This is a genomic window from Dactylosporangium sp. NPDC000521 (assembly GCF_042898305.1).
In the GTDB taxonomy this organism is placed as follows: domain Bacteria; phylum Actinomycetota; class Actinomycetes; order Mycobacteriales; family Micromonosporaceae; genus Dactylosporangium.
The window spans coordinates 1-54,318 of the sequence record NZ_JBIAYW010000025.1 but is presented as its reverse complement, the minus strand read 5'-3'; the positions used below and the strand labels follow the sequence as shown (position 1 = coordinate 54,318).

General features: G+C 68.9%; 58 protein-coding genes, 1 tRNA gene, 1 other RNA gene and 2 pseudogenes (1 of these 62 only partly in view). 31 read left to right on the top strand and 31 right to left on the bottom strand.

Annotated features, from left to right (window positions below; genetic code table 11):
* Positions 1-206, bottom strand: partial view of an ankyrin repeat domain-containing protein gene (locus ACFY3L_RS46200; RefSeq protein ID WP_389339955.1) — the 5' portion only. 145 nt of this gene lie to the left of the window's left edge; the window shows 206 of its 351 coding nt (coding positions 1-206); it begins with the start codon at positions 204-206; the stop codon falls past the left edge of the window.
* A gap of 196 nt (positions 207-402) precedes the next feature.
* Between ACFY3L_RS46200 and ACFY3L_RS46195 the strand changes: the two genes are divergently transcribed.
* From ACFY3L_RS46195 to ACFY3L_RS46160, 8 genes are all read left to right on the top strand, one after another.
* Positions 403-990 (top strand): hypothetical protein, encoded by a 588-nt coding sequence (locus ACFY3L_RS46195; protein ID WP_389339811.1) that lies wholly within the window; start codon positions 403-405, stop codon positions 988-990.
* Positions 991-1,128: 138 nt separating this feature from the next.
* Complete coding sequence (locus ACFY3L_RS46190; protein WP_389339809.1) at positions 1,129-1,653, top strand: hypothetical protein; 525 nt, start codon at positions 1,129-1,131, stop codon at positions 1,651-1,653.
* 231 nt (positions 1,654-1,884) lie between these two features.
* Complete coding sequence (locus ACFY3L_RS46185; RefSeq protein ID WP_389339807.1) at positions 1,885-2,694, top strand: M20/M25/M40 family metallo-hydrolase; 810 nt, start codon at positions 1,885-1,887, stop codon at positions 2,692-2,694.
* A gap of 111 nt (positions 2,695-2,805) precedes the next feature.
* Positions 2,806-3,423, top strand: a complete 618-nt coding sequence (locus ACFY3L_RS46180; protein ID WP_389339805.1) for a response regulator — start codon at positions 2,806-2,808, stop codon at positions 3,421-3,423.
* A 47-nt stretch (positions 3,424-3,470) separates the two neighbouring features.
* Positions 3,471-4,133 (top strand): phosphotransferase, encoded by a 663-nt coding sequence (locus ACFY3L_RS46175; RefSeq protein ID WP_389339803.1) that lies wholly within the window; start codon positions 3,471-3,473, stop codon positions 4,131-4,133.
* Between the two features lie 394 nt (positions 4,134-4,527).
* Entirely contained in the window at positions 4,528-4,749 is a 222-nt protein-coding gene (locus tag ACFY3L_RS46170; RefSeq protein WP_389339801.1) for a hypothetical protein, read from the top strand.
* 43 nt (positions 4,750-4,792) lie between these two features.
* The gene (locus ACFY3L_RS46165; RefSeq protein WP_389339799.1) at positions 4,793-5,665 is read left to right on the top strand and encodes a dioxygenase; all 873 of its coding nucleotides are present in this window, start codon (positions 4,793-4,795) and stop codon (positions 5,663-5,665) included.
* A gap of 65 nt (positions 5,666-5,730) precedes the next feature.
* Positions 5,731-6,333, top strand: coding sequence for an MOSC domain-containing protein (locus ACFY3L_RS46160; RefSeq protein ID WP_389339953.1), 603 nt, complete (start codon positions 5,731-5,733; stop codon positions 6,331-6,333).
* Here the strand turns inward: ACFY3L_RS46160 and ACFY3L_RS46155 are convergent.
* Positions 6,323-6,856, bottom strand: coding sequence for a hypothetical protein (locus tag ACFY3L_RS46155; RefSeq protein ID WP_389339797.1), 534 nt, complete (start codon positions 6,854-6,856; stop codon positions 6,323-6,325). The genes ACFY3L_RS46160 and ACFY3L_RS46155 overlap by 11 nt on opposite strands.
* 12 nt (positions 6,857-6,868) lie before the next feature.
* A complete protein-coding gene (locus ACFY3L_RS46150) occupies positions 6,869-7,834 on the bottom strand; it encodes a hypothetical protein (RefSeq protein ID WP_389339795.1) in 966 nt (321 codons plus the stop codon).
* Between the two features lie 102 nt (positions 7,835-7,936).
* Between ACFY3L_RS46150 and ACFY3L_RS46145 the strand changes: the two genes are divergently transcribed.
* Positions 7,937-10,165: a putative bifunctional diguanylate cyclase/phosphodiesterase gene (locus ACFY3L_RS46145; RefSeq protein WP_389339793.1), complete on the top strand. Its 2,229-nt coding sequence runs from the start codon at positions 7,937-7,939 to the stop codon at positions 10,163-10,165.
* A 152-nt stretch (positions 10,166-10,317) separates the two neighbouring features.
* Here the strand turns inward: ACFY3L_RS46145 and ACFY3L_RS46140 are convergent, their stop codons facing one another.
* The gene (locus ACFY3L_RS46140) at positions 10,318-10,923 is read right to left on the bottom strand and encodes a thymidine kinase (protein WP_389339791.1); all 606 of its coding nucleotides are present in this window, start codon (positions 10,921-10,923) and stop codon (positions 10,318-10,320) included.
* A gap of 510 nt (positions 10,924-11,433) precedes the next feature.
* Here ACFY3L_RS46140 and ACFY3L_RS46135 point away from each other — a divergent pair.
* From ACFY3L_RS46135 to ACFY3L_RS46125, 3 genes and pseudogenes are all read left to right on the top strand, one after another.
* Complete coding sequence (locus ACFY3L_RS46135; RefSeq protein ID WP_389339789.1) at positions 11,434-12,210, top strand: hypothetical protein; 777 nt, start codon at positions 11,434-11,436, stop codon at positions 12,208-12,210.
* Positions 12,211-12,273: 63 nt separating this feature from the next.
* Entirely contained in the window at positions 12,274-13,053 is a 780-nt protein-coding gene (locus tag ACFY3L_RS46130; RefSeq protein WP_389339788.1) for a hypothetical protein, read from the top strand.
* Between the two features lie 132 nt (positions 13,054-13,185).
* Positions 13,186-13,442: pseudogene (locus ACFY3L_RS46125) on the top strand (Txe/YoeB family addiction module toxin).
* A gap of 239 nt (positions 13,443-13,681) precedes the next feature.
* Here ACFY3L_RS46125 and ACFY3L_RS46120 read toward each other — a convergent pair.
* Together ACFY3L_RS46120 and ACFY3L_RS46115 are read right to left on the bottom strand one after the other, a co-directional pair.
* Positions 13,682-13,754, bottom strand: a tRNA-Ala gene (locus ACFY3L_RS46120).
* Between the two features lie 72 nt (positions 13,755-13,826).
* The gene (locus ACFY3L_RS46115; RefSeq protein ID WP_389339786.1) at positions 13,827-14,381 is read right to left on the bottom strand and encodes a YqgE/AlgH family protein; all 555 of its coding nucleotides are present in this window, start codon (positions 14,379-14,381) and stop codon (positions 13,827-13,829) included.
* Between the two features lie 331 nt (positions 14,382-14,712).
* On the opposite strand from ACFY3L_RS46115, the gene ACFY3L_RS46110 reads away from it, so the two are divergent.
* Complete coding sequence (locus tag ACFY3L_RS46110; RefSeq protein ID WP_389339784.1) at positions 14,713-15,498, top strand: S-methyl-5'-thioadenosine phosphorylase; 786 nt, start codon at positions 14,713-14,715, stop codon at positions 15,496-15,498.
* Positions 15,499-15,538: 40 nt separating this feature from the next.
* Here the strand turns inward: ACFY3L_RS46110 and ACFY3L_RS46105 are convergent, their stop codons facing one another.
* The 4 genes from ACFY3L_RS46105 to ACFY3L_RS46090 form a co-directional block, all read right to left on the bottom strand.
* Positions 15,539-16,543 (bottom strand): sensor histidine kinase, encoded by a 1,005-nt coding sequence (locus ACFY3L_RS46105; RefSeq protein ID WP_389339782.1) that lies wholly within the window; start codon positions 16,541-16,543, stop codon positions 15,539-15,541.
* The gene (locus ACFY3L_RS46100; RefSeq protein ID WP_389339780.1) at positions 16,536-17,216 is read right to left on the bottom strand and encodes a response regulator transcription factor; all 681 of its coding nucleotides are present in this window, start codon (positions 17,214-17,216) and stop codon (positions 16,536-16,538) included. Before ACFY3L_RS46100 ends, ACFY3L_RS46105 begins: the two co-directional genes overlap by 8 nt.
* 62 nt (positions 17,217-17,278) lie before the next feature.
* A complete protein-coding gene (locus ACFY3L_RS46095) occupies positions 17,279-17,674 on the bottom strand; it encodes a hypothetical protein (RefSeq protein WP_389339778.1) in 396 nt (131 codons plus the stop codon).
* Between the two features lie 68 nt (positions 17,675-17,742).
* Entirely contained in the window at positions 17,743-18,204 is a 462-nt protein-coding gene (locus tag ACFY3L_RS46090; RefSeq protein ID WP_389339777.1) for a MarR family winged helix-turn-helix transcriptional regulator, read from the bottom strand.
* Positions 18,205-18,265: 61 nt separating this feature from the next.
* On the opposite strand from ACFY3L_RS46090, the gene ACFY3L_RS46085 reads away from it, so the two are divergent.
* The 3 genes from ACFY3L_RS46085 to ACFY3L_RS46075 all read left to right on the top strand — a co-directional run bounded on the left by ACFY3L_RS46085 (position 18,266) and on the right by ACFY3L_RS46075 (position 20,878).
* Positions 18,266-19,810, top strand: coding sequence for an MFS transporter (locus ACFY3L_RS46085; protein WP_389339776.1), 1,545 nt, complete (start codon positions 18,266-18,268; stop codon positions 19,808-19,810).
* Between the two features lie 106 nt (positions 19,811-19,916).
* Positions 19,917-20,210, top strand: coding sequence for a hypothetical protein (locus ACFY3L_RS46080; protein WP_389339774.1), 294 nt, complete (start codon positions 19,917-19,919; stop codon positions 20,208-20,210).
* Positions 20,207-20,878 (top strand): hypothetical protein, encoded by a 672-nt coding sequence (locus tag ACFY3L_RS46075; RefSeq protein ID WP_389339772.1) that lies wholly within the window; start codon positions 20,207-20,209, stop codon positions 20,876-20,878. Before ACFY3L_RS46080 ends, ACFY3L_RS46075 begins: the two co-directional genes overlap by 4 nt.
* A gap of 37 nt (positions 20,879-20,915) precedes the next feature.
* Here the strand turns inward: ACFY3L_RS46075 and ACFY3L_RS46070 are convergent, their stop codons facing one another.
* From ACFY3L_RS46070 to ACFY3L_RS46055, 4 genes are all read right to left on the bottom strand, one after another.
* Positions 20,916-22,199 (bottom strand): WD40 repeat domain-containing protein, encoded by a 1,284-nt coding sequence (locus tag ACFY3L_RS46070; protein WP_389339770.1) that lies wholly within the window; start codon positions 22,197-22,199, stop codon positions 20,916-20,918.
* Complete coding sequence (locus ACFY3L_RS46065; protein ID WP_389339768.1) at positions 22,189-22,677, bottom strand: sigma-70 family RNA polymerase sigma factor; 489 nt, start codon at positions 22,675-22,677, stop codon at positions 22,189-22,191. The genes ACFY3L_RS46070 and ACFY3L_RS46065 overlap by 11 nt, the downstream gene beginning before the upstream one ends.
* Before the next feature lie 42 nt (positions 22,678-22,719).
* On the bottom strand, positions 22,720-23,703 hold the full coding sequence (locus ACFY3L_RS46060; protein WP_389339766.1) for an aldo/keto reductase: 984 nt from the start codon (positions 23,701-23,703) through the stop codon (positions 22,720-22,722).
* Positions 23,704-24,202: 499 nt separating this feature from the next.
* Positions 24,203-24,808, bottom strand: a complete 606-nt coding sequence (locus ACFY3L_RS46055; RefSeq protein WP_389339764.1) for a pentapeptide repeat-containing protein — start codon at positions 24,806-24,808, stop codon at positions 24,203-24,205.
* Between the two features lie 93 nt (positions 24,809-24,901).
* Between ACFY3L_RS46055 and ACFY3L_RS46050 the strand changes: the two genes are divergently transcribed.
* Positions 24,902-25,039 (top strand): hypothetical protein, encoded by a 138-nt coding sequence (locus ACFY3L_RS46050; protein ID WP_389339762.1) that lies wholly within the window; start codon positions 24,902-24,904, stop codon positions 25,037-25,039.
* Positions 25,040-25,098: 59 nt separating this feature from the next.
* On the opposite strand, the gene ACFY3L_RS46045 is transcribed toward ACFY3L_RS46050, so the two are convergent.
* From ACFY3L_RS46045 to ACFY3L_RS46035, 3 genes are all read right to left on the bottom strand, one after another.
* Positions 25,099-27,108 carry a glycoside hydrolase family 6 protein gene (locus tag ACFY3L_RS46045; RefSeq protein WP_389339760.1) on the bottom strand — a complete coding sequence of 670 codons (2,010 nt, stop codon included), beginning with the start codon at positions 27,106-27,108 and terminating at the stop codon, positions 25,099-25,101.
* A gap of 325 nt (positions 27,109-27,433) precedes the next feature.
* Positions 27,434-27,718: a hypothetical protein gene (locus ACFY3L_RS46040; RefSeq protein WP_389339758.1), complete on the bottom strand. Its 285-nt coding sequence runs from the start codon at positions 27,716-27,718 to the stop codon at positions 27,434-27,436.
* A gap of 39 nt (positions 27,719-27,757) precedes the next feature.
* Positions 27,758-28,099 (bottom strand): hypothetical protein, encoded by a 342-nt coding sequence (locus tag ACFY3L_RS46035; protein ID WP_389339756.1) that lies wholly within the window; start codon positions 28,097-28,099, stop codon positions 27,758-27,760.
* A gap of 298 nt (positions 28,100-28,397) precedes the next feature.
* Here ACFY3L_RS46035 and ACFY3L_RS46030 point away from each other — a divergent pair, with 298 nt between their 5' ends.
* The gene (locus ACFY3L_RS46030) at positions 28,398-29,159 is read left to right on the top strand and encodes a hypothetical protein (RefSeq protein WP_389339754.1); all 762 of its coding nucleotides are present in this window, start codon (positions 28,398-28,400) and stop codon (positions 29,157-29,159) included.
* Between the two features lie 312 nt (positions 29,160-29,471).
* Positions 29,472-29,666 carry a hypothetical protein gene (locus ACFY3L_RS46025; protein ID WP_389339752.1) on the top strand — a complete coding sequence of 65 codons (195 nt, stop codon included), beginning with the start codon at positions 29,472-29,474 and terminating at the stop codon, positions 29,664-29,666.
* On the opposite strand, the gene ACFY3L_RS46020 is transcribed toward ACFY3L_RS46025, so the two are convergent.
* The 3 genes from ACFY3L_RS46020 to ACFY3L_RS46010 all read right to left on the bottom strand — a co-directional run bounded on the left by ACFY3L_RS46020 (position 29,659) and on the right by ACFY3L_RS46010 (position 32,624).
* On the bottom strand, positions 29,659-30,234 hold the full coding sequence (locus tag ACFY3L_RS46020; protein WP_389339750.1) for a Uma2 family endonuclease: 576 nt from the start codon (positions 30,232-30,234) through the stop codon (positions 29,659-29,661). The genes ACFY3L_RS46025 and ACFY3L_RS46020 overlap by 8 nt on opposite strands.
* A 425-nt stretch (positions 30,235-30,659) precedes the next feature.
* The gene (locus tag ACFY3L_RS46015; RefSeq protein WP_389339748.1) at positions 30,660-31,277 is read right to left on the bottom strand and encodes a hypothetical protein; all 618 of its coding nucleotides are present in this window, start codon (positions 31,275-31,277) and stop codon (positions 30,660-30,662) included.
* A gap of 702 nt (positions 31,278-31,979) precedes the next feature.
* A complete protein-coding gene (locus ACFY3L_RS46010; RefSeq protein WP_389339746.1) occupies positions 31,980-32,624 on the bottom strand; it encodes a hypothetical protein in 645 nt (214 codons plus the stop codon).
* A gap of 815 nt (positions 32,625-33,439) precedes the next feature.
* Between ACFY3L_RS46010 and ACFY3L_RS46005 the strand changes: the two genes are divergently transcribed.
* The gene (locus ACFY3L_RS46005) at positions 33,440-33,709 is read left to right on the top strand and encodes a hypothetical protein (protein ID WP_389339969.1); all 270 of its coding nucleotides are present in this window, start codon (positions 33,440-33,442) and stop codon (positions 33,707-33,709) included.
* Here the strand turns inward: ACFY3L_RS46005 and ACFY3L_RS46000 are convergent.
* Entirely contained in the window at positions 33,650-34,162 is a 513-nt protein-coding gene (locus ACFY3L_RS46000) for a Uma2 family endonuclease (RefSeq protein ID WP_389339744.1), read from the bottom strand. The genes ACFY3L_RS46005 and ACFY3L_RS46000 overlap by 60 nt on opposite strands.
* Before the next feature lie 559 nt (positions 34,163-34,721).
* Here ACFY3L_RS46000 and ACFY3L_RS45995 point away from each other — a divergent pair.
* Positions 34,722-36,107, top strand: coding sequence for a hypothetical protein (locus ACFY3L_RS45995; RefSeq protein ID WP_389339742.1), 1,386 nt, complete (start codon positions 34,722-34,724; stop codon positions 36,105-36,107).
* A gap of 159 nt (positions 36,108-36,266) precedes the next feature.
* Positions 36,267-36,638, top strand: a complete 372-nt coding sequence (locus ACFY3L_RS45990; RefSeq protein WP_389339740.1) for a hypothetical protein — start codon at positions 36,267-36,269, stop codon at positions 36,636-36,638.
* On the opposite strand, the gene ACFY3L_RS45985 is transcribed toward ACFY3L_RS45990, so the two are convergent.
* Positions 36,545-38,488: a hypothetical protein gene (locus ACFY3L_RS45985; protein WP_389339738.1), complete on the bottom strand. Its 1,944-nt coding sequence runs from the start codon at positions 38,486-38,488 to the stop codon at positions 36,545-36,547. The two genes, ACFY3L_RS45990 and ACFY3L_RS45985, sit on opposite strands and share 94 nt — an antisense overlap.
* A gap of 553 nt (positions 38,489-39,041) precedes the next feature.
* On the bottom strand, positions 39,042-40,334 hold the full coding sequence (locus ACFY3L_RS45980; RefSeq protein WP_389339736.1) for a hypothetical protein: 1,293 nt from the start codon (positions 40,332-40,334) through the stop codon (positions 39,042-39,044).
* 554 nt (positions 40,335-40,888) lie between these two features.
* On the opposite strand from ACFY3L_RS45980, the gene ACFY3L_RS45975 reads away from it, so the two are divergent.
* Positions 40,889-41,278: a hypothetical protein gene (locus tag ACFY3L_RS45975; RefSeq protein ID WP_389339734.1), complete on the top strand. Its 390-nt coding sequence runs from the start codon at positions 40,889-40,891 to the stop codon at positions 41,276-41,278.
* On the opposite strand, the gene ACFY3L_RS45970 is transcribed toward ACFY3L_RS45975, so the two are convergent.
* Entirely contained in the window at positions 41,259-41,987 is a 729-nt protein-coding gene (locus ACFY3L_RS45970; protein ID WP_389339732.1) for an XRE family transcriptional regulator, read from the bottom strand. The two genes, ACFY3L_RS45975 and ACFY3L_RS45970, sit on opposite strands and share 20 nt — an antisense overlap.
* Positions 41,988-42,159: 172 nt before the next feature.
* On the opposite strand from ACFY3L_RS45970, the gene ACFY3L_RS45965 reads away from it, so the two are divergent.
* The 3 genes from ACFY3L_RS45965 to ACFY3L_RS45955 are packed head-to-tail and all read left to right on the top strand — an operon-like array spanning position 42,160 to position 43,427.
* Positions 42,160-42,381 (top strand): hypothetical protein, encoded by a 222-nt coding sequence (locus ACFY3L_RS45965; protein ID WP_389339730.1) that lies wholly within the window; start codon positions 42,160-42,162, stop codon positions 42,379-42,381.
* 29 nt (positions 42,382-42,410) lie between these two features.
* Entirely contained in the window at positions 42,411-42,857 is a 447-nt protein-coding gene (locus ACFY3L_RS45960; RefSeq protein ID WP_389339728.1) for a GntR family transcriptional regulator, read from the top strand.
* A 24-nt stretch (positions 42,858-42,881) separates the two neighbouring features.
* Positions 42,882-43,427: an HD domain-containing protein gene (locus ACFY3L_RS45955; protein WP_389339726.1), complete on the top strand. Its 546-nt coding sequence runs from the start codon at positions 42,882-42,884 to the stop codon at positions 43,425-43,427.
* Here the strand turns inward: ACFY3L_RS45955 and ACFY3L_RS45950 are convergent.
* From ACFY3L_RS45950 to ACFY3L_RS45940, 3 genes are all read right to left on the bottom strand, one after another.
* Entirely contained in the window at positions 43,395-43,802 is a 408-nt protein-coding gene (locus ACFY3L_RS45950; protein WP_389339724.1) for a hypothetical protein, read from the bottom strand. The genes ACFY3L_RS45955 and ACFY3L_RS45950 overlap by 33 nt on opposite strands.
* Positions 43,803-43,863: 61 nt before the next feature.
* The gene (locus ACFY3L_RS45945) at positions 43,864-44,340 is read right to left on the bottom strand and encodes an NUDIX hydrolase (RefSeq protein WP_389339722.1); all 477 of its coding nucleotides are present in this window, start codon (positions 44,338-44,340) and stop codon (positions 43,864-43,866) included.
* 9 nt (positions 44,341-44,349) lie between these two features.
* On the bottom strand, positions 44,350-45,084 hold the full coding sequence (locus ACFY3L_RS45940; RefSeq protein WP_389339720.1) for a helix-turn-helix domain-containing protein: 735 nt from the start codon (positions 45,082-45,084) through the stop codon (positions 44,350-44,352).
* A gap of 439 nt (positions 45,085-45,523) precedes the next feature.
* On the opposite strand from ACFY3L_RS45940, the gene ACFY3L_RS45935 reads away from it, so the two are divergent.
* The 5 genes and pseudogenes from ACFY3L_RS45935 to ACFY3L_RS45915 all read left to right on the top strand — a co-directional run.
* Complete coding sequence (locus ACFY3L_RS45935) at positions 45,524-45,691, top strand: hypothetical protein (RefSeq protein WP_389339718.1); 168 nt, start codon at positions 45,524-45,526, stop codon at positions 45,689-45,691.
* Positions 45,688-46,341 (top strand): DUF2637 domain-containing protein, encoded by a 654-nt coding sequence (locus tag ACFY3L_RS45930; RefSeq protein WP_389339716.1) that lies wholly within the window; start codon positions 45,688-45,690, stop codon positions 46,339-46,341. Before ACFY3L_RS45935 ends, ACFY3L_RS45930 begins: the two co-directional genes overlap by 4 nt.
* Complete coding sequence (locus tag ACFY3L_RS45925; RefSeq protein WP_389339714.1) at positions 46,313-46,582, top strand: hypothetical protein; 270 nt, start codon at positions 46,313-46,315, stop codon at positions 46,580-46,582. The genes ACFY3L_RS45930 and ACFY3L_RS45925 overlap by 29 nt, the downstream gene beginning before the upstream one ends.
* Complete coding sequence (locus tag ACFY3L_RS45920) at positions 46,579-48,297, top strand: FtsK/SpoIIIE domain-containing protein (RefSeq protein WP_389339712.1); 1,719 nt, start codon at positions 46,579-46,581, stop codon at positions 48,295-48,297. The genes ACFY3L_RS45925 and ACFY3L_RS45920 overlap by 4 nt, the downstream gene beginning before the upstream one ends.
* Before the next feature lie 230 nt (positions 48,298-48,527).
* Positions 48,528-49,547 (top strand): annotated as a pseudogene (locus ACFY3L_RS45915) (recombinase family protein); the annotation flags it as partial.
* Positions 49,548-50,163: 616 nt separating this feature from the next.
* On the opposite strand, the gene ssrA reads toward ACFY3L_RS45915, so the two are convergent.
* The 4 genes from ssrA to ACFY3L_RS45895 all read right to left on the bottom strand — a co-directional run bounded on the left by ssrA (position 50,164) and on the right by ACFY3L_RS45895 (position 54,075).
* Positions 50,164-50,537: a transfer-messenger RNA gene (gene ssrA, locus ACFY3L_RS45910) on the bottom strand.
* Between the two features lie 68 nt (positions 50,538-50,605).
* Complete coding sequence (locus ACFY3L_RS45905; protein WP_389339710.1) at positions 50,606-52,105, bottom strand: SRPBCC domain-containing protein; 1,500 nt, start codon at positions 52,103-52,105, stop codon at positions 50,606-50,608.
* Between the two features lie 69 nt (positions 52,106-52,174).
* The gene (gene smpB, locus ACFY3L_RS45900; protein ID WP_389339708.1) at positions 52,175-52,654 is read right to left on the bottom strand and encodes an SsrA-binding protein SmpB; all 480 of its coding nucleotides are present in this window, start codon (positions 52,652-52,654) and stop codon (positions 52,175-52,177) included.
* Between the two features lie 116 nt (positions 52,655-52,770).
* Positions 52,771-54,075, bottom strand: coding sequence for a M23 family metallopeptidase (locus tag ACFY3L_RS45895; RefSeq protein ID WP_389339706.1), 1,305 nt, complete (start codon positions 54,073-54,075; stop codon positions 52,771-52,773).
* Between the last annotated feature and the right edge of the window lie 243 nt (positions 54,076-54,318).

Genomic DNA, 54,318 nt, shown 5'->3' with positions numbered 1-54,318 from the left:
GCGGCGAGCGCGGTCTGCCCGCGGTCGTTGGCCCGGCCGGTGTCGGCGCCGCGGGCCAGCAGGGCCGCGACCGTCGGCGGGTGGTTGTGGTACGCGGCCAGCATCAGCAGCGTGTCGCCCTTGTCGTTGGTCAGGTTCACCGGCAGTCCGGCGTCGACGTTCGCCGCGAGCTCGTCCGCCGCACCCGCACGGGCCAGGTCGAACATCTGGTGCGCGAAGTCGAGCACATCCGGGTCGATCGGTTCGCTCACGCCATCACCTCCACCCGGCGAGCGACCAGAAGCCGCTTCACTTACCGCTCACGTCCGAAGCCTAGCTGTCAGGCAGCCGACCGCTGGACTCCGAACCCGCCGCGCGCCGCCCCCGTGTCACTGGGCAACGCTGCGAACAAGGAGACCCGACATGCGCAAGATGATCCTCACCCTCGCGGTGGCCGCCGCGGCCGCCCTGTCGCTCACCGCCTGCGACTCGATCGACCTGACCAAGCAGGACCAGGCCACGACCGGCGCCCGGGCCGGCAACGGGGCTCCCGCCGCCGCGGAGACCGGCAACGGGACGCCGGCGGCCGCCGGTGCCACCGCCGCGCCGTCCGCCGCCGCCAACGTGGCCGGTGTCAAGGTCCGCGACGACGCCACGCTCGGCAGGGTGGTGACCGACTGGAAGGGCTGGACGCTGTACCGCTTCGAGAAGGACACCCCGAAGCCGCCGAAGTCCAACTGCGAGGCGGACTGCCTGGCCAAGTGGCCGTACGTGCCGTACGTCGAGAACATGAAGATCGAGGGCGTCGACCAGAAGCTGATCGGCAAGGTCACCCGCGCCGACGGCGCGCTGCAGCTCACCATCAACAGCTGGCCCGCGTACCGGTTCGCCGGTGACACGAAGGTCGGCGAGACCAAGGGCCAGGGCGTGGGCGGCGTGTGGTTCGCCTTCACGCCCGAGGGGAAGAAGGCCCAGGCCGTCACCGGGGACAGCGGCAACGGCGGGTACTGAGCCCCCTCCGGGCCGCGGCGGGACTGAGCCCCCTCCGGGTGCGTCGGCTCCCACCCCGTCGGGAGCCGGCGTGGCCGTGTTGTGCAGATCTCGTGACGAGGGCTCCCCCGGCCCGGAGGAGCGACCTACGCTGCGCCCATGACCACCCGGCGGAAGATCCGCATCTGGCTCGTGCTGTTCCTGATCGGCCTGATCGCCAGCGGGGTGACCGCCTTCCCCCTCGAGCACGAGGTGCACTGGCTGCGGTCGGTGCTCGACCGGTTCGACGCCGCGCCCGACGCCCTCGTCGCCTGGATCCAGCGGGTGGATCAGGGCATCACCGAGACCAACGACCGCTATCCGTTCATCATGTACGGCACGGACTGGCTGGCCTTCGCGCACCTGGTGATCGCGGTCGCCTTCTGGGGCCCGCTGCGCGACCCGGTGCGCAACATCTGGGTCATCGAGTTCGGCATGATCGCCTGCGTCGGGGTGGTCCCCCTCGCCCTGTTCGCGGGCCCGGTCCGCGGCATCCCCGGCTGGTGGACCGTGATCGACATCTCGTTCGGCGTGTTCGGCATCGTGCCCCTGCTCATCGTCCGGCGCCTGATCAAGCGGCTCGAGGCCGAAGGCACCCAGCTTGCTCCCGAAAAACCGTTGCAGCCGCTCGGCGGGCGTGGCTAGGTTGGTCGTACACGGGAAAGGAGGTGGTCCAACGTTGTGTAGCAATGGGACTCGTGAGGTGACTGTCCGCTAGCCGCCGTCCTCTGGACTCGCATTCCGTGCGTCCGCCCGGATGGCGGCACGGCGAATACGAGACAGTTTCCCAGCCCCCGAGGCTTTCCGGTGTCAGTCCAGCCGGCCCGCGCGCAGCCAGCGCAGGAACCTCGGGGGCTGTTCCATATCCTGATGCACATGATCTCCGCCGACCGTCTCCGCGGCCACGTCGCCGCGCTCGTCGCCCACGGGCCACGCTGCGGCGACCTGCCCGGGGTGCCCGCCGCGCTGCGGTACATCACCGACGAGCTGACCGGGCTCGGCCTCGTCGTACGGGTCGAGCGGTACGGCAGCGAGCTGCACGACGTGAACCTCGTCGCCGAGATCGAGGGCGGCACCTCCGACGACGCCGTCGAGCTCGTCGCGCACTGGGACACCGTCGACACCACCCCCGGCGCCGATGACAACGCCAGCGGCGTCGCCGGGGTCCTGGAGGCCGCCCGCGCCCTGCGCGACCTCGACCTGCCGGCGCGCACGATCCGCTTCTGCCTCTTCGGCGGCGAGGAGGACGGCTTCCAGGGCAGCACCGCCCACGTGCGCCAGATCACCCCCGGCACCGAGTCGATCGTCTTCGAGATGATCGGCCGCACGTCCCCGACCCAGTCCTCGCCGTCGTTCCTGCTCGACCCGCCGTCGGTCGGCGACTTCATCGCCCTCATCGCCAACCCTGCCTCGGCCGGCCTCGCCGACGCGTTCGCCTCCGCCGCCGCGCCGCACCTGCCGACGTTCCCCCTGGTCATGCCCACCGAGGCGATGGAGGTCGTGCTGCGCAGCGACCATGTGCCGTACTGGAACTCGGGCCGCCGCTCGCTGCTGGTCACCGACACGGCCGAATACCGCAATGCCGACTACCACGCGGCCACCGACACCCTGGACCGCCTCGACCTGGACTTCGCCGCGAAGGTGACCCAGGCCGCCGTCCTCACCATCACCCGCCTCGCCGGCTGACCCACCCGGGCGCGGGACCGAGGCTGTGATTCGGATCACTCGATCCGGCGGTGAAGGTGGCCGAGCCCCGCTGGACGCCGTCCCGCCCCGTGATCTGGCAGCATCCCTGCCGTGAGTCCGACGCCGATACGGCTGCTGATCGCCGACGACCAGGCGCTCGTCCGCGGTGCCCTCGCCGCGCTGCTCGACCTCGAGCCCGACCTCTGCGTCGTGGCGGAGGTCGGGCGCGGGGACGAGGTGGTCGCCGCGGCCAGGGAGCACCGGCCCGACGTGGCGCTGCTCGACGTGGAGATGCCGGGCATCGACGGGATCGCGGCGGCCGCCGCGCTGCGCAAGGCGATGCCCGGCTGCAAGGTGCTGATGGTGACGACGTTCGGGCGGCCGGGGTACCTGCGGCGGGCGATGGCCGCCGGGGCGTCCGGGTTCGTCGTCAAGGACACGCCGGCCAGGCAGCTCGCCGACGCCGTGCGGCGCATCGCCTCGGGGCTGCGGGTGGTGGACCCGGCGCTGGCGGCGGAGACCCTCGCCAGCGGCGACAGCCCGCTGACCCCGCGCGAGGCCGACGTGCTCCGGGCGGCCCGCGAGGGCGGCACGGCCGCGGACGTCGCCGGGCAGCTCGGACTGTCGGAGGGCACCGTGCGCAACCATCTGTCGGCGGCGATCGGCAAGACCGGCGCCCGCACGCGCGCCGAAGCCGTGCGGCTCGCCGAGGAGAACGGCTGGTTGTGAACGAGCACGGAAACCATGATGTAAGGAGCAACCAGTAGGGTGGGTGCATGACGGCACTCCTGGCGAGCGGTCGCGACGCGGACGTCTACGCCATCGATGAGCGGCGGGTGCTTCGGCGCTACCGGCTGGGCGGCGACGTGACCGCCGAGGCTGCCGTCATGCGATACGTCAAGGATCACGGCTTTCCGGTTCCTCGCGTGTACGAGGCGACCGGCGCCGACCTGATCCTGGAGCGGCTCGACGGCCCGACGATGCTGCAGGCGCTCGCCGACGGCTCCCTCGACCTCCGCGACGGCGGCACGGTGCTCGCCGACCTGCTCGACCGGCTCCACAAGGTGCGCGTGCGGACCGCGAAGGACCCCGGCACCCGGATCCTGCACCTCGACCTCCACCCGGAGAACGTGGTGATGACCGAGGGCGGGCCGGTCGTCATCGACTGGCGCAACAGCACCGAGGGCCCGCCGGAGCTCGACGTGGCGATGAGCGCCCTGATCCTCGCCCAGGTGGCGATCGAGCCGGGGCACGAGTTCGCCGAGCGGGCCGAGGTGTTCCTCGACGTGTTCCTGTCGTGCACGAAGGACAACCCGCTGTCGCAGCTGGAGGCCGCGGTCCGCCGCCGCGGCGCCGACCCGGGCGTGACCGCCGCCGAGCAGTCCCACCTGCACGAGGCCGCCATCCTGGTCACCACCCTCGCCCGAGCGCACCACTGAGCGACCCGAGCGCACCAGTGAGCGAGCGGCGGCCGCCCGGCCTGCCGGATCGTGTTCGTCGCGCCGACGGGGGCCGGACCCGATCGAAGCCACCACACTGCGGGCCACGCACCTGATCGAGGCCGCCGCACAACGGGCCGCCCGCCCGAGCGAAGCCACCAAGCAGCGGGCCGCCCGCCCCATCGAAGCCGCCGAGCAGTGTGCCGCGCCCGGGCGAAGCCCCCGAGCAGCAAGCCAGACGCCCGGGCGAAGCTCCCCAGCAGCAGGCCATGCGCCTGATCGGAGCCGGCGAGCGGCGGGCCGCGCGCCTGGTCGAAGCCTGCCGGACGGCCCTCGCAGACTCACCTCCCGCAGGCGACGCCCGGCCCGTGCCGGCGGCGGCACGCTTCATGCCATGGAGGAACTCTTCGTCCGGCAGGTCGACATCGGCATCGCCGAGATGGACATCGCCGACGGCGACCAGCTGACCACCGCCCGCGTCGTGGTGGAGCACGCCACCGCCACGGACGGCCGCGGCGGCCCCGAGCGGCAGCTGCTGCTCGTGTACGGCGCCGAGGAAACCCCAGCAGTCGCCGAAGCCCTACTGAGAGCCGCGGAGACCGCCACCACACCCTGACGTACATCTTGTTGAGCGCTCAACCACTTGCTAGATTGAACGCATGAGTACGCTTCCCGAGCTGGACCGGCATCTTGCCACCGCGATCCCGGCCAGCCGGGACCAGCGTGCCTGGACGCCCGACGACGGCGCGCTGCCCAGCATCTACCTGAGCCACGGCGCCCCGCCGCTGCTGGAGGACGGCCCCTGGATGCGGGAGCTGTTCGACTGGGCCGCCGGCATGCCCAAGCCGAAGGCCGTCCTCATCGTCAGCGCCCACTGGGAGTCCGCCCCGCTCAGCGTGTCCGGCACCGCCGCGGGCACGCCGCTGGTCTACGACTTCGGCGGGTTCGCGCCGCACTTCTACCAGCTGCGATACGCGACCCCCGACGCGTCCGACCTCGCCCGGCGGGTCGCCGCCGCGATGCCCGACTCGGAGCCGGTCCACGAGCACCGCAGCCGCGGCCTCGACCACGGCGCCTGGGTGCCGCTGATGGTGATGTACCCGCTGGGCGACGTCCCCGTGCTGCAGCTCAGCCTGCCGACCCACGACCCGGACCGGCTCCTGGAGCTCGGCCGGCGGCTGCGGCCGCTGCGCGAGGAGGGCGTGCTGATCGTCGGGTCCGGCTTCATGACGCACGGCCTGCCGTTCCTGCGCCGCGAGCACTGGCTCGGCACCGCCGGGACGCCCGGCTGGTCCGCCGACTTCGACGCCTGGGCCGCCGAGGCCCTCGCCAAGGGCGACGTCGACACGCTGACCAGGTATGCGAGCCTCGCGCCCGGCATGCCGTTCGCCCACCCGACGGTCGAGCACTACACGCCGCTGTTCGTGACGCTCGGCGCCGCCGACCGGCCCGACGCGCCGGCCGCCACCGTGATCGACGGCTACTTCATGGGACTGTCGAAACGATCCGTGCAGGCGGGCGCTAGCGTCTGACCGTGGCCTACCTGATCTCCGTCAACGCCGGCAGCCCGATCCCGACCGAGCACTCGACCGAGCCGATGACCGGCATCGACAAACGCCCCGTCGAGGGTCCGGTCCTCGTGCTGGTGCCCGGCCCGGAAGGCACCGCGCCGACCGGGATCGCCGGTGACGTGGTGTGTGACGTCCGCGTGCACGGCGGACCGGACAAGGCGGTCTACGCGTACGCGCGGGAGGACCTCGACCGTTGGGCGGAGGAGCTCGGCCGGGAGCTGACCGGCGGGGTGTTCGGGGAGAACCTGACGACGTCCGGCCTGGACGTCACCGGCGCGCGGATCGGCGAGCGCTGGCGGATCGGCGGCGAGGTGCTGCTGGAGGTGGCGTCGCCGCGCATCCCGTGCCGCACGTTCGCCGCCTGGCTCGGTGAGAAGGGCTGGATCAAGCGCTTCACCGACCGGGCCGAGCCCGGCGCGTACCTGCGCGTGCTGCGGCCCGGCTCGATCCGCGCCGGCGACCCGATCGAGGTCGTGCACTCCCCCGCGCACGACGTGACGATCGGGCTGGCGTTCCGGGCGCTGACCGCCGAGCCCGCGCTGCTGCCCGGGCTGCTCGCCGCGGACGAGCTGCCGGAGCGCACCAAGGAGAAGGTGCGGACCAGACTCGGCCAACAGGTCAGCCGGTAGGCAGGACCAGCGCGTACGCCCGCGGGAAACCCAGCCGCGGGATCCTGTGCTGCTGGATCTCCTCCAGCGTCACCTCACGGACCTGGCCGGAGCCCGGCTCGAAGCAGCGCAGCACCGTCTCCTGCGGGTGGGCGGTGATGAGCACCCAGTGCCGGGGCACGCCCTTGCCGACCAGCATGGCGACCGGCCAGCCGGTGTCGACGGCGGCGGTCACGTCGCTCAGGCGGTCGTTGCGGCCACGGAAGAGCCGCCACCCGTACCGCGTGCCGAGCTCCGCGGTGTGCCTGGAGATCGTCGCGGCGACCCCCCACGGGGTCGTCCCCAGCTTGCGGGGCCAGATCCGGTTGGCGGCATCGTGGATGCGGTGCTGCTCGGCGCCGTAGTCGGAGACGCCGTCCGCGTACTGGGGGTCCAGCAGCGCCGACGCCACCATGGCGACGGTGGGTCCACACGTGAACCCGTCGGTCTGCCGGACCCCGGTCCGTAACTCCGCGGTCGTGAAATCGACGCCCCAGGCAAGCATGCCCGGTTTGTATCAGACGGCGCGGGCCACCGCTATCCTCGTGCCGGAGCGCTGGCCCGCCTCGTAGAACATGTACTGCACGCCGCCGTCGGTGCCGAACGACGGCGCGGCCGAGCGGTTGTTGTCCGGCGCGCCGGACAGCGCGGCGTGGAAGACGCCGAGGTGGACCTCCTTGTCGAAGTTGTTGCCGACCTCGGTGAGGAACATGTCGCCCGACGAGCCGTGGTAGACGACGTACGTGGTGTTGTTGCGGTACAGCAGGTGCGGGCCGCTCAGGTCGGTCTGCCCGTCGGCGGCGGGCGACACGAGCGGGTTGGGGTCGAACTGCCACGACTTGCCGTCGGCCGACCAGCCCCAGAAGATCCGCCGGCCGCTCTTGAGGCCCATGAAGACCATGACGTACTTGTTGCCGAGCGCGGCGATGCGGTGCTCGAAGACCCGTGCGTAGGTGGTCTCCGTGGTGCCGGGCACCATCGCGGTGGTCAGCACGGTGCCGTAGTAGGTGAAGTTGATCCCGTCGCTGGAGATGGCGAGCCGGGTCGTGGTGTTCTCGCCGTGGTAGTACATGAAGAACTGCCTGGTCGAGGCGTTCCACACGACGTGCGGCGACGACACGTGACTGACCGAGTAGTGCGGCGACCAGGTGCGGCTGATGATCGGGTTCGCCGGGTGCTCGGTGAACGGGCCGGCGAGGGAGTTGCCGTAGGCGAGGCAGATCCCGCCGGGCGCGTCGTGCGGGGCGTAGTAGAGGTAGTAGCGGCCGCGGGCGCCGCTGATCTTGTCGTACATCCCGCGGATGCAGGGGAAGATGAGCTCCCCGGTCGGGTTGTAGGCCAGGTTCGCCGGGAGCGGCTGGCCGAGGTACTTGTAGGTGGGGAATCCGGCCGGCGCGGCGGCGGACGCGATGCTGGGGATGGCGAGCGCTCCGGCGAATCCGGCGGCACCGGCCAGCACCTGGCGGCGGGTAACAGGTGACATGCGACCGAGTCTGAGGAAACCTCGGCGCGCGGCACAAGAGGATAATACGTATTATCTAGCAGAGGTCTCAACCGCGGCGGAGGCCCTGCCGATAACCACCGCGTGGAGACTCGGGGCGCCAGGCCGCTGTGGCTTGCCTGGCTGCTGATCGGCGGCCTCGCTGCGGTCGTCTTTCCACTGCTGCCCGAGGGCACCTACGTCGCCAACTTCGGCTTCGAGGCCGTCGGGCTCACCTCGGTCACCATGGTGCTGCTCGGCGTGCGGCGCAACCGGCCGCCGCGGCGGGCGCTGTGGTTCTGGTTCGCCGGCGGCCTCGCCACCTGGGTCCTCGGCGACGTCACCTGGGCCATCTACCAGCACGTGCTGCACCGCAACCCGTTCCCGTCGCTCGCCGACGTGTTCTACCTCGGCGCGTACCCGCCGCTCGCCGCCGGCCTGTGGCTGCTGCTGCGCCGGCACGGCCGCGACATCGCCGGGCTGATCGACGCGTGCATCGCCGCCGCCGGCACCGGCCTGCTCTTCTGGGTGTTCGTGATGCGGCCGGTCGCCGAGCTCGCCGGCGTCTCGCTCCTGCAGCGGCTGATCTCCCTCGCGTACCCGGCCTTCGACGTGCTGCTGCTCGTGCTGCTGGCCAGGATGCTCGCCGGCCGCGCCGCGAAGACGGCGAGCTTCTGGCTGCTGGCGGCCAGCATGACGCTGATGTTCTGCACCGACGTCGCCTACTCGCTGGTGTCGACCTACGACATCCTGGCCGGCGGGGTCCTCGTGGTCGGCTGGCTGCTGTCGTACGTCTGCCTCGGCGCCGCCGCGCTGCACCCGTCGATGCGGGTCATGGACGAGCCGGCCGACGCCGCCGAGACCGCCCTGTCCAACCGCCGGCTCACCGTGCTCGCCGTCAGCTCGCTCATCGCACCCGCGCTGCTGCTGGTGCAGGGCGCGGTGGGTGACGGGCGGATCGACTGGCTCGCCATCGGCACGGTCGCGGTCGTGGTGTTCCTGCTGGTGCTGGTGCGCATCGCCGGCCTCGTCGGCAAGGTGCAGGACCAGGCCGACCAGCTCAGCGACCTGGTCATGCGCGACGACCTGACCGGGCTGCCCAACCGGCGGTTCCTGGAGGAGCTGATCCGCGACGAGCTCGACGCGGGCACCGTGCCGCAGGTCGCGTTCATCGACCTCGACGACTTCAAGCGGATCAACGACGGCCTCGGCCACGCCATCGGCGACCAGCTGCTCGTGGCCGTCGGCAAGCGGCTCGGCGCGGTCCTGCGCCCCGGCGACGTGGTGGCCCGCCTCGGCGGCGACGAGTTCGCGGTCCTCATGCCCGACACCGGCGCCGTGGCCGCCGACGCGATGGTCACCGAGCTCGCCACCGCGCTGCAGGAGCCGGTGTTCGCCGGCGACCAGCACCTGCTCGTGCAGGCCAGCATCGGCGTCGCCGACGGCACCGGCACCCGCGACCCCTTCGAGCTGCTGCGCCGCGCCGACGTCGCGATGTACGCGGCGAAGGAGGACAAAACCCGCCAGCAGCGCTTCAGACCCGAGCTCGACCAGCGGGCCTCGGCGCACGCGCAGCTCGGCGCGCAGCTGCGCGAAGCGCTCGACCAGGGGCAGTTCCAGCTGGTGTACCAGCCGATCGTGGCCCTGCCGCACGGGCAGATCGTCGGCGTGGAGGCGCTCATCCGCTGGCACCATCCGACGCTCGGCTTCATGAGCCCCGCCGACTTCATCCCCGTCGCCGAGCGCAACGGCCAGATCGTCGAGCTCGGCGCCTGGATCCTGCTCGAGGCGTGCTCGCAGGGGGCGGCGTGGATGGCCACCCTCGGCGACGCCGCGCCCGGCAAGGTGTCGGTCAACGTCTCCGCCCGGCAGCTCGCCGAGCCCGACTTCCCGGAGGTGGTCGCGGCAGTACTGGCAGCGACCGGCTTCCCCGCGGACCGGCTGGCGATCGAGGTCACGGAGACGGCCGTCTTCGGTGGCGGGCGCGCGATCGAGGCCTTGGACGCCGTCCACGGGCTGGGCGTGCGGATCGCCCTCGACGACTTCGGCACCGGGCACTCGTCGCTGGGCCTGCTGCAGACCTGCCCGGTCGACATCCTCAAGGTCGACAAGTCCTTCGTCGACGACATCACGATGGCGGGCCGGCACTCGGTGATCGCGACCGCGCTCATCAACGTCAGCAACGGGCTCAACCTCGACGCGATCGCCGAGGGCGTCGAGACGGCGGAGCAGGCGCAGGAGCTCTACCGGCTCGGCTACCGCTTCGCGCAGGGCTACCACTTCGGCCGCCCGGTCGCGCAGCCGTCCTTCGCCCTGGCCTCCGCCGCGGCCTGACGCGCCTCCCGGACGCGACTCTGCCTGGAGTGCTTCTGGCCACCGGCGCGGCCTGGCGTGCCTCCGGGCGCGGCTCTGGCTGGAGTGCTTCTGGCCGTCGGCGCGGCCTGGCGTGCTTCTCGCTTCTTCCCGGGGCCCCGGCGGCCGGCGGGCTACGCGGTGGCGCCCGCGGTCTCCTGCTGGCGGGGCAGGGTCCTGGCGGCCGTCGCCGGCAGGACGACGCAGGTCCTGCAGCGGGCCTCGTAGGTGTACGTGCCGTCGTCGGGCAGCGCGGTCGACGGGGCCAGCTCGCGCAGCATCGGCTCGCCGCGCTCGAGGACCTGCGTGTAGACGGCGCTGAAGCCGCGGCACACGTCGCACACGGCGCGCCGGTAGGTCACCGACGCGGGCCCCAGCTCCAGCAGCGCCCGCACCGGCGCGAACAGCTCACCCCGGTGATCCAGGTCGATCCCGGCGGCGACGACCCTCGTGCCGCGCTCCAGCAGCGTCCGGACGACCGCCATGTCCGACATGGCGAACATGTGCACCTCGTCGATGCCGACCACGTCCACGTCCCCGTCCAGCGCCGAGGCGAGCGAGCTCGCCTTCACGGTCGCCAGGGCGGCCCCGCTGCGCGACACGACCCCGGCGTCACGGACGTGCCGCGCGCTCTGGAACACCCGGTGCCGCACGTCGGTGAACTGCAGCGGCGACAGCAGGCTCACCAGCTCGAGGGACTTGCCACTCTTCATCGGCCCGAGGATGACGGTCAGATCCACGGCGGACAGGCTACCGTCCCGACCGGCGGCACTCGCACACATGTCCGAGATGTCGGCCCTTCAGGTGTGACAGGTCACGGAGCGCGCTCCCATGTTGCGAGCTTCATCCCCGCAGGGCATGTTTGAGTCATGTACGTCGTTGCGCCTACCAGCCGCCTGCGGCGTGGCGTGCGACGACTGGCGGTGGCCCTCTGCGCGGTGATCCTGGGCGCGGGGTTCACGCCCGCGCTGCCCGCGCCCGCCGTGGATCGGGTGGCGCCGCCCGTTGCGGGGCTCGTCCAGGTCGCCTCGGGGGCGGCCGTGCGCTCATCGTCCGTGGCGCTGCCCGCAACCATCAGTTCGACCCCCGAATTTCCGCCGGGCGTCGCGCCGGCTACCGGTACAAATGCCGCCTTTGCAGTTGCTCTTGACGGGGTCACCGTGAGGGCTGTCGCCGGTCGAGCACCGCCCCGCACCTGGGCTTGAGACGCAGTCCCCTCTCGCCGCTCGATCCCCCCTCGAGGTGCATTCATGGACGCCGCTCTGCAGAACCTCGCCCACGGGATGCGCGAGGCCCTCGCGATCTGGGCCGCGCTGCTCGCCGCCGTCGTCATCACGTTCGCCATCCTGACCCTGCTGTCCAAGCGCCAGGAGGCCAGGGCCGGGCGCTCCGGGCCGTCCTGGTGGGCCCGGCTGCGCAAGGCCATCCGGGATCCTGAGGCCGCCCGGGAGCGGCAGCTCGCCCTGGAGCAGAAGAGCGCCGAGGTGCGCGAGCTGCAGCGGTACAGCGACGAGCTGGCCGTCGCGGCGTCCCGGACCTCGGTGATGGCCGCGCGCCGGCGCGAGGAGTGGGAGGCCGCGCAGCGCACGCAGGAGGCGGCGTGGCGGGCGTACGAGGAGAGCGAGAAGGCCGTCCGGCGGCTGGAGCGGGCGCAGGCGTTCCCGCTCACCGAGGACGACCCGGCCACCCGGCGGCAGCACATGGTGCGCATGGTCAACGCGGCGCACCAGCGGGGCGAGCTGTCCGCCGCGCACCTCGCCGACGCCCTCATGCACCGCAACGGCTGGGACCCGACGGAGCACCCGTTCGCGCAGCAGCTGCGGATGCGCCGGATCATCCGGGACCGGCTGTTCCGCGCGTACCAGCAGGCCTCGGCCCTCGAACGGGAGGCCGCCGCGGCCGCGGACCTCGCGGAGTCGTCCAAGCGCAGCCTCGACGACGAGGCGTTCAGCGCGACGCTGCAGGTCCGCTCCGCGCCGCCCCAGGCCTCGCTGCGCTCCTCTTCGGTGCGGTTTCAGCATTCGTGACCTCGGCCTCCGGCACGGGTGGGACGCTTCGTAACAGCGGCGTTACAACCCAGGGGGCCGGTCATGGGCATCGAGCTGTCGATCATCGCGGGGCTCTGCTACGCCTCGTCCAGCGTCAACGCGACCGGGTCCGACCACCATCCGGTCACCGAGGCGGAGACGGAGCTCTTCGGCCTGTCCGGCGAGGCGCTCACCGAAGCCGTCACGGCGTGCCTCGGCGAGCCGCCTGACCTGGCACAGCTCGACGGGTTCCTGCACCGCTCGCACGACTGGGCGCCGGTCACCACGACCCTGGTCGTGCAGAGCGCCTCGGTCACCGGCGTCGGCTCCACACCGGTCAGCGTGCCGCTGACCGGCACCGGCACCCGCCTGACCTGCACCGCCAGCCACCTGTGGTCCCCCGTCGCCGGCGTCAGCCCGACGACGCCGGTCCGCTACGCGATCACGTTCCCCGCCGGCGGCGCCGGCCTCGACTACACCCACGACTGGGGCACCGGCACCGTCGAGTCCGCGAGCGTCGACCTTCCCCCGGGCGACGAGGGCGACGAACTGGTCGCGCTGAGCATGAACCTGGGCGTCCGCGTCGTCTACGACGCCTACCTGTCCGGCGAGGTGGCCGTCCACTACCGCGACGGACACCAGGGCCACCGGTACTGGGCCCTGGACATCGCCACCGTCATGGCCGCCGGCGGCCTGCTCAACGGCCGGCACTTCGCGGAGAACCTGAACATCCGCTACCACGCCAGCACCCGCGTCGTCCACGCCGACGCCGACGGCCACCTGACCACCATCGCCGGCCCCGGCATCCGCACCGGCGCCGACCTCGCCCTGACCGGCGCCTGACCCACCGCCTTACGAGTTCGCGAGTGCCCCCTGTCAGGTGGCACTCTCCCGTTCATCGTCAGCCAGACCGGCGGCCCACAACCGGTACAACACCCGAAAACGCAAGAAGAGCACCCGAGCCCGACTCGACGCGTGAAGCTCAGTTTCACCGACGCCGCTCGGGATGACTATCTCTACTGGCGAACACAGGACCGCAGGACACTCAGACGCGTCAACACGTTGATCGCCGACATCAAACGCGACCCGGACGGCCCGCTATCGGCAGGCCCGAGCTGCTGCGCAACAACCTTGCCGGCCTGCGCTCGCGTCGCATCGACGACGAACACCGCCTGGTCTATGCCGTCGCCCCGAACGAGGTAACGGTCATCTCCTGCCGCTACCGCTACTGACGACAACCGGCAGAGCACGCCGACTACGGTGCCGGGCGCCGGCTCACTCCGTACCGACGCCGCAACGCAACAGGAGCACCAGACCCGACCCGAGCACCCCGAGACGGTCTTGAGGGGGCGTGGGTGGAGCGAAGCTCCCCCAATGGGGAGCACCGGCGGAGCCGGTGCGCGGGGAATGACGACATCACCAACGCGAATCGGCGCCCCCGCCGATGAGCAGGAAGCGCCGATTGATGGAGTGGAGACGAGGGGACTCGAACCCCTGACCCCCACACTGCCAGTGTGGTGCGCTACCAGCTGCGCCACGTCCCCATCTTCGTGCCCCTGTCTTGCGGGCACTCACGGAATAGTACACAACCTTGGAGGGGGTCTCACACCGGGTATCTAGTTCTGCGTCGGGTCGGCCGGGTAGTGGGCGACGGCGGCCATGAGGCCGCCCTGGCGGCGCAGGACCATGTGCCAGAGGTCGTCCGGGCGGGGGGCGAAGGCGTCGCTCGGGAGGGCGTCGAAGACGAACCAGGAGCCGCTCTCGATCTCGCGCTCGAGCTGGCCCGGGGACCAGCCCGCGTAGCCGGCGAAGACGCGGACGCCGACGACGCCGGCGACGAGGAGGTCGGGGTCGCCGGAGAGGTCGACGGTGCCGACGGCGCCCGAGACGCGGTTGAAGCCGGCCAGGTCCTCGACGCCGGGGCGGGTGCGGGCGAGGCAGATCGCGGCCTCGGGCTGCACGGGGCCGCCCTCGAAGACGACGGGTGGCTCGCCGGCCAGGGCGCCCCAGCTGCCGAGGACGTCGGCGACCTGGACCTCGGTGGCACGGTTGAGGACGACGCCGAGGGCGCCGCCTTCCTCGTGGGCGACGACCAGGACGACGGTGCGTTCGAAGTTGGGGTCGCGGAGCGCGGGCGTCGCCACCAGCAGCCGGCCGGTCAACGACTCCATCGCCCTCCCTCGACGCTGTTTCGACGTGCCCCGCCCGCTGCTGGAGCTCCCCCGCCGGGGTGATCCCCTGCCGGTCGGCGCTCCGAACATCCCGCCGGCCGAGTCAGCACCACCCGGAGAACCGGACGAACCGCCACCCGAGGATCCGGACGAGCCGGATTCGCCGGACGAGTCTGACGGACGGAACTGTTCCATCCCACCGAGATCTCCGTATGAAGACATCAGCTCCACCAGCAGACATGACGGGCCGCGCGGTTGAGGACGAGCCGGGGTGCGAGCGTCATGTCTCGCACATTAGCCTGACCCGCCGCCCGCGGTTAGGGTCTGTTGCGTGACCTCACTCGCGGACGTCGCCGTCATCGGCGGTTCAGGGCTGTATGCGCTGCTCGACGACGCCGAAGAACATGTGCTCGACACGCCGTTCGGCGCGCCGTCGGATCCGGTCACGGTGGCGACGGTCGGCGGGCGGCGCACGGCGTTCCTGCCGCGGCACGGCAAGGATCACCGGTTTCCGCCGCACCGGATCCCCTACCGGGCGAACCTGTGGGTGCTGCGGGAGATCGGGGTGCGGCAGGTCCTGGCCCCGTGTGCGGTCGGCGGGCTGCGGCCTGAGCTGGGGCCGGGCACGTTCGTGGTGCCGGATCAGCTGATCGACCGGACCTCGGGGCGGGTGCAGACGTTCTACGACACGGGCGCCGTGCACGTGAACTTCGCCGACCCGTACTGCACCAACGGGCGCGCAGCCGTGAAGAAGGTCGCGGCGGAGCACGGGATCGACACGCACGACGGCACGATGGTGGTCGTCGAAGGGCCACGGTTCTCGACCCGGGCGGAGTCGCGGTGGTACACGGCCATGGGCGGCGCTGTCGTGAACATGACCGGCCACCCGGAGGCCGTCCTGGCCCGGGAGCTGGCGCTGTGCTACACGTCGATCGCGCTGGTCACCGACCTCGACGCGGGGGTCGAGGGTGAGCACGGGGTGACGATGGACGAGGTGTTCGCGGTGTTCGCGGCCAACACCGAGCGGCTGCGGAAGGTGCTGCTGGACGTGGTCCCGGCCCTGCCCGAGCTGCCCGACGACCCGTGCCAGCACGCGCTGGACGGCATGCCCGTCTGAAAAAGCCTTCAGGACGGCGTGCCCGTCTGAAGAAGAGCCTTCAGGGGAACCGCACCACGAAGCGGCACCCGTCGCCCTCGTTGGCGACCGCGACGTCGCCGTGGTGCGCCTCCACCAGGCCGCGGACGATGGCGAGGCCGAGCCCGCCGCCGGCCTCCCGGGTCGGGGTTCTCGCCGCGGTACCGCGGAAGGCCACGTCGAACACGCGCGGCAGATCCGACTCGGGGATGCCGCCGCACGTGTCGCTGACGGCGAGCCAGCCGCCCTTCGTGTCCTGGCCGCCGGTGACGGCCACGGTCCCGTCTGGCGGCGTGTACCGGATGGCGTTGCGGATGAGGTTGTCGACCACGCGGGACAGCTCCGGGACGGACCCCTGGACGGTCGGCCACCCGCTCGACGACGCGGTGAGGTGGATCCCGGCGGCCGCCGCGAGGGGCGTCGCGGTGGCGATCGCGTCGGAGACCACGTCGCCGAGGGGCACCTCGGACAGGGTCAGCTGCAGCGCGCCGGCGTTGATCCGGGAGAGCTCGAAGAGGTCGTCGACGAGCGCGGCCATCCGGTCGGTCTCGGCGCTGATGCGACGGTGGTAGTCGGCGACGGTCGACGGGTCGGAGACGACGCCGTCCTCCAGGGCCTCGGCCATGGCGCGCAGCCCCGCGAGGGGCGTCCGCAGGTCGTGCGAGACCCAGGCGACCAGTTCGCGGCGCCGGGCCTCGGCCGCCCGCTCCCGCTCCCGTGCCTCGGCGGCCCACATGCTGGCCCTGGCGAGCCGCCCGCCGGCCCAGAGCCCGGCGGCGAGGCTGACGGTGGCGGCGGTGCCGACGACGATGAGCAGCACGTGCAGGTCGTGGTCGGAGATGAACATCTCCATGGAGGCGCCGACGATGCCGGCGAGCACGCTCAGGACGGTGACGAGCAGCAGCACCACGATGTGCGCGGTCACGGAGCGTCCCCGCAGCGGCCCGCGCAGGACGAGCAGCCCGGCGACGGCGACGGCCAGCGAGCCGCCGAGGGCCATCAGGAACGTGATGAGGACGTCACGCATATTCGTACCGGTAGCCGACGCCCCACACGGTGAGGATGCGCCGCGGCTCGGCCGGGTCGTCCTCGACCTTCTCCCGGAGGCGTCGCATGTGGACGGTGACAGTCGACTGGTCGCCGAAGGTCCAGCCCCACACCTGCTGAAGCAGCTCGGCGCGGCGCAGGACCCGGCCGGGGTTGCGCATCAGGAACACCAGCAGGTCGAACTCGCGCACGGTCAGCGCCAGCGGCTCGCCGCGCAGCGTGGCGGTCCGCCGCGCGGCGTCGACCCGCAGCTGCCCGTCGACCAGCGTCTCCTCGACCGGGGCCGGGGCAGCCCGGCGCAGCACGGACTGGACCCGCAGGACCAGCTCGCGGGGTGAGAACGGCTTGGTGACGTAGTCGTCGGCGCCCAGCTCCAGGCCGAGGACGCGGTCGGACTCCTCGCCGAGGGCGGTCAGCATGATGACCGGCAGCGTGCGGTCCTGCGCGCGCAGGCGCCGGCAGACCTCGAGCCCGTCGATGCCGGGCAGCATGAGGTCGAGCACGACGAGGTCCGGGCGTTCGGCGTCGTACGAGTCGAGCGCCTGCCGCCCGTCACCGGCGAGCGCGACGGTGAACCCTTCCCGCTCCAGGTAACGCCGCACCACGTCGCTGACGGTCGGGTCGTCGTCGACGACCAGCACACGCTGCCCCATCACCCGAGCCTAGAGCGCCCGGGAAGGCCTTCGACATCCACGAGCGAGCCGTAAGCGAACCGTCAGGTCTCCCCGCCCAGGTCGGTCTCGTACGCCTCGTGCAGCAGGTCGGCGCCGCGCTGCCGGTGCTGCCAGACCTCCTTGATCAGCCGGGCCGCTTCCTGGCAGACCACCTCGTGGCGGACACGGCCCGCACCGAGGTGGTCCTCCAGGTCGTCCAGGGCCTCCCAGACGGTCTCGTGCTCGCCGACGAGCCCGTAGAGTCCCCGCGCGAGCCGGGGTGCGTCGCCGAGGACGCCGGCGTAGAGCCCGGACGGGCCCTCGGTCTCCCGGACGTGGTCGGCGAACGCCGCCTTGAGTTGCGCGACGGCCTGACTGACCGCCGGGTGCCAGGCCGGGTCACCGGCCGGCGTCTGTATCGCGTGCTCCACTCGTTGAATGCCACCGAGCAGTTCCATGGGGACGCACCTCCGCCGCGGTTACGTCAGTCCCTCCATGGTGTGACTTGGAACACAAAATGTCCAGGTTACAGCGTCGAAATCTCCTCATTCGACCCGGATGAAGCGCCGGATGAAGCGCCGGCCATCCGGTGCAGCCACGCGGAGACCACGGCCAGATCGGCCTCACTGAACCCGGCCGAGAGGCGGGCCTCGACGGCCCGCACGGTCGGCAGCGCGGCCTCCAGCCGCTCCAGCCCGAGCGGGGTCAGCATGATCTGCTGCGAGCGCCGGTCGGTGGGGTGCTGGCGCCGCTCGACCAGGCCGGCGCGCTCCAGGCCACCGAGCATCTCGTTGGCCGACTGGCGGGCGGTGGACACCTTGCGGGCGACGTCGGCGACCGACATGCCCGGCGACTCCCGCAGCAGGAGCAGCGAGGCGAACTGTGCGACCGAGAGGTCGTGCTCTACGAGGGCGTCGGCGACCACGCCGCGCAGGCTCAGCCACGCGTGCCGGACGAGAAACGTGGAGCAGGCTTCGTCGGTACTCACGGGACCATTGTGCGCCGCGCCAGCATTGACAGGAACCTGACGTTATTGCCACAGTGAGACCATGACCGTCAGGGACCTGTCAATCAACGTACCGCGTCGCGTGCTGTCGGTGCTCGTCTTCGCCGCCGTCCTGATCTGGATCGACACGACCATCCTCGGCATCGCCCTCGAACGCATCGCCGACCCGCGGACCGGTCTCGGCGCGACCCCCGGCGAGCTGCAGTGGGCCGTCGGCTCGTACGCGCTGCTCTTCGCCACCGCACTGTTCGCCGCCGGCGCGCTCGGCGACCGCTACGGGCACCGCACGATCCTCGTCGCCGGCCTGGCGATCTTCGGGGGTGCCTCGGTCTGGGCCGCCTGGGCGGGCGACGCGACCGGCCTGATCCTGGCCCGCGGCCTGATGGGGCTCGGCGGGGCGATGATGATGCCGACCTCGATGGCGATCATCGGCGCGACGTTCCCGGCCGAGCGGCGCGCCGGCGCGATCGCGGCCTGGTCGGCGTCCAGCGGCGTCGGCGTCGCGCTCGGCCCGCTGCTCGGCGGCGTGCTCGTCGACCACTTCTGGTGGGGGTCGGTGTTCCTGGTCAACCTGCCCGTCGTCGCGATCGCCCTCGCCGGTGTGCTGCTGTTCGTGCCCAACCCGAAGCTCGCGCAGCGGCGCCGCCCCGACCCGCTCGGCCTGGTGCTGTCCACCGGCGGCCTCGCGCTGCTGGCGTACGGGCTGATCGAGGCCGGCCAGGACACCGACTGGACCCGCTGGCAGGTGTGGGCGACCACGCTCGGCGGCGTGGTGGTGCTCGCGCTGTTCACGGTCGTGGAGTGGCGCTCGGCGGAGCCGTCGTTCGACCCGCGCCTGTTCCGCAACGGTCGCTTCAGCGCCGGCAACGTCGCCCTCGCCACGCTGTTCTTCGGCATCACCGGCCAGATGTTCTACGGCAACTTCTACCTGCAGGGCGCCCGCGGCATGTCGGCCCTGGAGACCGGCCTGGCGTTCCTGCCGGGCGCGGTCGGGGTCGCCGCCGGCTCCGGCATCGGCGCGCGGCTGGCGAAGCGCTTCGGCACCGGTCCGGTCAGCGGCCTCGCACTGCTGGTGGTGGCCGCCGGCTTCCTGGCCAACCTCACGTTCGACCTGGACACGCCGCTGCTGTGGTTCTGCGCCGTCGGGTTCGTCAGCGGGATCGCGATGGGCATGGTCATCGCGCCGACCGTCGCCGCGGTCATCGCGGTGCTGCCGCTGGACCGGATGGGCGCCGGCTCGGCGGTCAACAACACCGTCCGGCAGGTCGGCAGCGTCCTGGGCATCGCGCTGCTCGGCACGATCCTCGCGAGCACCTACCGCGACCGGATCGGGCCCGCCCTCGCCGGCCTGCCGCCGTCGGTCCGGGACAGCGCCGCGCCGTCGGCCGAGCACACCCGCGCGGTCGCCGACCAGCTGCACCGGGCCGACCTGGCCGCCGCGGCCGACGGCGCGTTCGTGACCGCGATGCACGTCACGGCCGTCACCGGCGCTCTCGTCGCGTTCGCGGGTGGTGTACTGCTGCTGCTGGCATTCCGCGTTCGCCGGTCCACTGTGGAAGATCAACGGGTCTTGTCACCGACGGGTTGAGGCCCGACGATGGCCCTATGACCGCACGCCAGGGGGTTGCGGCCGCACTCATGCTGGCCGGGGCTTGGCGATCGCATCGGGCCACCCATTCTTGCTGGTGGTCGTCGTGGCGGCCCTGCCGGCGGCCCTCGTGATCACCGTCCTGGATGCGGGGCCGGGTCCGACGACGGTCGCCGAGCCGGGCCACGGCCGGTTCACCGTCGTGGTGTACGACCGCGGCCACCGCACCTACGTCCTGCGCACCACCGGCCCGCTCGGCCGCGAGGGCCGCACCGACGTGGCGGGCACCGCCGCCCGCGGCGTGCAGGTGCGGGCCGTGCGGTTCCCGGACGGCCGGCAGGTCGGCGTCTCCCCCGGCAGCCTCCGGCCGGCCAGGGTCCTGGACCGGTGCACCCGATGACGCGCCGCTGGGCCGCCCTCGTCCTCACCGCCCTCAGCGCCGCGACGCTCGTGACCGTCTCGGCGGGCCTGCTGACCGCGTCGGTCGCGCCGTGGCGCTTCGTGCTGTTCATCCCCTTCGAACGCCCCGCCGGCTGGATTCCGGTGGCCGTGGCCGCCGGCGCCGGGCTCGCGACGGCCGGATGGCTCGGCCTGCGCGACCCCACCGCCAGGAGGGCCGTCACGGGCTTCGGCACGGTCGCCGTGCTCCTGACGATGTGCGCCGGCGCCGCCGCCAACGTCGGCAGCGTCCTGGCCGGCGACCCGGCGCAGGCCCCGGTGAAGCGGGTCGCGGCGACCGCAGGCGGCGGCCTGGAACTCGTCGCGCACCTGGCGGACCAGCGGCACTACCGGCTGCGCACCACCGGCCTGTTCGGCCGCGAGGGCACCACCGACGTCGCCTGCACGGCCCACCAGTCGGAGCAGGAGCGCGCCGACGTCGAGGCCCCGCCGGACGGCACCCACTCGCCGATGATGCCGGCGGTGCGGGTGGACTCGGCCAGGTTCACCGACGCCACGCACCTGGAACTGACCACCACCGACGGCCGCACATGGACGGTCCGCGTCGACGGCGTCAACCCGGACCGCACCCTCGACTGGTGCGGCCGCCGCTCCGACGAGCCCCGCTGACCCGTCGCACCGGCGAGCCGGCCTTCGGGGACCGAGGTCACCCGGTGGACCGCTTCCGGGACCACAGCAGCCAGCCGAGGCCGACGGCGGCGAGGGCGGCCGCGGCGGTGGTGAGGCGGAGCCAGACCGGCCACGGGCCGCGGTCGGGGTCGCCGCCCGGGGCGACCCGCGCCGCCGGCAGCAGCGTGGTGGCGGCCTGCAGGTCGTAGGTGGTGGAGCCGTCGGCGGTGGTCAGCGGGCGCAGGTCCGGCCCGCTGACCGTCCGGTGCTCGGTGGCGCCGCCCTGGGTGACCAGCGGCCGGTCCGCCGCCGCCCAGCCGACCAGCGCGATCTGCTCCTTCGTGACGATCGGCGCGGGCGGTGCGCCCGGGTCACGCAAGTCGGTGCGCAGGAAGCTGATCGTGCAGTCGAGCTTGCCCACGCCGGCGTTGTCGGCGACGGCGAGCCATCGGCCGTCCGGTGACCACGCGGCCTGCCCGGCGATCAGCACGCCGAAGCCGGCGGGGGCGAGTTCGGTGACGACCTCACCGCCGGCGAGGTCGAGAATGCGGATCGCCCGCCGGGGCTCGACCTCGGTATCGGGCGTGCCCTGGACGGCGAGCCGCCGGCCGTCGGGCGAGAACGCGGCGGCCGTCGCGGGCGACGCCAGCCTGGTGGAGGTGCCGGTCGTGAGGTCGAGGACCGCCGATTCGGTGTCGCCCACGGTGTACGCGAGGCGGGTCCCGTCAGGTGACCAGGCCAGCGGCTGGACCGTCCCGGCGCCGACGGCCGCGCTGGTGGAGGTCACGCCGGCGCGCAGGTCGACGACGGCGACGTCGGCGGCGGACCCGGTGCTGCCGACCGCGACCCGCGTGCCGTCGGGGGCGAGCAGCGCCGGTGCGTCCTGCCAGGTGCCGAGCTCGGCGGGGCCGCCGCGCCGTTCGGCCTCGTCGAGCCGGCGGTACGTGTGCCCGTCGGCGCTCAACACGACCGTCTGCAGGGTGTGCAGCCGGCGTGGGCCGCCGCTGCCCTGCACGTACATGAGGAGCGCGGGGCCTGGAGGCGCCTCGGACACCGGGGCGGTCAGCAGCGACAGGCCCGCGAGGCGGGTCGGCAGGACCGTCCCGCCGGTGGGCGTCGCCGGCTGCGCCAGCAGCCCCGGACCGAGCGCCGCTGCTGTCAGTACACCCAGAACCCCGGCGGCACTGAGCAACGGACGCCACCGGCCCGGTCTGGTCGTGGCCCGCGCCATGAGCGCGGCGGGGTCCGGCGGGTCGACGGGGACGGCGTCGGCGAGGGACCGGACGGCCGCGCCGATGCGGGCCTGCGGGTCAGGCGACATCGAGGTCCTCCTTGATCGCGGTCAGCGCCCGGTGCAGCAGCGACTTGACCGTGCCCGGGCGGCAGCCGAGCGCGGCGGCGATCTGCGCCTCCGGCAGGTCGAGGTAGAACCGCAGGAAGACGGCCGCCCGCTGCCGCGGCGAGAGCTTCCGCAGCGCGACGCGGACGACCTGGGCGTCGCCGTCCTCGCCCCGCTCGATCGGCTCGAACGCGAGGGCGTGGCGACGCTCCAGCCGGCGGCGGCGCACCCACGACGTGCACCGCGACACCACCGCCCGGCGCAGGAACGGCACCGGCTCGCGGACCTGGTCGCCGCGGCGGAACCATTCGATGAACGCCTCCTGCGCGACGTCCTCGGCCGCGGCGAGGCTGCCCGTCGTCAGGTACGCCAGCCGGACGAGCGCGGGGTAGTGCGCGGCGTACACCTCCCGGAAGGCCTCCTGGTCGAGGCCCTCCGGGGCGGGGTCGTCAGTCACCACGGTCACATCGTGCAGGCGCACGAGGTGCCGGATCGGTTCCGGCTACCTTCCCATGAGTTTCTCGACGTCGGCGAGCTCCGACGCGGTGAGCGGCCCGTGGGCGAGCGCACCGGCGTTCTCCTCGACCTGCGCGACGGTGCGGCAGCCCGGGATCGGCACGGTCCGGCCGCTGTACGCCCACAGCCACGCGAGCGCGCCCTGCGCGAGGGTCCGGCCGCCGGACGTCAGGACGTCACGGACCGCGTCGATCCTGTCCAGGAACTCCGCCGCCGGCCGCCCGCCGGTGAAGTAGGTCATCCACTCGGGGCTGAGCCCGCGGACGTCGTCCTCCGGCAGCTTCGACTCGGCGGTGTACTTGCCGCTGAGCAGCCCCATCGCGAGCGGTCCACGGATGATCACGCCGAGGTCGTGCTGGTCGGCGACGGGGATCACGCCGAAGGAGCCCCGCAGCACCGAAAGGTCCGCCTGGACCGTGGCGCAGTGCACGCCGGCCTCGGCGAACGCGGCCGCCCGCTCCGGGAAGTCGGTGCTCCACCCGTACGCGCGGATCAGGCCCTGCTCGACGAGCGCTTCGAGGGCCGGGATCAGGTCCAGCGCCCGCGGGATCGGCAGGTCGTTGATGTGCAGCTGGTACAGGTCGATGTGGTCGGTGCCGAGCCGCCGCAGCGACGCCCGGACGGCCCGCGCGACCTCCTCCGGCGAACCGTCGTCGGGCCCGACCCGGCGGGTCTGCTCGTCGAACGTGCCGCCGAACTTCGTGGCGATGACCGCTTGGTCCCGCCTTCCTTCCAGGGCCTTGGCCAGGACCTTCTCACTGTGCCCGGCGCCGTAGACGTTGGCGGTGTCGAAGAACGTGACGCCCAGGTCGAGCGCCCGGCGGATCGCCCGGATCGACTCGTCGTCGTCGACCTCACCCCAGCCGAGCGGCTGGTCCCCGGCCCAGAACGGCCCACCGATCGCCCAGCAGCCGATCCCCAGCGCGCTGACCTCGATGCCGCTGCGGCCCAGTCTCCTCGTTTCCGTCATGGTCGTCAGGCTGCCAGCTGGAGCGCGCTCCAGGTCAACTCGTGCGACTCAGGGACTTCAGCCGGCGGTACAGACGGGTAAGGACGACGCCACGCTGGGCCAGACCGCGCCGCAACCGGACCGCGCCAAGCCCAGCCCCAGCCGCGCCGGGCCAGAGCGCACCACGACGAACCGGCCCACGCCGAACCAGCGGCACCCGAACGACACCGCCACACCGAACCACCCCACCGCGACGGAACCCCACCACACCTCGCCGTACGGAGCCGCGCCGCATCCGAACCACGCGACGCCGAACCACGCGACGCCGAACCACGCGACGCCGCACCACGCGACGCCGCACCACGCCGGGCCGGACGGGGCTGGGCCGCGACAGGCCAAGCCGCGACAGGCCGCGCCGAAGCCGAACCACGCCACCGCGGGCGGCGCTGCGCCAGGCCCGCCGGAACAAGACCGAAGCGCGCTGGGTCCGCCAGGAGGTGGTTGCGAGCAGCTGGTGGGGTCAGGCGGGGCGGACGTCGAGGCCTAAGGCGACCGCGATCATCGCCGCCTGGTCGGTCGTGATGATGGCGTTGCGGAGCTCGGTGGTCAGGGGGTCGAGGCCGGACAGGTCGCTGCCGCGCAGGTCGCAGCGGGTGAGGTCGGCCTTCTGGAGGGCGGCGCCGGAGAGGTCGACGTCGCGGAAGGTGGCGCCCTCACAGCGGGCGGCGGTCAGGTCGGCCTCGCGCATGCGGACACCGGTGAACTCGACGCTGCTGAGCTTCGCGGCGGGCAGGGAGACGAACGACCAGTCGCCCTCCTCGACCTTCAGCAGCTCGAAGGTGCAGCGGTCGAAGGCGCTGCCGACCAGCTTGCAGCGGGTGAAGGTGGCGTCGAAGAAGTTGCAGCCGACGAACGTGCAGTTGAGGAACGCGACGTCGGTCTGCGTGGAGCAGTTGAACCTGACGTTGGTGAACGTGCACTCGGTGAAGACCGACCGCTCGTTGGTCGCCTCGCACATGTCGACGTCGACGAACGCGACCCCCGAGTGCTCCAGCCCGACGGCGTGGTGGTCGGTCCAGTCGTCGTCGTAGATCGTGGTGTGGGTCAGTGGGCGCCGCTCAGCCATGCCCCAGCTTCTCACCCGGGTACGACAAAAATCCCGTCCACGAGCAGTGCGACGAACGCGACGACGGCGATCACCGTGCGAACCGCGTGCAGGGTGAGCCAGCGGTCGCGGGTGGCCGTCCAGCCGGCGGGCGGGCTGACGTCGTTCGAGGTGTACGACCAGCTCACCGCCACCTGCGGCTGGACCGGCGACGACTACCGCGACTGGCTCACCACCACCCTCCTGCCTTGAGTCAGGACCGCGGACACGGCGAAGGGCCCCCGCCGTGACGGGGGCCCTTCTGGGAGGAACTAGAGCGCCGGGTAGGCGTTCTGCATCAGCTGCTGGAACTGGGCGGAGAACCACGCGCCGGAGACCGGGGCGTTGGGCAGGGCGCCGCTCATGCTGTTGCCGTTGCGGCCGTTACCGGTGTAGGTCGGGTCGCACATCCCGTCGAAGCCCTTGCCGCCCGGGTTGTTCGGGCCGGTCGGGATCAGGGAGCTGGAGCCGTCGGACTCGCCCGGGGGCTTGATCCAGACGTAGGCGTCGATACCGGCGGCCGGGGTCGCCCGCGGACGCTCGCCGAGGCCGGCACCGGACTGGTTGCACCAGTTACCGGCGTGGATGCGGCGGTCGACACGCGACGCGTTGACCCAGGTGTTCATGTCGGTCGACGTGCTCGCCGCGGTCGGACGGGCGGAGCCGCCCCAGCCGTTGCGGGACGTGTCGATCAGCATGCCGATGTTGCTGTTGAAGCCGAGCGAGACCAGCTTCGTGCGGAAGGCCTGCGCGAAGGAGAGCTCGTCGGTGTAGTAGTTCCAGTCGACCCACTTGGACTGCCGGACCGACTGGCCGCCGACGGTGGCGTTGATGGTCACGAACGGCTCGACCAGCGCCGAGTAGTTCGCGGTGTTGGTGATGAAGCCGTCGACGGTGGCGAAGCCGCCGGTGGCACCCTGCGCCACGGTGGCGAAGAGCTGCGCGGCGGGGCCGAAGTTGCTGTCCCAGCCGAGCCAGCCGTGGTGCGCGGCGTCGATGTAGTTGTAGGTGTTCGTGCCCGCGGCGTGCAGCTTGCTCAGGGCGTACTGGATGCCCGTCGAGTAGTTGCCGTTGGCCTTCATCGTCGCGCAGGCCGCGGTCGCGCCGGCCTCGCCGCCCGCGTTGGTGACGATGTTGGGCAGCGAGTCGATCTCGACGATGTTGACGATCCGGATCGACTTGTACTTCGGGTCGGCCTCGATCTCGGCGATCGGGTCGATGTACTCGGTCTTGTAGCGGTCGATCTCTGTCGGGCCGAGCTCGCCGTTGGAGGCCAGCGCGGCGCAGTCACGGCCGGGCAGGTTGTAGATGACGAACTGCGCGAGCGTGGCGCCCTGGGCGAGGGCGTTGTCGAGGTGCTTGCGCATGCTCGTCGTGTACCCGGAGCCCGCCGGTGCGGTGATGGCGGCGATCGTGTCCAGCCAGACGCCGGTCGGCTGGTTGGAGACCCGGCTGCCACCGGGCTCGGCGGCGGCCTTGGCGGACCAGTCCGGGTTCACGTAGACCTTGGCGCCGACGTACGGGTTGTCGACGTGGCTCGGGTCGGTGCCACCGCCGGTGACGGTGATCGGCACCGCGGTGCTGGTGGTCGACAGGTTCGCCGCGTTGTACGCCTTGGCGGTCAGCGAGTACGAGCCGGCGGCGACGTTGGTCCAGCTGTAGGTGTACGGCGCGCTGGTGTCGGTGCCGAGCAGCGTCGAGCCGTTGTAGAACTCGACCTTGCTAATCGTGCTGCCGGAGGAGGTCGCGTTCGCGGCCAGGCCCACCGTGGCGGGTGCGGTGAACGAGGAGCCGGACGACGGGCTGGTCAGCGACACGACCGGGGCGGTCGGGTTCTGCGACTGGGACTGCGACTGCGACGGCGACGGGCTGGTCGGGTTGCCCGTGCACGCCACGCCGTTCACCGTGAAGTTGGTGCCGGCCGGGTTGGCGCCGCTCCAGTTGCCGTTGAACCCGAACGAGATGACCCCGCCGGTGGCGACGGTGCCGTTGTAGCTCAGGTTCGTGGCGCTGACGTGCGTGCCCGTCTGCGTCTTGTTGGCGTTCCAGATCTGCGAAATGGTCTGGGACGCGTTGCCGAAGTCCCAGCCGACGTTCCAGCTGGTGAGCTGGTCGCCAAGGTTCGTGACATCGACCTGGGCCCCGAAACCGCCGGGCCACTGGTTGGTGATCGTGTACTTGGCCGAACATCCGGCCGCCGCGAACGCCTGATTGGCGATCACAACGGTACCCCCGGTCGCCACGACCGCGGCGGCCGATATGAGGGCGAGCTTGCGCCTCATCGAGTCTCCTTACTTGGTGTTGCGGCTGATGCGACACACGGTCCGCACCGGCCCAGTACCCCGTCAAGGCGGTCGATCGCGAGGGGGCCGTCCACCTCGTGCGGAATCGGGAAGAGGCCTGAAACTTTCGCCGTGAACCCCCCGCCGACCAGCCTCTACACGGTCGGCGACGGGTGGCGGATGATCGTCCCCGGGCGACCGGCGGCGCGTCGTGGAGCCCTCGGCGGATCGGTATCCGCCAGAACACTCCGCCCCATGAATGCCGCACGCGACCTGTGTGCCGCCCCGTTCGACCACTCCAGGAAATCGTCGCGCGCTCAGATTTTCAATCCGTTTTCATCGATGTGAAATCGTTGCGTGAATGCTGAATTGGCGATGCTGGCGGTACAGGTGCGTCGAATCGGACCCGAAAGCTCGGGGCAGCACCGATGTCCCCTGCGGACACGCCTGGACAAGGCTCGGCGGCATGGAAAACAGAACGCCTGCCCCGCAGCTCTTCCTGAAGGGCGTAGTCGATGTCGAAGTACCGCACCGCCGTCCGTCCGGCCCGCTCCACCCGCAGACGCCGCTCGGCGCGGGTACGGACGAACAACTCCGTCGGATCAAGCATCGCAACATCGCCGGAACGCGACCCCACGGCAAGCTCGATTCATGCCGGACCTTGCAGGTAGCTGGTCACCGCGGATGAGAAGACCCCGGCGGGCAGCGTCGGCGGCGGGCTCGTCGATGGCGGCTCGGGCAGTGCGGCCAGCCCTGCGGTGAACGTCCCACGGCGCCGCGCCGCCGACGACTGGCCCGCCACGGTGAGCCAGTACCGGTCGGCGGCGACGTCGAACTCGACCAGCCCAGCCGCGGCCAGCCGGCCAAGCCCCGCCAGGAACTCGTCCTCCCGCGGAATCGCATGGTTGAGGTAGTCAGCAGCGGCGATCACCGCACGCAACGACGACCCACCAACCGAATCCACCCCGCCGATCGACCGCAGGATCCACACGTCCGAGAGTGTCCAGCTTGCTTCCAACGCGTTCTCCCAGTTGCCGTGGGGGCAGATGGATCACAAAGAAGGCCGAAGGCCACCAACGGCAACGTACGTGACGAACCGATTCGGTGGACGAGACCCTGCCCAGCGCCTCGCTGCAGCTGGGCCGGTACCGGCACGTCGCATCTCGGGCCTCGATGCGTGGCGGCGGCAAGGTACGGTATGCGCGCCGTCGGCGGATCGAGAAGTCCGATCGCCCTGCGGCGTCCTCATCCGCACCACGAGTCGCATCCGCAAGGAGGCCGGGCACGCTGTGGACCACCAGATCCTGTACGTCCCCGGCGTTCTCCTCGGCAACGGTGTCGGGTGCCTGCTGGCCGTGTTCTGCCTGGTCCGGATGACCGACCAGCGGCGGACGGTGCGCAGCCGTCTCCTGCTGGTGCTGGCGGCGTCGTGGGCGCTGGTCGAGACCGCCCGCGACGACATGCTCTTCGTCGCCGCCACCGCCATCCACATGAGCGACTACCAGGTCCACTTCTTCCTGGCCCCGAGCATGATCCTGACCGTGCTCGCGGTGGCGTTCACGACCAGCGTCCTGTGGCTGGTCGCCAAGCACCCTCATCCAGTGTGGACGGCCGGCGCCGGAACGGCGGTCGGTCTGCTGCTGGGCGCGATGAGCCTGCAGGCGGCACTCGCCGGGCGCACCGGATCGGCCTTGTCGATCGACATCACCGACTCCCTGGTGATCACCGCCGGGCTCGGCGTCGCGACCGGCGTCTCGGTGTGGCTGGGAACCGGCGCCACTCGCCGGTCCGCCATCGCGACCGCCGTCACGCTGCTGACAATCTGTTTGACGATCGCGCAGTACCGGATCGCCGACGTGGTGACGACGGACCCCTCCATCCCGGTCGACAGCGACGCCGGGATCGACCCGATCCACCTGAGCGTGTTCACCGCGGTGGCATTCGGAGTCCGAGCCATCGCCCTCACCGTCATGAGCATCATCGAAGAGAGCCGCCCGGAGCTCTCACCGGAGCAGGAGCAGGACCAGGTCGGCCTCCGCGACCGGAACTGACCGAACGGGAACACACCGCCTTGAGGTGCGCGGGTGGAGCGCAACTCCCCCGATGGGGAGCGCCGGCGAAGCCGGTGCGCGAGGAATCCGGAACCTCCACCGCCGGCCAGAGGTGGAGGTGACGCTGGCCTACTTGAACCCGCTGGAGTGGCGTCAGCGACGGCCGGGCCCATCGAGCAAGATGCGCGATGGTTCCGTCCCCACCCGCCGGGCGGCAGTAGGGCATGATCGACGGGCGTGATTCCCGGCCGAGGGTGCCACCCTGCCCGACGCGGGACGTATCCGAACCACCCCATCCATTCAGGAGCGGACATGCGAAAGCATGCACTGCGCCGCACCCTGCTCTACGCAGCGGTGACGGCAGCCACGATCGCCGGCGCGGCGGTCTCCACCACGCCGGCGCACGCCGAGACCGGCACAAGTGTCATTGCGAACGGCGACGTCGTCATCGTGGGCGCGGGAGCCACGGTGGAGCTGACACTGACGTACTTGAACCCGCTCAGGTGAGGCGGCGAGGCACGCGGCGCAGCAGGTCGGCGGTGTCGATCTCGAACGTAAACGGCTGGTCGACGGCGAGCACCTCGCCCGCCTTCGCGACCGTGTGCTCCGCATAGTGCGCACCGTCGAGCCGGAACAACCGCAGCGTCACAGAACCGGGCGGGTCCTGCTCCACGAGCAGGTAAAGATCGATTCCAGCCTTGGCGTACAGTTCCATCTTCACCAGGCGATCGGTCCCGGCGTTGCCCGGCGAAACGACCTCGCCGATCAGGACCACGTCGGGAGCATCGATCACCACACCGTCCTCGTCGGTGTCCGCCACGACGAGGTCCGGGATCATGATGCGTCCGCTCTGCAGCCGGACGTTGACCGCCTCCAGCGCGAGCAGTCCCGCATCGAACGCAGCCCGATCGAGCTCCACGAACAGCAGCGACGACAGGCGCTGGTGCCGCTTGCTCGGTGCCGGACTCACCAGCAGACTCCCGTCCAGCAACTCGATCCGGTCGACGGTCTCGCCGAGCGCAAGGTACTCGTCCTCACTCCACGGTCCTTCGTGTTCGAGCACGGCGACACTCATCAGCTCACACACCTCCCGACGGATGCTTGTCACCAGCCTGCCATGCCAACCACCCAGCGGCGACGCGCACGCCCTCAAGACTCACCCGAAACGATAGCCAACTAGTGGTCATATGCCAATTCGACAGCAGTGCGGTTACAGCCGGCCGAGCGAAGCCGCGGCAAACTTCGTGACGCACACGAACGCTCGTGCCGGACAATCCGGCCGCTCGAGACCCCGCCCGACCCAAGACCATGCGCAACCAGAGCGTGCCGCTACGGTTTGAGGGGGTGTGGGTGGAGCGCAGCTCCCCCACTGGGGAGCACGGCGAAGCCGTGCGCGGGGGACACGACACCGCCAACGGCGAACGCCCCCTGCGTGAGCAGGGGGCGTTCGGCGGTGGAGCTGACCATCGCGTACTTGAACCCGGCCGGCCGACCGACGTGTCAGGTGCCATCCACCATGAGCCAGGCCGGCAGGGGTGAGGACGGAAACACCACCGCGACATTGTCGGCGGATGGTTGCAGTTCCGAACCAGATCGAGAGCTCTCGCCCAGAAGGAGGTTGACGTCGCCGCGGTGGTACCGAAGTGTTGCCCGACGGCACCAGAACCCGTCGTCGTCCGGTTCGTAATGCACCTGGACGTCGAGGACCGACCGGCCCGCGAAGTCGGCCCAGCCACTTCGCGCCGTCACGTCCCACACCGCCACATCCGCTTCGGGTCGTACGGCGTTGCCGAGCAGCGGCTGCTCCCAGAACACCAGCCCCTCGGTCCAGCTCGGCGACTGCCAGGTAACGCCGAACACCCGGCCGTCGGCGCACTCGAGCTCGACACCGTGGTCGATGGAGTCGAACCCATCGCATCGCCACGTCGGTCGCGCCCACTCCGCCTCGTCGACGATCTGGCGCGGCCCCTCGTGTTCGGCAGCAACCTCGTGACGGAAGTAGTCGAGGTCGACGTATCGCACCGCGCGGATGACCGCACCAGCCATCTGCCGAGCGTGCTCCTCACGGGCACGGCGCTCGGCAGCCGTGCGGACGAACGACATCATCGGATCGGACACCGAGACATTGTCGACGGCATCGCGGCCGGCGCACCTGGAAATTCCTGGTGCAGCGGTTGCGTTGGAGGAGGCCGGCTTCGATGTCAGGTGGCCGTTTCCCAGAGCTGCGGACCACGGACAGCACGACAGCACTCCTGTGCGTGAGAGCAAGGGGCGTCGCTCTCGACGAGGGAGAAAGTGTCATACCCCATCGCTACGCTGACCTCAGACTCACGAAGCCTGGGTGGGGACACCCCAATCGACACGGAGCGGACAGGCCACCGCTGCGTGCGACCCGGCAATCGCCACCGTCAAAACAGTGCCTGAAACGCGGACCCTACGGCGCAGGGAGCCGGCCAATGCCGAAGCCCGCAGCGCGGCAACCGAGAAACCCGCGACCGGCGCCAGGCCACGAGTCCGGCACCCCGGCCGCCGGCAACGACCCGGGGCCTCCAGCAACGACCTGCACCTTGGCCGCCGGCAACGACCCACAGCCTGCAGGGAGCAAGCGAATGCGACAGGATCGAGGCGACCTGTGACCATCGACCAGCCAACCCGGCACCCGACCGTGTACACCCCGCTACGGTCTTGAGGGGGCGCGGGTGGAGCGAAGCTCCCCCGATGGGGAGCACCGGCGCAGCCGGTGCGCGGGGACACGACACCGCCAACGGCGAACGCCCCCTGCGTGAGCAGGGGGCGTTCGGCGGTGGAGGTGACCTTCGCCTACTTGAACCCGTCGGCATGAGAAGGCCCGAGTCCGCGGTCACCGAGCCGAGCCAGTGGCGAGCCGGGAAAGATCACCGCGACATTGTCGGCGGACGGCTCGAGCCGCCAGTCAGGCGCCCGCGCCTCCCCCAACACGAGCGCCACGTCGCCACGCCGGAAGCTGATCACGACTTGCCGGCACCAGTACCCTTCGTCACTCCACGGCTCGTAGCGGAGGTGGACACCTCTGACAGTCCTGCCGACGAAGTCCTGCCAGCCACTTCGCGACGAAACGTCCCAGACCGCCACCGCCGCATCGGACACCACGGCATTACCGATCAACGGCTGCTCCCAGAAGATCAGCCCTTCGATCCAGCCCGGCGACTGCCACGTAACACTGAACACCCGGCCGTCGACACACTCGAACTCGACGCCGTAGTCGATCGAGTCGAAGCCTTCGTAGCGCCATGACGGCTGCCGCCATTCCACCTCGTCGACGATTCGCCGCGGGCCTTCGTGGCCACCAGCACGCCGCTCACGGGCATAGTCGATGTCGACGTACCGCACAGCCGCCAGGACGGCATCCGCCATCTGCCCGGCATGCTCCACACGCAGGCGGCGCTCAGCTCGGGTACGGACAAATGACTTCATCGGATCAGGCACCAGATCATTCTCGGAACACGCACCATGTGCGGCGAACCAATTCACAACCTCACCCCACCTCCACAGCCCCCCGAAACTGTCGTACCCCGTCGTCAGGCTGATCCCAGCACCATCGCAGAAACCGACGCCTCCCAGCAGAGCCGCGAGGCACACGGCGCAGCAGTCCTCACCATCATGACTGTCGTCGAGGAGGGCCAATCCTCGCGCGACTACTGTCGGAGTGTGTCCACCGAGCACGTATGGCACCGTCCGCCGGTCACGTTCCCGAACTGCGTCACCAGTGGCCCTTCGGGCCGGGTGACGCACGCGGCGTCCAGCCGGGCAACGCTCTGCGGCGTCCCGCTGTCCCGGCAGGGCCGACGACAGCGCCAGCGCCGCAGCCGGCAGTGCCGATGAAGCTGCTGGGGCAGCGGGAGGCAGTAGTCTCGCTGAAACCGATGCGCCGCGACTAACCTCTGATACTTTGCCCGGTTCGGAAGGCATTAGTGTTCCGGGTAGACTGGGTCCTCAACAAATGGCGCAGTTGTCACGTCGATTCGGTGTCGAATTCGCGCTTGCCTATGACGCTGGACCCGACCCATCGGGTGGTGGCGGATCGTACACACTGTTCTCCGGCGCTCCTAACAGTTTGCATGTTCCTCCCACAGAGGGTCAGTTCTTGATCTACCACACGCACCCTGGTGGTACGCGAGTCGCCAGCCTTGCCGACATCGGCTACATTCTAGGCCTTCGGAGGCACCATGGGTCGCCCCAGCGGTCGAGTATGATTGTCCTGCCCGACGGTAGTACTACTAGATTTGGCGACTCGTACGGAAATGGCGACTTTCCTCGTCCTGCGGGAAGGCGTCGCACTCCATAAGGATTTCATGATGGAAATCGACCGACTAGCGGATGAATTGCCTTTCCCGCTATCAGAATGGGTTCTCGTGCACTACGATGATCAGCCAGTAGAGGACGCTACCCTGTTCCATCTGCCGACTAAATCCGGAATTCTGATCGAAATTGACGATGAAGAGCATCGAGACTTAACCCGTCGTCTTATCGCCAGCGGCATGCCTGTCATTCACGAAATCTTGCGAGACTGACGGGGTTTCCTGTAATGGAGGTTGACGGCTCCCGCGCGGTAAACATTCACATCTTGTGAGGCTGTCGGCCAAGCGTTGAGGATGACTTTCGTGCCGGCAGGTTTCTGCGGGGTCGTCGGTGATGGGTCGCGGGTCGCGACTCGCCGGGCTGAGCTTGGGGTGTTTGCCGGTCCCTGGCCGGATGTGATGCGGTGCGCGAGTGCGTGATCCGGATAGCTCGCCGTCGCCGGACGTCCAGGCAACTGCCCTTGCCAACCAGAGAACTCCGGCACGGTTTTGAGGGGGCGCGGGTGGAGCAAAGCTCCCCCGGGGGAGCACCGGCGGGTTCCGCTCGACGGGCAGGTAGAGGCTGATTCCGGCCTTGGCATACAGCTCCATTTTCGCCAAGCGGTCGGTTGCGGCGTTGCTCGGGGAAACGACCTCGACCACCAGACCGCAGCGAGACAATCGCATCGCCTCCCGGCAACGACAGCTGCGAGCACCCAAAACTGTCGTACCCACTCACTAGGCTGACCCCCGACATCACAACGACTTCTCGGCTTCCAACGAGGAGGCCTAACGACGTGGCAAACGAGACCGGGACCTTTCGGCCCGCCAGCAGACACGCCGCGGCATGCACGCGCAGCGGATCCTGCCAGGCGGCACGCCGGCAGTGCGAGGCGCAGCCGAGCATGGGGGGCGCGGGGTGGCGCAGCCCCCCGCCTGGAGCAGCCGGAGGCTGCGCGGGGAATCCGAACCGGAACGGTGAACGCCCCCTGCGTGAGCAGAGGGCGTTCACCGGTTCGGTGGAGGTAGCCCTCGCCTACTTGAACCCTGCCACACCATCTCTTCAGTAACCTGGGCGAACAACACGTCTCGCGGGAACGCCGGTCGAGCGAGAGGTATGCAGGGAACTAGTCGCCAGCGGCCGACGCGATGAAGCACCTCCCGTTCGTCACCAAGATTCCACGACAGACCGACGAACCGCGCAACCCGCGCCCCTGACCAACTTACGTGCACGTAAGCTATGACGATGGGCCAAAAGGATTTGACTAGTCCAGGTGAAACGCCAGCGTTTGGCGACAGCCGTGACGCAGTAATCGCCCGCGCAAACTCCGGCGGGCTGGAAATCAAATACGTCGAGCCCAGCAATGGTGATGGCCCGCAATATCGAAGCGCTGCGATACTATTCCCAAATGGCAGGGAAAAGCGCAGAATTCCCTTGACGAAAACAAAGTGTGACACCCTACTACAAACCAACTTCGAGCATTGGACCATCCTTGGAGAATACTCGGCATTGCTAGACAAGAAGGAAAAGATGATCGAGGCGTACATGCGTCCCACATCTGTATATTCGCCATATGCCATTTACGACCTACCCGGCATTACGTTTAGCCAAGGCGAGACTTCCACACTAGATGACGAGTCGAGTACAGGGGATGACCCTTCACTTGTCGATACCCCACCCACCTTCAGACTTCGCAGCCCCGATCGGCCATGGGTCCTGCATGTAGAGAGCAGCGGAACGTACGAGGTCGAATTCTCGCCTGCCAGCACCGGGATTCTTATTCTTGACCCGAACATCATGCGCCGCGATCGCGACTCGAACATGAACCGCACCGCAACGCTTAAGATCCGGAATGTACAGACGGAACGCCACGACGACGCGCTAGCGCTGCTTGAAAAGATGGCCTCAAGCCTATTTTTCGAGATGGATCTAATCTACGGTCAGTTGTGGCAGCTTGCGAAGGTCCCCCAACGATTAGCGACGCGTGGTGACCGCCAAGCAACCACTAGCGCGACATCAGTGCGGCTTCCCCGGCTACAATATGCGACCGAAGCAATCGCGCTATACGAATACGGTAGAGCCGCACGCGGAACACCTCTACTTGAATACCTTGCCTTCTATCAAGTGATCGAATATTTCTTCCCGTTCTTTTCCCGCGCTGAAACTCTCCGCAGGATGCGACGCGAACTCGCCGACCCGAGATTCGACCTGCACAACGATTCCCACATTAACCAGCTCCTATCGATCGCTGGCCAGTCTGGCCGCAGCTCGTTCGGAGAGCGCGATCAACTAAAAGATACGATCGGCGCCGTATTCGATGACACACAACTGACTGATTTTATTAAGCAAACCGAGGACTTCCAGAAGTTCGTCACCGAGAGTCGCGAGCTTAAGGACGTCCAGATGATCAATCTTCGAGACCGCGGTACCCGCGTCGCCCACCAAGTTGCAGATCGCGTATACGACATACGCTGTCGTATCGTGCACACAAAAGAAGACGGCGGGAGGGCTGGAGCAAAAATGATGGTACCGGGCAGTCGGGAGTCCAAGCTGCTGTCCTATGACATCGCCTTGGTGCGCTTTCTTGCCCAGAAGACAATCATCGCAGGCGGTTGGCGCGCTCCATGGTAAATGCGGTTGCTGCGTTACAAACCTCGTCAGATGCTCGACCTCCGCAGGCCGGCGGCACCCGCGAGCGCACCCACAACCACTTCCTCAAGGGCGTCGTCTGGTGTCACCGCTACCAGCGGCGACTCATGATCATGTGAGGCACAGAGGCACAGAGGCAGCATGTACTTCTACTACATGTACTTCTACTTCTGCCAGGGGCGCCAGAAACACCTCTGCGATCTGCCGTACCTGCCGACCGCCAAGCTCGAAGCAGCCATGATCGACAACTACGCCACGGTGATGCTTCCGGCCGAGCTCAGCGCCCGGATCGCCGTGCGGGGCGGCGACGTGCTGAACCATTCGACCGCGACGCGGGGTGAGATCCGAGACGAGGTCAAGGCGCAGCTCGCCAAGCTGAACACCCAGGAGGATCGCTTCCTTGATCTCGTCGGCTACTACTACGCCGCCACACCGCTTTCAACCATACGATCCAGCGTCACTACCTCGGCCGGACCTGGATGCGCGACGGTGGAAACCACAGGCGTTGGGTAGTCGAAGACGAATTGCTGCCACCTACGTGCGTACTCCGCAGGCAAGCCATTGTCTGCAACAATGATCTGAAGCCGATCTTTATACGACTCCGCCAGAATATCCAATTGCCGATACAAATTGACAGCAAGTGCATCGCCTGCACCGATGGACTTTCGAGGCGTATCCAGAATCAAAAATGCCGGCATGTCCGAAGTCGGCTGGCGTAGCGCCGTTGCGACTACCGTTACCCAATAGCCGACAATTAGCGCTGTACGGATCCCCCCGGTGCTGACCCTGTCGAAGCGCACGCCATTGACGAACGGCAAGAAGGTCTTGTCATCGATTCGTACCTTTTGAACGCCAGGCACCCCTAACCTCTCAAGCGTGTGCGCGTAGTCTTCGGTCATCGTTGAGATAAGGTCATCTCGTACCTCCTTCAGCTCTGTCTCTCGACGCGCGGTCCGGTCCTTCAGCGAGTTGCGTTTGCTCCGAGCATTCGCCGCCACAAGCGATATGTCGCCTGCCCGATCCCAATACCGGAGCCTTTCTTCCATTGCCGCTAGTCGCTCCTCAGCAACCCCAACGGAGTTGCTAACGTCCGCGTAAGCTTGGAGCCTCGGACTTACCAGCTCACGCGTTCGTTCATCGACAGCGTTGGCCAACTTTCGAGCATGCTCCTCTGCGCTCGCCAGTGAGATTTGCAGATCGGAAAGACGGCCAGACCCCGACGCCAGCAACTCCTCGACCTCGGCGGCCTGTGCCATCATTTGCCCAGTCTCATAGGACTGACTACCGTCACCAACCGGTACAACATCCGGCTGAAGGCAGAGGCGGCAGGCGCCAGGTGGATATTTCCTGTCCCTAATGGACTGACTGCAGCGCGGACATACAATAAATTCAATATCGGCAAGGCGCAGACCGGCATCGTGTGCACGTTGCAACCGTGCAAGATCTTGCCTAATTCCAGCCGCTAGAGCACGACGATCCTCATTCGTTTTCTCCAGCATAGCAATCTCATGCCGAAGATCGTCTACTCTTTCTTGCGTCGTAGCTAGCAGGTCTCGCAGGACATCTGTATGAGCGTCAAGGGGGTCAGAGGCCTCGTCACTCAGCCTGCGCAACTGCTCCCGGCCCCGCGCGAGGCTTTCGATCGCAAGTGATTGCGCATTGAGCACCTGCTCACGACTCTCAACGCCAACATCGGCAAGGAACTGGAAAATGGTTCGTTCCTCTGCCTCTGCTGCAACCAACTCTTGTTCGGCAACAAGCAGGTCTGCCTTCATTTTCAAATGCGCTTGATCCGTAAGCCCAAAGAATAGCTCGAATACTGACCGCCGCTTAGGTTCACGATACGAGTCGCTATGGTGCGCGATACTACGGTCAATTTCCGGCTGCTCGACATACAAAGAAGTCCAAACATCGTTGAAAGTAATCAACGACGGCTTGCTGGTAGCCTTAGCTGTTGCCGCTGAAGCGCGAACATCATGCGGAAGTCCAAGCGACGTTAGGAGCAGCTTGCCGACGGTTAGGACTTCTCTGCCTTTAGAATCTTCTACAGGGAGAATTCCCAGATCCTCCGCGCTAACGAGATCAGTAACCGCCATTCGGTCAACATCGCCGTGAATCGACCGCCGAAGCCGGAATCTACGTTCTCCGGCAACCACTTCGAGTGACACACTGGAGATGTGATCAATTACTACGGGACTGAACTTCGCCCGTCCGCCAACACCATATTTGATCAACTCCAACAGCGTGCTCTTGCCCGTCCCGACAGGGCCATCTAGAACCGTAAGAGGCCCACGGAACGGATAGAACACGGAGCCGCCTTCAGTGGCCAGAGTCACTGAATTGATGCGAAAGATCACACTCATGGTCTAATGACCTCCCTGTGGGGACGGTCCATCACGTCGGGCAGCTTCGCATATATCAATTCCTTCAGCCGGTTACCCGTCCAAGATCCAACATGATCTGCGACTGCTTGGCATCGTGCCGCCACATCATGCCAAGCTGCACTCGCAGCTAGATCTGACGCTACCTTTTGCCCTTCCCGAGTCACCTTAAGAGCTACGCTTCCCGTTCGCCCTGCCGCGTAGGACACCAAGCCTTTTCCGATCAACGCGCCAATGACAGGATAGTATTTGTCATCCCATGGACCATACTTGTATCGAATCATGGGAGATTCAACCTCTCGCCTATCATCATCGGTCAGATTTAGGCGAGCATCACCAATCAGTTCTTCGACCACATATGTGGCAAGCACTGGGTAACGAACTAGAAAGTCCAGCTTCGCTAGCTTGGTGAGTCCGTCGAGTTTACGCGCCGTCCCTGGTGCGCGTGTTACTGCATGTATTAGAAGCAGTACTCGCGCCTGGTGGTAGACCATGTCGTTTTGAACTGCCTGCGCGAGCCGGACGTTCGTCTCACTCATCCGACTCCCTCCTCGACGCCGGCTCTAGCCTTCGGACGACTCGCCCGCAGTAACGTCTGGGCCAGCTCAACATCGAACTCAGGTCCAAACCATACTTGGCAACGGCTAGCAAGGTCGCAGATGCCGCCGAGCGCAAGGAGCGAATCACCGCTAAGTGGCAGGTCCTTGAGCGCTGGAGTGAGATCACGACTGCTCAAACGCTGCCACATGGCAGAGCCGTAGAGGGAGTCACCTGATGCACTGGCGGCGGCCTCAGCCGCCGCGCTTGCCGCCACACGCAAATGCATCTCAGCGTCTGCAAAGGCGACGGATGATCCCGGAACATCCGGCATTCTTTCGTGCATTGCTCGGCGCCAGCGAGCAGCCAGCGACTCGGCAGTTAAAATGGTCGTCGGACTGCATCCACCATGATGGAGTTTGGCTGCGAGCCTGGTTGCTGCGAGCGTAAGGTCTACACTTACATACGCTTGTGGTGCCAGCACAGCAGTATTAACTGCGGCGATAACGTCGCTCGCTGTTACATGTCGTCGACGAAGCTTCCGCGCGAGACCGTCAGCCGGGGTTTCGCGTTTGAATCGACCGATTAGAGCCGCCAGTTCACCAAGTGGAACCTTTCCTCGTCCGCGCATGCGCTGCCGGAACATGCCGAGGACCGCGGCCCAAGCTGCCTTACTCGCATCTCCGTTCGTAGACAGGCCTAGTTCTTCTAGTAGCGGCTCGGCGTATTTCACGGGTGCCGCTGCTGCGATGTCGTCCCGTTGTGGGCGGCGTGTGTCAAATTGAAGTATCGCAAGAAACGCCGCGACTTCTTCCAGTAATTCGTCAGACGGATATATCTTTGCTTTTGGCGTTTTCTCAGGGACTCGCCACTCGTTTGGCAGGTTTGCTTTATCTGCATGTCGAATAAGCTCGATCGCGAAGGCTCGAACTTCTTGGACGCAGTCGAGTGGCGAGCTTCCTAGCCTGAGCTTTTGGCACGCCTCTCTAAGTTGAGAAGGCTCGCCAGTGCCAAGTTCGGCATTGGTTACCATCCGACACTGAACAGTTTTTCCGAGGACGCCCCATCGCGCGAACAGATGTGCTAGACCGCCGTCATCGGCCAACGTCGCCCATGTCCAGGAGCCACTCGACAATTCGCGGTGCTTTACTGAAACGAGTTCAACTTCATCTTCGTCCAATACGGCATAATCTTCATGATGCTCACATAGTACGGATCTATTCGACACACCATTCTCGGCCTGCTCCTGCGCATGCATCGCCGCAATAGTGAATCCGTCTGCGGCAGCCACGGCTGCCTGCCAGTCGAAGAGGTCTGCCGTGGTTGCGCCAGCATCTTCCGATGCAGGTGTGCTAAACAGCCTGCGACGCGCTGTCACGGCTCCACCTCCCACCGTAGCCGTTCCGAGGATTCTCGCTCATTGCAGCCAGCATGGATAGACCCTGATCGGCGAATCTTGCCGGGGCGGTACGCCACCACCTTTCACCAGACGGTCATATCCGCCAGAGTCGGCCACTTCCACGGGACGACAACCCAAGGACTCGCCTCGCGTTGTCGTCCATCCACTGCTGCAGTGGTCGTCACGGAACAAATTGCAGCGGCGATCTTCGAACGGCTACCGACATGAAGACGGTGTGTCCGCATACATGCGAGTGCCGGCAATGAGTTGAACGAATTGGCAGGACGTGGTGGCCGTCCCAGGACGTCTCGCTTGCGTTGTCGCTCCAGACAACGCAGTGAGCCACTCTTACACACGACGAGTCCAGCGGCTTTTGCATGAGCAAATGAGCGGAGTTGACCATGACTACAGATTCGGACTTCCCAGCAGGAGCGCGGAGCGCGGCGGTGACGCACAAGCTAGGCCAGGACCAAACCTCCGGCACCGGCTCTCGTTGCAGCAGTTGCGGCGCATGGGCCATCAAGTACAGAATTGCGATGCAGGCGACCTATTACCTGACGTTGCACATTGTGAGCCCGCGGCTTCGCGAACATGTGGTGGAGGACTTGGCGAGCGGCTACGCCGCTGCGCTGGCCAGCAATGAAGGCGTCGAGGTCGCTGAGTACTTCGAGGCGTACATGGATCGAGTTGAGCGCACATTGGACCCGGAAAGGCTCCGCGCGGGCGAGCACATGTTCGAGTTTCGGCGGGTCTGGTCGAACCATGCGGTTCGGTTGGGTGAGCGGCAGCTTCGGCAGGCTCGGCGTGCCGGGAAAGCTAGCCGACGTAAGAGGTAGCTACGGACCAGACGCGTTCGATGGCAGTGATGTACCTGGCGCTTACGCCGTCGGGTTCATGCCGCTGTAGGTGCATAACTGGGGCGTGGGCGGCTGGGACGCCGTGGATGTGGAGGTTGACCAGGGCCTCGTTGTCGGCTCGGTAGATCGAGTCGTAGAGAACAGTGTCGTGGAGCCGGACTTCCACGTGTGGAAGGCGTTGGAGCGGCTTGATGAGGACGAGGGCGTTGCGGATGCGGGCGGCCATCAGGTCGCCGATCTGCTCCTCAGCGCCTCGGGCCGCTACATGGTGGCTGTCGACGTCGCCTAGGGCGATGCGGATCGGGACGCCTGCCTCGGCCTTCATGGCGAGGGTGCGAAGGATGACCGGGTCCTCCAGCAGGAACAGCGCGCTGTAGGCGATGATGTCGATCGCCTCAGTCGCCCGGCGGAATACCGAGTGCCAGACGTCGAGCGGGACGAGGCTGCGGTTGGCATAGGCCATCCGGACTTCATCCGTGCCGGTCTGCGGTTCTCGTACAACAGTGTCTGGCCAGAGGTCTGCGACGGACCAGCCGGTCATGCGGGACAGTTCGTTGCGGTAGCGGGGGTACGGGATTCGGCCGTTGAACCAACGGTCGACGGTCTTGGGGTCGACCTGGAGGTGGGTGGCGACGTCGAGGGCGTTGAGGCCGACGCTGGCGAGGGCGCGGGTGAGCGGATGTCGCATGGTGACCTCCTGCTAGCCATCGAGTGCAGCCGATTCTAGTCAAGAAGTCCCTAGACGTCCCTCGGATGCGGTTCCTGGGCGAGGGCGTACCGGGAAGGCTGGCGAGGGACGGCACGCCTTGGCCACTCGGCCCGCCCAGGTGCGATGTCGCGCAGACGGAAGCGAGACGGGCATGGCAGGGCATGAGGCGGCGCAGCGTGCGGCGGATGCGTTGGCGGTAGCGCTGGAAGAGGCCGGCTTTGACGTCGGGCGCGCGTTCCCCGACCTGCGCACCACTGTCGACCAGGCAGGCTCCGCGCATGTCGAGATCGGCCCCATGGCGCCGGACGTCGCGGGTCAGCTTGCGGGTTTGCTGACGGAGGCGGCCGGAAGAGGCGTCACCCTGGGAGACTGACGGGCGATCGGTACGGCAGGAAGGGCATCATGCGGTCAACGGCTTGGGGTGCCTACAAGGGCATCACGGAGGCACTGCGTGCCCGGCTCGCCTCGGGCGAGTTCCAGCCGGGAGCCGCTCTGCCGTCCGAGGCCGCGTTGGTTGCCGAGTACGGCGTCGCGCGCAACACGGTGCGCCGCGCACTGGAGCAGCTCGCCGAGGAAGGACTGATCGTCACGCAGCCCGGCCGAGGGCGGCTGGTCAACGCACCCGGCCAGCGAACAGCCGCGACAAGGCCCCACTACCAGCGCATCGCCGCCGACCTCAGGGAACAGATCACGTCCGGTGAGTTGGCAGCCGGCGCGCTGCTGCCGAGCGAGTCTGCCCTGGCTACGCGATACGGCGTGGCCAGAGGGACGGCACGGCAGGCGCTCGCAGCGCTCCAAGACATCACGGTGTCGGTGCAGGGCAAGGGTCGCTTCGTCAAGCCGCAGTGATCGTTCGCCACTAGTCTCGGACATGTGGAACATGTCCGATGGGCGCGGGACGTTGCCGGGCGGTTGCTGGCCGAGCCGTTGCCGACGCGGTGGGCTCACGTTCAGGGCGTCGGGCACACCGCAGAGAACATCGCCCAGGTCGTCGGCGATGACGCCGAGCTGCTGGTCTGCGCGGCGTGGCTGCACGACATCGGCTACGCCCCAAACCTCAACAAGGTCGGCTTCCATCCCCTCGACGGCGCGCGGTACCTCCGTGACGTCGAGCACGCGGACGATCGGCTCACCCGTCTCGTCGCCAACCACTCGTGCGCGCTGATCGAGGCACGCTACCGCGACCTCGACGGTGACCTCGCCCAGGAGTTCCCGAGCCCGGCGGACTTCGTCCTGGACGCCTTGACCTTCTGCGACATGACGACCAGCCCTACAGGTGCCCGGGTCGACCTGGACGAGCGGCTCAGCGAGGCGTTCGAACGCTACGGTGACGGCCACCTCGTCACCCGGTCGCTGACCGAGGCACGCCCACAACTGATGGCGTCGTTACAGCGGGTCGGGGCGGCTCTCTACGGCTGAAGCCAGGGAGCCCTGTTCGTTGCGGGTCCACCGGCGGCCGGCGCTATCCAGGAACTCGATCTCGATCGGCTCGGGGTTGACGTACGAGCGCAGCCACGCCACCGGGGCGGGCCGGCGGATCGTCTGCCCGGGCGGCACCATGCCGATGAACTCGACGTCTCGTTCGTCCCCTGACGACGCGTCCGGCATCGGTAGCTCGACTTCGTAGATCGGCATGTCGCTGGCGTTGTGGATGTGGAACGCCAGCTCGCGGGTGCCGTCCGGTTTGCGGTACGCCTCAACCCACGCGCTGATCCTGGCGGCTTGACCGCGTCGCTCGTCCTCGGCGCGTTCTGCCTCGCGGTTCTGCTCCCGGCGCAGGAGCACAAACCCCACAACGAACGCACCGACGGTGCCGAGTGCGGAGAAGACGCTCGCTGCGGCGTTAACCCAGTCGCTACCCAAGATGCGGCTTCCCGTTTCCCGCGAGGTAGTGCGAGATCCGCAGCCGCATCGACCGGTCCATCTGCAACCCCTCGACGTCAGACGGCGCGACCCAGTGCACCTCCCGCGACTCCAAACTCGGCGTCGGCGTCCCACTAACCGGCCGGGCCGTGTACACGATGGAGAACTCCTGCCGGGCCTCGCCGTTGCTCGTGTACAGGATGATGTGCCGAGGATCGGTGAAGATGCCGACGAGGCCGGTCACCTCGACGTGGATCCCAGTCTCCTCAAGGGTTTCCCGCACCGCGCAGTCGGTCATCGACTCCCCCGGGTCCATCGCCCCGCCCGGCAGCGCCCAGTTGTCGTTGTCCGTCCGCCGGATCAGCAGCAGTTCACCAGAGTCGTTGACCACGACGACGTTCGCGGACGGCACGACGCTGTTGGCCGGCGGCGCGGCAGGGTCGTCGAAGAAGTCGATACGGCGAGCCAATGCAGGACCTCACTCCAGTGGTGTGCCGGTGTTCCAGACCCGGTCGAAGCTCTCCAGATACGTCCCGACCATGTCCCCGCCGTTGACGTGCCGCAGGTGCAGCACCGGAGCGTTGGAGGCGGGCGTGCCGTAGATGTGGGTGTTGACGAGCACCTGGTCGTCGGCGCGGTAGATCGAGTTGTAGAGGATCGTGTTGTGTAGCCGGAACTCAATGCCGTCGATGTTGCGCAGAGGCTGGTACAGCACGATCGCGTTGCGGCACCGCGCGGCCATGTCCATGTCGATACCCTCGTCGATGCCGCGCTGCGTGACCTCGGCGCTGTCCGGGTCGCCGATGAGGATGCGGATGTTCACGCCGTCGGCGGCCTTGCGGCGGAAGATGCGCTGCACGCCGGTGTCCTCGGGGATGAATAGGCCGCTGTAGGCCAGTACGCCGATCTCGCGTTCGGCGTTGTCGAAGAACATCCGCCACATGTCCGACGGCACCGTCCACCGGGCCGGGTAGATGTTGATGATCTCGCTCTCGGAGGCGTTCGCGACCTGGTCACGGGTCAGCGCGTCCGGCCACAGGTACGCCTCGTCCACCCCGAGGTGCGCGGCCACGGCGTAGCGGTGACGGCGGTACGGCAGGCGCCCGCTGATCCACCGCTCGACGCTCTTGGGATCGACGTCGAGCACATCGGCGAGATTCGTCGGCGTGAGGCCGCGTTCCAGCAGCGCTGAGCGCAGACGTTCGTTCGGCATGGCTCCCCGTCGCAGGACGTCCCGGCAGATGCCCACAGTAGGCGAGACATCTTCAACACGTCCAGCCATGACCTGAACACGTCCCGTGCCCAAGCCGCATGCTCATGGCATCGAAGCACAACGAACCTTCACCGGTCATCAGCTTCGCTCTAGACTTGCACATGTATATCATGTGCAAGTTTCAGAGGAGGGCCGGTGAGCAACCGAAAGGAGTCACAACGTTGCCTCTCCCCGGCCCGCTCGATGGGGAACGCCGCTGCCCGTGCGGGGCACAGCTCGACCGGGATCACGCCACCTACTGCAAGAAGTGCCGCTCCCGGGTCCGCTGGCAGCGACGGCACACCGGCCGCATCCACCGGCGTCCCGGGCCGTCCACCAACACCCCGAACGCCTGAGCAGAAAGGAGTCCACGCTGTTCGTCTCGGTCTCAGCCGTCCTGTTGCTCGGACTGCTCGTGTACCTGCTGTGGCGCTACGCCCGGCTGCCCCTCTGGCACATCGCCGCCTGCACCCTGTTCGGCTACTTCCTCGCCTCCTCCACCGTCGGCCCGCACATCGGCCGGCTGCTCGCCGCCGCCGTCCGGTACCTCGCCGGGGTGGACCTGTGACCAGACAGCGCGACGGGTGGGTGATGGCCGGGATGCTCGTCGCCGCGACCTCGGCGGCCGTCGCCAGCTTCACCGGCCTGCGCGGCCTCGCCGTCCTCAGCGGCTGGCCGGAACGGCTCGCCATCCTGCTGCCGGTCACGATCGACGCGTACGCCATGACCGCCGCGCGGGTGTGGCTGTCCGGCACCAACCCGCGCCGCGCGGTCCGGTTCGCCCGCGCCAACGCCATCGGCGCCATCACCACCAGCATCGTCGGCAACGCCGTCTACCACGCGGCAGCCGCCGACCTCATCACCGTGACGTGGCCGGTCGTGGTGGCCGTCGGTGCCGTACCGGCGGCCGTCCTCGGCCTGACCGCCCACCTCCACGCGGTCCGAACCGCCGAGGACAGTCCGGACCCCGGTCCGGACTCAGGTCCGGCCCAGAAACCACCGGTCCGGACCGAGGACGAACTCCTCAAGGAAGCCCGCGACGCCGACACGAAGCACCGCGCCGCGAACAACGGCCGGCCGATCAGCCGCGACGCGCTCCGCACGGAATTGCGCATCTCCGGGCCGCGAGCCACCGCGCTACGCCGACAACTCGCCGCCGAATCCCAAGCACCCGAACGAAAGGAGACTGATGCCCGAGGCACCCAGACCCACCGTTGACCGCACCGCCGTCCTCGCCCACGTCGACGCGGCGCTCAACCGTGGCACCCGCGTCGCCCTCTGGACCGCCATCGCCGACATCCCCGTGCTCCTGGCCGAGATTGAACGCCAAGCCACCCTACTGACCGTCGCCCGCACCGAGTACGCCAACCTCCTCGCCGCCGCCCGAGCCACCCTCGACGCGCACAACGACGGCGACACCGACCCGCTGACCTACCTCCGCGACGAGGTGCAGCGATGAGAGCGTACGGCCGACGCCACCGCGCCTGGCGACGACGGCACAGCCAACCGCTGATGCTCGTCGCCGACGAACCGAGCCTCATCGCCGAACTCGCCCGACTGCTCTACCGCTACCGCTCCGAACTCGCACCCTTCACGACCGCGACGGCACTGTTCATCACGGCCGCGTTCCTGCACCTGAGCCACCCGACCGCGTGGCCGTGGATCCTCGGCGCCACCGCCGCCGTCATCGCACGCGTCATCACCCGCAGCGAGCGGCTGGAGGAGCGGATCTACGCCGCGACCGCGACAGCATGCGCAGGTGGCTGGCTCGCCATCGCCGTCACCGCAGGCCCATGGCACGGACCGCTCCCGACGCTGCTGGTCGTCGGCACCCTGACCGGTGCCGTGCCGTGGTGGGCGCACCGCCGCCGCAGAGCACGCGTCCGAGTCGACCGCGCCATCCAGGCATGGCCGGACATCGCCGACAGCATCGGCCTCGCCGGATCGCGAGTCATGTCCGCCGTGGTCGACGTCTGGGGCTGGCGCGCCCGCATCAAACTCAACAACGGCCAAACCGTCGCCGACGTCATCAGCCGCGTCCCCGCCATCGAATCCGGCCTCGGCACCCGCACCGGCGCCGTTCGCGTCGAAGCCGACCCCGCCCACGCCGGCCGCGCCATCGTCCGAGTCCTCGCCCAGGACCCGCACGCCGGCGCCATCCCCTGGCGCGGACCAAGCGTCCAATCGGTCGCCGACCCCATCGAACTCGGCGTGTTCGAGGACGCCGCCGCCGTCAAGGTTTCGTTGCTACGCAAACACGTGCTGATCGGCGGCACCACTGACTCAGGCAAGAGCGGCGTCCTCAACAACATCCTCGGCAACCTCGCCACCTGCCCCGACGTCGTCCTCTGGGGCATCGACCTCAAGGGCGGCATGGAACTCCGCCCATGGGCATCCTGCCTCGCCAGACTCGCCACCACACCCGCCGAAGCCGCAGCACTCCTCCGCGACGGCGTCCGCATCCTCAACGCCCGCGCCGAAGCCCAGAGCCGCGACGGCTCCCGCACCTGGACCCCGACACCACAAGCGCCCGCGCTCGTCATCGTGGTCGACGAGTACGCCGAACTCGTCGAACAAGCCCCTGAAGCCGTCGAATCCGCAGAATCGATCGCTCGGCGCGGACGAGCGGTCGCCGTGACCCTCCTCGCCGCCAACCAGCGCCCGACACAGAAATCGATGGGTGGTGGCGCACTCCGCTCGCAGATGAGCGTCCGCATCTGCCTCCGCGTCAGGGAACGCCGCGACGTCGACCTCATCCTCGACAACGGCATGCTCAGCGCCGGCTGGCACGCCCACACCCTCGACGCCCCCGGCAAGTTCTACCTCCTCGCCGACGGCCACACCCAACCCAGACGCGCCCGCGCCTACCTCGTCACCGACGACAACGTCCAGACAACCGCAGCCCGATACGCCGACACCCGACCAGCGCTCGACGCGATGTCCGATGCCGCACTCCAAGCACCCGACGACGAGCCCGTCATTGAGGGCGAAGTCATCGACCCCGAAACCACCTTGACCATGGCGCTGCGCGACGCCCCGAGCGACGGCCTCAGCGTCCCCGAACTCATGCACTTCACCGGAATGGGCCGCACATGGATCTACGACCGACTCCAAACCCGCGCCGAACAAGGCACCGCCCGGCAAGTCAGCCGCGGACGCTGGCGCGCCACCTGAACGTCCGCACGGACGTCCGTCCGCCACGCGCACGCGTCTGCGCCAAGAAACGCGCGGACGGACAACGGACGGACGACCACGCGGACGTCGCTGAGAAGCCGGAGAGGAGGCGCCCGCGCACCGACGCAAACCAAGGAAGCGACGGCTCGTACACGTCGATGAAGACCTGCTCATCAGAGCGCTCGTGCTGATGGCCGAAGAACGGACCAGGACCAAACCGGAGGACTGAGATGACCCGCCACCACGACCGGCCGACGACCACCCGCAAGCGCGCCTTCAGCTACCTGCGCGTGTCGTCGGCCGGTCAGGTCAACACCGACTACGACCCTGAAGGCATCTCGCTGCCCGCTCAACGCGCCGCCATCCAGGGTCGCGCCGCGCAACTCGACGCGGACATCGTCGCCGAGTTCATCGAGCCGGGTCGCTCGGCGACGACGACCGGCAAGCGGCCGGAGTTCCAGGCGATGATGGCGCGGCTCAAGGCCGAGGGCGGAATCGACTACGTGATCGTGTACGCCCGGTCGCGGCTGCACCGCAACAGCATCGACGCGGCGATCACCAAGCGGGACCTCCGCAGGGCCGGCGCGACGCTGATCTCGGTCATGGACTACACCGAGGACAACGCCATCGGCGACCTGGTCGCCACCGTCCTCGACGGCGTCAACGAGTACCAGTCCCGGTCGGCCGGCGCCGACATCGCGTACAAGATGAGCCAGAAGATCGCGCGAGGCGGCACGGTCAGCAAGGCCCCGATCGGCTACCTCAACGTGCGGGAGACGTTCGAGGGCCGCGAGGTGCGCACGGTCGCAGTCGATCCGGAGCGCGGCCCGCTCATCAGGATGGCGTTCGAGCTGTACGCCACGGGTGACTACGGGTTCCACGCGCTGATCGAGGCGCTGACTGACGCGGGTCTCAGGACGAGGCCGACGAAACGGTTCCCGGTCGGCACGCCGATCTCGATCAACTCACTTGGGAACCTCCTCCGCGAGCGGTACTACCTCGGCCTCGTCACCAACAAGGGTCAGGAGTACCGAGGGCGGCACGAGCCGCTCGTCGGCGAGGAACTGTTCGCGGAGGTACAGCGGATGCTCGACCTCCGCAGAGCCGGCGGCACCCGCGAACGCACCCACAACCACTACCTCAAGGGCGTCGTCTGGTGTCACCGTTGCCAGCGACGGCTCATGATCATGCGAGGCAAGAGCCACACCGGCAGCCTGTACTTCTACTACTTCTGCCAGGGACGCCAGAAGCACCTCTGCGACCTGCCGTATCTGCCGACGGCGAAGGTCGAGGCAGCGATGATCGACAACTACGCCACGGTGATGCTCCCGGCGGAACTCAGCGCCCGAATCGCGTTGCGGGTCGGCGACGTGCTGAACCATTCGACCGCGACGCGGGACGAGATCCGGCAGAAGGTCAAGGCGCAGCTCGCCAAGCTGAACACCCAGGAAGATCGCTTCCTCGACCTCGTCGGTGACGCCGACTGGCCACAGGACAAGATCGCTCAACGTCTCCGAGCAATCCGCGACGAGCGGTCGAGGCTCGCCCGGCAACTCGAAGAGGCGCCGGACACCGGCGCGGCACACGAGACCATGCAGGAGTTGCTCGATCTGCTGCGTGACCCGCAGGAGCTGTACCGCCAGGCCGGCGCCAAGGCACGGCAGGCACTCAACCGGACGTTCTTCGAAAAGGTCTACCTCGACGCCGACGACCAAGGGCCGTTCGTGGCGTCCGACGACCTCGGCGCCCAGGTCAAGCCACTGGCCGAGATAGCCAGAGGCGGGGCCACCGATGTCGGTGACCCCGCCTCTGATGGCGATCTCCTCCGCGCCGCTCTTGCTGGCGCGGGTTCGATTACGCCCTCCATGGTGGAGGTGCCGGGAATCGAACCCGGGTCCTTCGTTGCTTTGTTAGGGCTTCTCCGAGCGCAGCTCGCTGTGTCTCTACTCGGCCCTACCGATCACGCGAGCGAGTCGGTATGACGGGTCCAGTCGCGATTGATCTCGCCGCACGAGCCCCGCGACAGGACTCGGTTGGCCAGCCTTCTAGCTGATGCCGGTGATCGGGTCGAAGGCGAACCCGGACCGACAGATCTCTACCCTTGCTTAGGCAGCGAGAGCGAGATCGGAGCGCTTGTAATTGGCGCTTATACTTTTCCGACGACTGATTCACGAGACAACGTCGGCTTCCTCGGCTCGCTTCCCCTAACGCGGCGCACAAAGTCGAAACCAGTCACCCCCGCGCGGGTGGTGTTGGCCGCCGCTCCCACCGAGCGACTGATCTAGAGTAACGCGTCGCGTCCAGCTTTTCATCCCGATACCTGGGTGCACGGACGGCCGTCGATGGTGCAGTTGAGGGGAGCGTTGCGGACGCCGAGGCCCTGGACCTCGAAGCGCAGGGTGGCGGTGCCGCCGGCGGCGATGGTGCGGGTGCTGTCGACCGGGGTGAAGATCACCTTGAGGCCGGTGCGGGTCATGACGGCGCCGTCGACGTTGCGGACGGTGAGGTCGAGCAGGGGCAGGACGACGGCGACGGTCCAGCCGGTGCTGGCGCCGGGGCCGGGGTTGGTGATGGTGACGGTCACCCGGTAGGACGTCAGCGTGAGGTCCTCGGTGCGGCTGCCGGCGATGAGCTGCGGACCGGACGCGGCGGCCACCACGCTGGGCGCGCCCGGCGAGGAGGGCGGCGCGGTCGCCGCGGCGGAGCTCGCGGAGACCAGGGCGGGGCGCGAGGAGCGCTCGGCCGGCGTGCCGGGGAACGTGGCCTGCACTGGCCCTTCGAGGCCGCCGCCGGTGCGCGGCGGCTTGGCCGGGTGCGGTGCGGTGGCCTTGCCGACGAGCAGGGCGATCATCGCGAGCAGCAGCAGGATCGCGGCCGCCGCCGCCATGGCCTGGCTGCGACGGTCGGCGGACCAGTCACGAGCTGCGGCGACGCGTCGCACCCGCGCGACGATCGCGTTTGCGGCAGATGTACCGAGGGAGCCCAGCCGACGCACGTAGGCCGCGATCCCTGATGGCCGTGTCGACCGGTGGCTGGGCGCGGAAGGCGCCACAGCGGCGAGCGATGTGGTGGCAGGCGATGTGGCGGCTGGTGCCGCGACGGCGAGCGGCGCGGCGGTCGTGGCGGTGTCCCCGCCGACGGGCACGGCCGCGACCCCGGTCGCCCGGGCGCCAAGGACCGCGGCGGCGAAGCCCGGCATGGTGGTCGTCGGGCGAGGGCCGGCGGTGGAGCGCGTGTGCGAGCTGAGCCCGGGCGCGGAGCGGCTCGGCCCGCTGAGCTGGCGCGGCAGCCGGTTGAACGGCCCGCCGTCATTGCGCCGCACGGCCGCCGGCGAGTCGGTGGCGACCGCAGCGGACGGAGCGGACGGAGCGGCCAGGGCGGACGGAGCGGGCGGCAGGGCGTGCTTCGCCAGGGTCGCCGTGAGCGGGCCCTCGAACAGCTGCTGGTACGTCCTGCGCAGCACCCTGCGCCGCATCGTCCCCTGCGGGCCGAGGAACCCGCTCTGGGTCATGGTGAATCGGGTGCCCCCGCCGGGCAGCTCGTCGAGCGTCAGCGCGACGACGGTGTGCAGGTTCTCCCCCGACCAGCGCATGACCAGGCGGTGCGCCGTCTCGGTGGTGACGACCTCGCCCTCGATCGGGTCCTCGAGGCCGGCGAGGGCGGTCGCCTGGAACGTGAACGTGCCGTCGTCGCGGACCATGAACCGGGTCGTGGGCAGCCAGTCGGTGACGAGGTGCGCCTCGGTGAGCGCACGCCACACCGCGGACGGCGGGTGCTCGAGGTCAACATCGACCCGAATCTCGGTCACGCACGGACTATATGGCTTGCACGCATTGCTCGCTCGTCTGTCGAGCACTACTCAGCCACGCGGGCCGATTTACTCGGTTCTGCCCTTGTTGCGACTGCCCATGACGCGAGAGATCTCCCGCTCGGCGTCACGTTTCGCCAGTGACTGGCGCTTGTCGTAGGACTTCTTGCCGCGGGCGAGGCCGATCTCCACCTTGGCCCAGCCGTCGGCGAAGTAGACCGACAGCGGCACCAGCGTGAGGCCGCTCTCGCGGACCTTGTTGCCGATGCGGCCGATCTCCTGCCGCTTCAGCAGCAACTTCCGGACGCGACGGGGAGGGTGGTTCGTCCACGTGCCCATCGTGTATTCGGGGATGTGCATCGCGTGGAGGAACACCTCGCCGTCGGAGATCTGCCCGAACGCGTCGACGAGCGAGCAGCGCCCGGCGCGCAGCGACTTGACCTCCGTGCCGGTGAGCACGACGCCGGCCTCGAGCGTCTCGAGGATCTCGTAGTCGTGACGCGCCTTCCGGTTGGACGCGACGACCTTGCGTCCCTTTTCGCGCGGCATCGACCCCTCCACAAACCTTGACAGGAGTATCAGCGTATCGCGCTGAGCAAGCACGTTTCCGGCGGAGCGGAGCGCGTCGCGGCACCCCGGCCGGTTCCAGGACCCGGTGCAAACGGTCAGCAGAGGCAGCCCGGCAGCCAGTTCAGCGGCTGGACGGGGCTGCCGTTGAGGCGGACCTCGAAGTGCAGGTGGTTGCCGGTCGACGCGCCGGTGGTGCCGACCCGGCCGATGAGCTCGCCGCGGTGCACGGTCTGGCCGACGCGGACGAGGATCTGCGACTGGTGCCCGTAGCAGGTGGCCAGCCCCTTGCCCTGGTAGAGGCCGTGGGAGATGCAGGTGTAGTTGCCGTTGCCACCCGCCCAGCCGGCCCGGACCACCTTGCCGTCGGCGGCCGCGACGATCGGCTGGCCGCCGCCGGCCGCGACGTCGATGCCGGCGTGCAGCTGGTACACCTTGTAGACCGGGTCGAAGCGCATCCCGTAGTTGCTGGACTTCCAGCCGTGCACGGGCATCAGGAAGAAGGCGCCGGTCTTCGGCGGGACCGCGGTGGTGAGCGGCGCGCCGCCGGTGCCGGACCCGCCGGTCTTGCCGGCCGCCTTGGCCGCCTTCGCCGCGGCCGCCGCCTCCGCCGCAGCGGCGGCCCGCAGCTCGCCGGCGACGCGCTCGCTGTCGACCTTGAGCTGCTGGTAGCGGGCGAGGACGGCGGTGCGCTCGGAGTTGGCGACGGCCTCGGCCTGCGCGCTCTTGTCGATCAGGGCCCGGACGTCGGCGGCGGCCTGCTCGGCGCCGGCCTGCGCGGCCATGCTGTCCTGCAGCGCCTGGCGGGTCTGCTCGGCCGCCCGGCGGGCCTTGTCGCGGGCCAGCTCGGCGACGTCGGAGCGCTGCTTGGCCGACATCCTGGCGCGGGTCAGGTCGTCCAGCGCCCGCTGGCTCTCGGCGGCGACGCGGTCGAGGTATGAGATGCGCAGCGCCAGGTCGTTCGGCGAGCTGGACTCGAGGATCGAGTTGACCATGGCGAAGCCGCTGCCCTTGTACGTGGCGGCGACGAACACGGACACGTCGGCGCGGCCCTGCTCGACCTCGGCCTTGGCGGCGTCGTAGTCGTCGTCGGCCGCATCGAGCACGGCCTCGGCGGCGTCCCGGTCGCGCGCCGCCTGGCGTGCGGCGGCGTCGGCGGCGATGACCCGGCCCTTGGCCTCCTCGAGGGCGTCCTCGGCGCCGGGCAGCGCGGCGGTCGCGGCGGCGTGGTCGGTCGCCGCCTGCTGGGCCCGCTCGGTGGCAGCCTCGAGGGTCGCTTGCGTCTCCTGGATCTGGCGGTCGATGCGGGCCTTGTCGTCGCGGGCGTCGGCGTGCCCGGCCGTGCCGCTGCCCAGCAGCACGACGACAGCCCCGATGGCGCAGAAGATCCTGATCCGGTTCACGTAACCCTCCAGTACCACTTGAGGGTTACCGTACGCAGCGAAAGACTCATAAGTCAGGAATTCTGGCGAAATGCACCTATCGTGGCGCACTTCGGATATACGACGAGGGGTGGGGCGGGAACCCGCCCCCCCCCCCTGGTAAAACCCCCCCGGGTCCTCCCCCCCCGAGAAACCCACCCGGGTGCCGGCCCGGGTGGCGCGGGCCCCGCCCCCCGCCGCCGCGGGGGCCCGCCGCCACCGCCC

Excerpts from the sequence above, each read along its gene's own strand:
- ACFY3L_RS46185 (WP_389339807.1), top strand. The coding sequence starts at position 1,885 with ATGATCTCCGCCGACCGTCTCCGCGGCCACGTCGCCGCGCTCGTCGCC.
- ACFY3L_RS45920 (WP_389339712.1), top strand. The coding sequence starts at position 46,579 with ATGAGAGCGTACGGCCGACGCCACCGCGCCTGGCGACGACGGCACAGC.
- ACFY3L_RS45990 (WP_389339740.1), top strand. The coding sequence starts at position 36,267 with ATGTACTTCTACTACATGTACTTCTACTTCTGCCAGGGGCGCCAGAAA.
- ACFY3L_RS46020 (WP_389339750.1), bottom strand. The coding sequence starts at position 30,234 with ATGAGTGTCGCCGTGCTCGAACACGAAGGACCGTGGAGTGAGGACGAG.
- ACFY3L_RS46095 (WP_389339778.1), bottom strand. The coding sequence starts at position 17,674 with ATGGAACTGCTCGGTGGCATTCAACGAGTGGAGCACGCGATACAGACG.
- ACFY3L_RS45985 (WP_389339738.1), bottom strand. The coding sequence starts at position 38,488 with ATGAGTGTGATCTTTCGCATCAATTCAGTGACTCTGGCCACTGAAGGC.
- smpB (WP_389339708.1), bottom strand. The coding sequence starts at position 52,654 with ATGCCGCGCGAAAAGGGACGCAAGGTCGTCGCGTCCAACCGGAAGGCG.
- ACFY3L_RS46130 (WP_389339788.1), top strand. The coding sequence starts at position 12,274 with ATGGGCATCGAGCTGTCGATCATCGCGGGGCTCTGCTACGCCTCGTCC.
- ACFY3L_RS46175 (WP_389339803.1), top strand. The coding sequence starts at position 3,471 with ATGACGGCACTCCTGGCGAGCGGTCGCGACGCGGACGTCTACGCCATC.
- ACFY3L_RS46135 (WP_389339789.1), top strand. The coding sequence starts at position 11,434 with ATGGACGCCGCTCTGCAGAACCTCGCCCACGGGATGCGCGAGGCCCTC.
- ACFY3L_RS46190 (WP_389339809.1), top strand. The coding sequence starts at position 1,129 with ATGACCACCCGGCGGAAGATCCGCATCTGGCTCGTGCTGTTCCTGATC.
- ACFY3L_RS46160 (WP_389339953.1), top strand. The coding sequence starts at position 5,731 with ATGACCGGCATCGACAAACGCCCCGTCGAGGGTCCGGTCCTCGTGCTG.
- ACFY3L_RS46040 (WP_389339758.1), bottom strand. The coding sequence starts at position 27,718 with ATGCTTGATCCGACGGAGTTGTTCGTCCGTACCCGCGCCGAGCGGCGT.
- ACFY3L_RS45960 (WP_389339728.1), top strand. The coding sequence starts at position 42,411 with ATGCGGTCAACGGCTTGGGGTGCCTACAAGGGCATCACGGAGGCACTG.
- ACFY3L_RS45995 (WP_389339742.1), top strand. The coding sequence starts at position 34,722 with ATGGGCCAAAAGGATTTGACTAGTCCAGGTGAAACGCCAGCGTTTGGC.
- ACFY3L_RS46000 (WP_389339744.1), bottom strand. The coding sequence starts at position 34,162 with ATGCGATTGTCTCGCTGCGGTCTGGTGGTCGAGGTCGTTTCCCCGAGC.
- ACFY3L_RS45925 (WP_389339714.1), top strand. The coding sequence starts at position 46,313 with ATGCCCGAGGCACCCAGACCCACCGTTGACCGCACCGCCGTCCTCGCC.
- ACFY3L_RS46100 (WP_389339780.1), bottom strand. The coding sequence starts at position 17,216 with ATGGGGCAGCGTGTGCTGGTCGTCGACGACGACCCGACCGTCAGCGAC.
- ACFY3L_RS46195 (WP_389339811.1), top strand. The coding sequence starts at position 403 with ATGCGCAAGATGATCCTCACCCTCGCGGTGGCCGCCGCGGCCGCCCTG.
- ACFY3L_RS46155 (WP_389339797.1), bottom strand. The coding sequence starts at position 6,856 with ATGCTTGCCTGGGGCGTCGATTTCACGACCGCGGAGTTACGGACCGGG.
- ACFY3L_RS46075 (WP_389339772.1), top strand. The coding sequence starts at position 20,207 with ATGACGCGCCGCTGGGCCGCCCTCGTCCTCACCGCCCTCAGCGCCGCG.
- ACFY3L_RS46070 (WP_389339770.1), bottom strand. The coding sequence starts at position 22,199 with ATGTCGCCTGACCCGCAGGCCCGCATCGGCGCGGCCGTCCGGTCCCTC.
- ACFY3L_RS46150 (WP_389339795.1), bottom strand. The coding sequence starts at position 7,834 with ATGTCACCTGTTACCCGCCGCCAGGTGCTGGCCGGTGCCGCCGGATTC.
- ACFY3L_RS46055 (WP_389339764.1), bottom strand. The coding sequence starts at position 24,808 with ATGGCTGAGCGGCGCCCACTGACCCACACCACGATCTACGACGACGAC.
- ACFY3L_RS46060 (WP_389339766.1), bottom strand. The coding sequence starts at position 23,703 with ATGACGGAAACGAGGAGACTGGGCCGCAGCGGCATCGAGGTCAGCGCG.
- ACFY3L_RS46085 (WP_389339776.1), top strand. The coding sequence starts at position 18,266 with ATGACCGTCAGGGACCTGTCAATCAACGTACCGCGTCGCGTGCTGTCG.
- ACFY3L_RS46005 (WP_389339969.1), top strand. The coding sequence starts at position 33,440 with ATGGCGACTTTCCTCGTCCTGCGGGAAGGCGTCGCACTCCATAAGGAT.
- ACFY3L_RS46045 (WP_389339760.1), bottom strand. The coding sequence starts at position 27,108 with ATGAGGCGCAAGCTCGCCCTCATATCGGCCGCCGCGGTCGTGGCGACC.
- ACFY3L_RS45965 (WP_389339730.1), top strand. The coding sequence starts at position 42,160 with ATGGCAGGGCATGAGGCGGCGCAGCGTGCGGCGGATGCGTTGGCGGTA.
- ACFY3L_RS45970 (WP_389339732.1), bottom strand. The coding sequence starts at position 41,987 with ATGCGACATCCGCTCACCCGCGCCCTCGCCAGCGTCGGCCTCAACGCC.
- ACFY3L_RS45940 (WP_389339720.1), bottom strand. The coding sequence starts at position 45,084 with ATGCCGAACGAACGTCTGCGCTCAGCGCTGCTGGAACGCGGCCTCACG.
- ACFY3L_RS46165 (WP_389339799.1), top strand. The coding sequence starts at position 4,793 with ATGAGTACGCTTCCCGAGCTGGACCGGCATCTTGCCACCGCGATCCCG.
- ACFY3L_RS46105 (WP_389339782.1), bottom strand. The coding sequence starts at position 16,543 with ATGCGTGACGTCCTCATCACGTTCCTGATGGCCCTCGGCGGCTCGCTG.
- ACFY3L_RS46115 (WP_389339786.1), bottom strand. The coding sequence starts at position 14,381 with ATGGAGTCGTTGACCGGCCGGCTGCTGGTGGCGACGCCCGCGCTCCGC.
- ACFY3L_RS46170 (WP_389339801.1), top strand. The coding sequence starts at position 4,528 with ATGGAGGAACTCTTCGTCCGGCAGGTCGACATCGGCATCGCCGAGATG.
- ACFY3L_RS46025 (WP_389339752.1), top strand. The coding sequence starts at position 29,472 with ATGCGAAAGCATGCACTGCGCCGCACCCTGCTCTACGCAGCGGTGACG.